General features: G+C 70.1%; 42 protein-coding genes and 2 pseudogenes (2 of these 44 only partly in view). 21 read left to right on the forward strand and 23 right to left on the reverse strand.

Annotated features, from left to right (window positions below; translation table 11 throughout):
• The 3 genes in view from QE454_RS00275 to mtrA are tightly spaced (at most 7 nt apart) and all read right to left on the reverse strand, a layout consistent with a single transcriptional unit that may run on beyond the window.
• Window positions 1-1,431: the 5' portion of a GerMN domain-containing protein gene (locus QE454_RS00275; protein ID WP_307459227.1), read on the reverse strand. 228 nt of this gene lie to the left of the window's left edge; only the first 1,431 of its 1,659 coding nucleotides appear in the window; it begins with the start codon at window positions 1,429-1,431; its stop codon lies off the left edge, out of view.
• Window positions 1,428-3,113, reverse strand: coding sequence for an MtrAB system histidine kinase MtrB (gene mtrB / locus QE454_RS00280; protein ID WP_307459220.1), 1,686 nt, complete (start codon window positions 3,111-3,113; stop codon window positions 1,428-1,430). The genes QE454_RS00275 and mtrB overlap by 4 nt, the downstream gene beginning before the upstream one ends.
• 7 nt (window positions 3,114-3,120) lie before the next feature.
• On the reverse strand, window positions 3,121-3,801 hold the full coding sequence (gene mtrA / locus QE454_RS00285; protein ID WP_136586990.1) for an MtrAB system response regulator MtrA: 681 nt from the start codon (window positions 3,799-3,801) through the stop codon (window positions 3,121-3,123).
• 164 nt (window positions 3,802-3,965) lie between these two features.
• Between mtrA and QE454_RS00290 the strand changes: the two genes are divergently transcribed.
• From QE454_RS00290 to QE454_RS00325, 8 genes are all read left to right on the forward strand, one after another.
• Entirely contained in the window at window positions 3,966-5,375 is a 1,410-nt protein-coding gene (locus tag QE454_RS00290; protein ID WP_307459215.1) for a glycerophosphoryl diester phosphodiesterase membrane domain-containing protein, read from the forward strand.
• 11 nt (window positions 5,376-5,386) lie between these two features.
• Window positions 5,387-6,025, forward strand: coding sequence for a DUF4129 domain-containing protein (locus QE454_RS00295; RefSeq protein ID WP_307459212.1), 639 nt, complete (start codon window positions 5,387-5,389; stop codon window positions 6,023-6,025).
• Window positions 6,022-7,200 (forward strand): DUF4350 domain-containing protein, encoded by a 1,179-nt coding sequence (locus QE454_RS00300; RefSeq protein ID WP_307459209.1) that lies wholly within the window; start codon window positions 6,022-6,024, stop codon window positions 7,198-7,200. The genes QE454_RS00295 and QE454_RS00300 overlap by 4 nt, the downstream gene beginning before the upstream one ends.
• Window positions 7,197-8,204 (forward strand): MoxR family ATPase, encoded by a 1,008-nt coding sequence (locus QE454_RS00305; protein ID WP_210072089.1) that lies wholly within the window; start codon window positions 7,197-7,199, stop codon window positions 8,202-8,204. The genes QE454_RS00300 and QE454_RS00305 overlap by 4 nt, the downstream gene beginning before the upstream one ends.
• The gene (locus QE454_RS00310) at window positions 8,204-9,505 is read left to right on the forward strand and encodes a DUF58 domain-containing protein (protein ID WP_267786394.1); all 1,302 of its coding nucleotides are present in this window, start codon (window positions 8,204-8,206) and stop codon (window positions 9,503-9,505) included. The genes QE454_RS00305 and QE454_RS00310 overlap by 1 nt, the downstream gene beginning before the upstream one ends.
• Before the next feature lie 125 nt (window positions 9,506-9,630).
• Window positions 9,631-10,653 (forward strand): 3-oxoacyl-ACP synthase III, encoded by a 1,023-nt coding sequence (locus tag QE454_RS00315; RefSeq protein ID WP_210072091.1) that lies wholly within the window; start codon window positions 9,631-9,633, stop codon window positions 10,651-10,653.
• Window positions 10,650-13,337: an alpha/beta fold hydrolase gene (locus tag QE454_RS00320; protein ID WP_307459204.1), complete on the forward strand. Its 2,688-nt coding sequence runs from the start codon at window positions 10,650-10,652 to the stop codon at window positions 13,335-13,337. Before QE454_RS00315 ends, QE454_RS00320 begins: the two co-directional genes overlap by 4 nt.
• The gene (locus QE454_RS00325; protein WP_307315578.1) at window positions 13,334-14,293 is read left to right on the forward strand and encodes an NAD(P)-dependent oxidoreductase; all 960 of its coding nucleotides are present in this window, start codon (window positions 13,334-13,336) and stop codon (window positions 14,291-14,293) included. Before QE454_RS00320 ends, QE454_RS00325 begins: the two co-directional genes overlap by 4 nt.
• A gap of 274 nt (window positions 14,294-14,567) precedes the next feature.
• Here QE454_RS00325 and katG read toward each other — a convergent pair whose 3' ends face one another.
• The 3 genes and pseudogenes from katG to QE454_RS00340 form a co-directional block, all read right to left on the reverse strand.
• Window positions 14,568-16,820, reverse strand: coding sequence for a catalase/peroxidase HPI (gene katG / locus QE454_RS00330; RefSeq protein WP_210072094.1), 2,253 nt, complete (start codon window positions 16,818-16,820; stop codon window positions 14,568-14,570).
• Window positions 16,817-17,278 carry a Fur family transcriptional regulator gene (locus tag QE454_RS00335; RefSeq protein ID WP_210072095.1) on the reverse strand — a complete coding sequence of 154 codons (462 nt, stop codon included), beginning with the start codon at window positions 17,276-17,278 and terminating at the stop codon, window positions 16,817-16,819. Before QE454_RS00335 ends, katG begins: the two co-directional genes overlap by 4 nt.
• Before the next feature lie 101 nt (window positions 17,279-17,379).
• Window positions 17,380-18,376 (reverse strand): annotated as a pseudogene (locus QE454_RS00340) (stage II sporulation protein M).
• A gap of 16 nt (window positions 18,377-18,392) precedes the next feature.
• Between QE454_RS00340 and QE454_RS00345 the strand changes: the two are divergent.
• Window positions 18,393-19,223, forward strand: a complete 831-nt coding sequence (locus tag QE454_RS00345) for an RDD family protein (protein WP_210072097.1) — start codon at window positions 18,393-18,395, stop codon at window positions 19,221-19,223.
• A 25-nt stretch (window positions 19,224-19,248) separates the two neighbouring features.
• Here QE454_RS00345 and QE454_RS00350 read toward each other — a convergent pair whose 3' ends face one another.
• The gene (locus tag QE454_RS00350; RefSeq protein ID WP_103206488.1) at window positions 19,249-19,455 is read right to left on the reverse strand and encodes a DUF3499 family protein; all 207 of its coding nucleotides are present in this window, start codon (window positions 19,453-19,455) and stop codon (window positions 19,249-19,251) included.
• Between the two features lie 152 nt (window positions 19,456-19,607).
• On the opposite strand from QE454_RS00350, the gene QE454_RS00355 reads away from it, so the two are divergent.
• Window positions 19,608-20,039 carry a hypothetical protein gene (locus QE454_RS00355; protein WP_371129303.1) on the forward strand — a complete coding sequence of 144 codons (432 nt, stop codon included), beginning with the start codon at window positions 19,608-19,610 and terminating at the stop codon, window positions 20,037-20,039.
• 22 nt (window positions 20,040-20,061) lie between these two features.
• On the opposite strand, the gene QE454_RS00360 is transcribed toward QE454_RS00355, so the two are convergent.
• The 4 genes from QE454_RS00360 to manA form a co-directional block, all read right to left on the reverse strand.
• On the reverse strand, window positions 20,062-21,453 hold the full coding sequence (locus tag QE454_RS00360; protein WP_307459192.1) for a DUF5719 family protein: 1,392 nt from the start codon (window positions 21,451-21,453) through the stop codon (window positions 20,062-20,064).
• Window positions 21,450-24,293, reverse strand: a complete 2,844-nt coding sequence (locus QE454_RS00365; RefSeq protein WP_307459189.1) for a glycosyltransferase — start codon at window positions 24,291-24,293, stop codon at window positions 21,450-21,452. The genes QE454_RS00360 and QE454_RS00365 overlap by 4 nt, the downstream gene beginning before the upstream one ends.
• Window positions 24,294-24,386: 93 nt before the next feature.
• Window positions 24,387-24,710 (reverse strand): WhiB family transcriptional regulator, encoded by a 324-nt coding sequence (locus tag QE454_RS00370; protein ID WP_074694106.1) that lies wholly within the window; start codon window positions 24,708-24,710, stop codon window positions 24,387-24,389.
• Between the two features lie 146 nt (window positions 24,711-24,856).
• On the reverse strand, window positions 24,857-26,011 hold the full coding sequence (manA, locus tag QE454_RS00375; protein WP_307459186.1) for a mannose-6-phosphate isomerase, class I: 1,155 nt from the start codon (window positions 26,009-26,011) through the stop codon (window positions 24,857-24,859).
• Between the two features lie 61 nt (window positions 26,012-26,072).
• Between manA and QE454_RS00380 the strand changes: the two genes are divergently transcribed.
• The 3 genes from QE454_RS00380 to QE454_RS00390 all read left to right on the forward strand — a co-directional run bounded on the left by QE454_RS00380 (window position 26,073) and on the right by QE454_RS00390 (window position 30,451).
• On the forward strand, window positions 26,073-27,467 hold the full coding sequence (locus QE454_RS00380) for an O-antigen ligase family protein (protein WP_307459181.1): 1,395 nt from the start codon (window positions 26,073-26,075) through the stop codon (window positions 27,465-27,467).
• A gap of 102 nt (window positions 27,468-27,569) precedes the next feature.
• On the forward strand, window positions 27,570-29,483 hold the full coding sequence (locus QE454_RS00385) for a glycosyltransferase (protein WP_210072102.1): 1,914 nt from the start codon (window positions 27,570-27,572) through the stop codon (window positions 29,481-29,483).
• Window positions 29,480-30,451: a glycosyltransferase family 2 protein gene (locus QE454_RS00390; RefSeq protein ID WP_307459177.1), complete on the forward strand. Its 972-nt coding sequence runs from the start codon at window positions 29,480-29,482 to the stop codon at window positions 30,449-30,451. Before QE454_RS00385 ends, QE454_RS00390 begins: the two co-directional genes overlap by 4 nt.
• A gap of 44 nt (window positions 30,452-30,495) precedes the next feature.
• On the opposite strand, the gene QE454_RS00395 is transcribed toward QE454_RS00390, so the two are convergent.
• From QE454_RS00395 to glf, 3 genes and pseudogenes are all read right to left on the reverse strand, one after another.
• Window positions 30,496-31,407 carry an SGNH hydrolase domain-containing protein gene (locus tag QE454_RS00395; RefSeq protein ID WP_309668448.1) on the reverse strand — a complete coding sequence of 304 codons (912 nt, stop codon included), beginning with the start codon at window positions 31,405-31,407 and terminating at the stop codon, window positions 30,496-30,498.
• A gap of 142 nt (window positions 31,408-31,549) precedes the next feature.
• A pseudogene (locus tag QE454_RS17220) lies at window positions 31,550-32,542 on the reverse strand (acyltransferase family protein); the annotation flags it as partial.
• Between the two features lie 7 nt (window positions 32,543-32,549).
• Window positions 32,550-33,686 carry a UDP-galactopyranose mutase gene (gene glf, locus QE454_RS00400; protein WP_307459173.1) on the reverse strand — a complete coding sequence of 379 codons (1,137 nt, stop codon included), beginning with the start codon at window positions 33,684-33,686 and terminating at the stop codon, window positions 32,550-32,552.
• A gap of 168 nt (window positions 33,687-33,854) precedes the next feature.
• Between glf and QE454_RS00405 the strand changes: the two genes are divergently transcribed.
• From QE454_RS00405 to QE454_RS00425, 5 genes are read left to right on the forward strand one after another with little or no spacing between them, the layout of a single operon-like run.
• Complete coding sequence (locus QE454_RS00405; protein ID WP_307459172.1) at window positions 33,855-35,771, forward strand: DUF6541 family protein; 1,917 nt, start codon at window positions 33,855-33,857, stop codon at window positions 35,769-35,771.
• Window position 35,772: 1 nt separating this feature from the next.
• Entirely contained in the window at window positions 35,773-36,969 is a 1,197-nt protein-coding gene (locus QE454_RS00410) for a glycosyltransferase family 4 protein (protein WP_307459168.1), read from the forward strand.
• Window positions 36,966-38,162: a glycosyltransferase family 2 protein gene (locus QE454_RS00415; protein ID WP_210072107.1), complete on the forward strand. Its 1,197-nt coding sequence runs from the start codon at window positions 36,966-36,968 to the stop codon at window positions 38,160-38,162. The genes QE454_RS00410 and QE454_RS00415 overlap by 4 nt, the downstream gene beginning before the upstream one ends.
• Window positions 38,162-39,289, forward strand: a complete 1,128-nt coding sequence (locus tag QE454_RS00420) for a glycosyltransferase family 1 protein (protein WP_307459164.1) — start codon at window positions 38,162-38,164, stop codon at window positions 39,287-39,289. Before QE454_RS00415 ends, QE454_RS00420 begins: the two co-directional genes overlap by 1 nt.
• Window positions 39,286-40,518, forward strand: a complete 1,233-nt coding sequence (locus QE454_RS00425) for a lipopolysaccharide biosynthesis protein (protein ID WP_210072109.1) — start codon at window positions 39,286-39,288, stop codon at window positions 40,516-40,518. The genes QE454_RS00420 and QE454_RS00425 overlap by 4 nt, the downstream gene beginning before the upstream one ends.
• Before the next feature lie 18 nt (window positions 40,519-40,536).
• Here the strand turns inward: QE454_RS00425 and QE454_RS00430 are convergent, their stop codons facing one another.
• Window positions 40,537-41,538: a glycosyltransferase gene (locus QE454_RS00430; RefSeq protein ID WP_307459160.1), complete on the reverse strand. Its 1,002-nt coding sequence runs from the start codon at window positions 41,536-41,538 to the stop codon at window positions 40,537-40,539.
• Window positions 41,539-41,697: 159 nt separating this feature from the next.
• Between QE454_RS00430 and QE454_RS00435 the strand changes: the two genes are divergently transcribed.
• The gene (locus QE454_RS00435) at window positions 41,698-42,660 is read left to right on the forward strand and encodes a glycosyltransferase family 2 protein (RefSeq protein WP_307459157.1); all 963 of its coding nucleotides are present in this window, start codon (window positions 41,698-41,700) and stop codon (window positions 42,658-42,660) included.
• 91 nt (window positions 42,661-42,751) lie between these two features.
• Here QE454_RS00435 and QE454_RS00440 read toward each other — a convergent pair whose 3' ends face one another.
• Genes QE454_RS00440 through rfbA form a run of 5 tightly spaced genes read right to left on the reverse strand, consistent with a single transcriptional unit; the run spans window position 42,752 to window position 49,670 of the window.
• The gene (locus QE454_RS00440) at window positions 42,752-43,960 is read right to left on the reverse strand and encodes an ABC transporter ATP-binding protein (RefSeq protein WP_210072112.1); all 1,209 of its coding nucleotides are present in this window, start codon (window positions 43,958-43,960) and stop codon (window positions 42,752-42,754) included.
• A gap of 5 nt (window positions 43,961-43,965) precedes the next feature.
• Window positions 43,966-44,886 carry an ABC transporter permease gene (locus QE454_RS00445; RefSeq protein ID WP_210072113.1) on the reverse strand — a complete coding sequence of 307 codons (921 nt, stop codon included), beginning with the start codon at window positions 44,884-44,886 and terminating at the stop codon, window positions 43,966-43,968.
• A gap of 42 nt (window positions 44,887-44,928) precedes the next feature.
• A complete protein-coding gene (locus QE454_RS00450) occupies window positions 44,929-46,860 on the reverse strand; it encodes a rhamnan synthesis F family protein (protein ID WP_210072114.1) in 1,932 nt (643 codons plus the stop codon).
• The gene (locus tag QE454_RS00455) at window positions 46,796-48,811 is read right to left on the reverse strand and encodes a rhamnan synthesis F family protein (RefSeq protein WP_309668458.1); all 2,016 of its coding nucleotides are present in this window, start codon (window positions 48,809-48,811) and stop codon (window positions 46,796-46,798) included. Before QE454_RS00455 ends, QE454_RS00450 begins: the two co-directional genes overlap by 65 nt.
• The gene (gene rfbA / locus QE454_RS00460; protein ID WP_307459146.1) at window positions 48,795-49,670 is read right to left on the reverse strand and encodes a glucose-1-phosphate thymidylyltransferase RfbA; all 876 of its coding nucleotides are present in this window, start codon (window positions 49,668-49,670) and stop codon (window positions 48,795-48,797) included. Before rfbA ends, QE454_RS00455 begins: the two co-directional genes overlap by 17 nt.
• A gap of 84 nt (window positions 49,671-49,754) precedes the next feature.
• On the opposite strand from rfbA, the gene rfbB reads away from it, so the two are divergent.
• Window positions 49,755-50,753, forward strand: a complete 999-nt coding sequence (gene rfbB / locus QE454_RS00465) for a dTDP-glucose 4,6-dehydratase (protein ID WP_210072117.1) — start codon at window positions 49,755-49,757, stop codon at window positions 50,751-50,753.
• 5 nt (window positions 50,754-50,758) lie between these two features.
• The gene (locus tag QE454_RS00470; protein WP_210072118.1) at window positions 50,759-52,180 is read left to right on the forward strand and encodes a bifunctional dTDP-4-dehydrorhamnose 3,5-epimerase family protein/NAD(P)-dependent oxidoreductase; all 1,422 of its coding nucleotides are present in this window, start codon (window positions 50,759-50,761) and stop codon (window positions 52,178-52,180) included.
• Between the two features lie 309 nt (window positions 52,181-52,489).
• Here QE454_RS00470 and QE454_RS00475 read toward each other — a convergent pair whose 3' ends face one another.
• From QE454_RS00475 to QE454_RS00485, 3 genes are all read right to left on the reverse strand, one after another.
• On the reverse strand, window positions 52,490-54,913 hold the full coding sequence (locus tag QE454_RS00475; RefSeq protein WP_307459139.1) for a hypothetical protein: 2,424 nt from the start codon (window positions 54,911-54,913) through the stop codon (window positions 52,490-52,492).
• On the reverse strand, window positions 54,910-55,446 hold the full coding sequence (locus tag QE454_RS00480; RefSeq protein WP_307459137.1) for a hypothetical protein: 537 nt from the start codon (window positions 55,444-55,446) through the stop codon (window positions 54,910-54,912). The genes QE454_RS00475 and QE454_RS00480 overlap by 4 nt, the downstream gene beginning before the upstream one ends.
• 62 nt (window positions 55,447-55,508) lie before the next feature.
• Window positions 55,509-57,671 carry the 3' portion of a glycosyltransferase gene (locus QE454_RS00485; RefSeq protein ID WP_309668462.1) on the reverse strand. The gene runs 1,074 nt beyond the window's last position, so only the last 2,163 of its 3,237 coding nucleotides appear in the window; its start codon lies beyond the right edge, outside the window; the stop codon is at window positions 55,509-55,511.

Genomic DNA, 57,671 nt, shown 5'->3' on the forward strand with positions numbered 1-57,671 from the left:
CACCGTGGTGTCGTCGAGCCATGCCAGCTCGAAAGCGCCCTGCTGAGAGAACGACAGCACGTGCGGGACGCCGAGGTCGACCGCGCCGCCCTCGCGCTCGATGCCGGCGACCCACACCTCGCGCGTACCCGAGACCGTGACGATCGCCGCCACCCGCGTCCCGTCGCGCGAGATCTGCATCGCGCTGATCTCGGAGGCGTCGGGCCAGGCGTTGCCGACGTTGCGCGGAACGCCCTCGGCGGAGATGGCACGCAGCTGCGTCGGCGCGGAGCTGGGCACGCTCCAGATCGCACCCTCGGCGTCGATCGTGGGGGCGATCAACCCGGGGCGGTCGTCCAGCAGGAACGTGCGTCCGTCGGCCAGTGCACTCGCCACGCTCCCCTGCTGCGTCCGGACGGCCGCGAGGCTCCGGTCGGCCTCGAGCTCGACCGAGGCCGGGGCGAGCGACTCGATCGCATCGGACAGCCCGCCGAGGGTTTCGACCGTGTCTCCGGCGAGCGCACCGAACACGCCGGCGGTGGTGAGCACCGCGGGAGAAGGATCGACCCGGGTGACGCGCACCGAGACCTCGGAGGCGGGTACCGGGGTACCCTCCACCGTCATCTGGACCTCGCTGATACCGGCCGTGACCAGACTCTTGGACAATTGCGTCTGCATCCGGTCGAGGGTCGTGCGATCCAGACTCAGCGCGGTGCGCGGCAACTGCACCTGGGCGACGCCGCTCGAGGACAACGTCACCGAGCGGCCCACGAGGGAGAGCTCGTCGGGGAACGCCGTCTTGACCGCACCGGCGAGCCATGCGCTGGGCTGACCGTCGACGAGGGCCGTCGCCACGCGGCTGGCCACGAGCGCCCGGGGGAACCAGCGGACGTCGGGCACGATGAAGCTCCACGTGGGATCGAAGTACGCGATGGATGCCGACTGGTAGACGGTCGGGAACACCTCCTCGTACAGCACGACCCCGTCTGGAGCCGAGGTGATGCGCCACTGGTCGTCGATGCGCGCGAGGGTGAACGACAGCGACTCCGCGGTGCCCGAGGCCGCCGGGGCGTAGGCGCCGTCGGCATCCACTCCCGCCACCGTGGTGAGCGAGACGGTGACGCCGGTGCCGACGGCGTTCGCGACGGCGCGGCGATCGGCGAGGCGGTCGATGGTGACGCGGGCGCGGGGGTCCCACTGCGTCCCGGACGCCAGGAAGAGCTTCGCCGTGGCCCAGTCGTCGGCGGGGCCGGAACCGGCGCGCAGGAACCCCTCCACGATCTCGGCGGGAGAGGCGTCGTCCTGCGGTCCGTCGGGGACGAAGGCGAAGGCCTGGGTGTCGTCGACCTGCGGGCCGCGCCCGGGATTGACGTAGCCGGAGGTCGGCAGACCCGTGCACGCGGTCAGCGCGAGCACCAGGGCGAGGCTGACGAGGGCGAGGGCGCGTCTCATGTCGTCTTCCTCACTCCGGGCCGGGTCGAGATGGGCTGCGTCAGGCCCAGGGCTTCGAGGGCTCCGCCCTGTTCGTCGTCGGGCACGAGGGGCAGGGGCGAACTGCTGACCGGCTGACCGGCTCGCGGCAGCGTGAGCACGAAGTTCGAGCCGCGTCCGGGCTCGGACCACACCGACAGGGTACCGCCGTGCAGCTTGGCGTCGCCGAGGGCGATCGACAGACCGAGGCCGGTACCGCCGATGGTGCGCACACGCGAAGGGTCGGCGCGCCAGAAGCGGTCGAAGACGCGCTCCACGTCGTCGGGCAGCATGCCCAGGCCGAAGTCACGGACGCCGAGGGCAACGGCATCCCGATCACTGTCGACCGACACCACGATCGGGCGCCCCTCGCCGTGCTCGATCGCATTGCCGAGAAGGTTGCGGACGATCCGGCGGACGCGTCGGGCATCCATGTCGACCGGCGTGTAGCCGCCCGGGGCGACGAGGCGCACGTCGGAGCCGTGCCCCTCTGCGAGCTGCTGCATCGAGAGGATGACGTCTTCGGCCAGATGGGCCAGACTCGTCGCCTCGAGCTCGAGCTGGACGGAGCCGGCGTCGTAGCGGCTGATCTCGAGCAGGTCGGTGAGAAGCACCTCGAATCGCTGCACCTGCGCGTGCAGCAGCTCCGCGGCGCGACCGGTCGCGGGATCGAACCCCTCGCGCTGGTCGTTGATCATGTCGGCGGCGAGCTTGATCGTCGTGAGGGGTGTGCGCAGCTCGTGCGACACGTCGGAGACGAAGCGCTGCTGCACGAGCGAGAGGTCGGCGAGTTCTTTGATCTGCGACTCGATGCTGTCGGCCATCGCGTTGAACGAGCGGTTCAGGGTGGCGAGCTCGTCCTCGCCGCGCACCGGGAGCCGTACGCCGAGATCGCCCGCCGCGAGCTTGGCGCTGGTCTCGGCGGCATCCGCGATCGGCGTGGTCACGGATCTCAGGACGAACCACGCGATCGCACCGATCAGCAGCACGAGCACGAGGCCCACCACCCACAGCAGCACCTGCACGAAGGCGAGGGTCTGCGAGGCGCTCGTGAGGTCGTACCCCATGTAGAGCTCGTACGAGTCGACCCCGTCCTCCGCGGGGAAGCGCAGTTGATGACCGACCAGGATGCCGGGCACCTCGCGGCCGTCGTCGGCGGGGAGCGCCACGGACTGCCACCACTGCAGATCGGGGCTCGACTGCACCTGGGTGCGCAGGGCGTCGGTGACCATGCCGGACTCGAAAGCCGGGGAGATGAACGGCTGCGGAGCCAGCGGGGAGGGTGGTCCGATGCGGTAGAGGGCGATGAGATCGCTCGAGGACTGCTGCGACAGACGCGTCGCGATGCCGTTCATGAGGGTCTGCGCCGCGGCCGGATCGGTCGAGTCGACGGCGGCGTCGAGGGTCGCCTGGGCTGCGGCGGTGGCGCGCTGGGCCTCGAGCAGCACCTGATCCTTGCGAGCCGTGAACAACTCGTTCTGGATCACGAGCGCCATGGCGACGCAGGTGACGAGGATGGTCACGGCGGTGAGCGTCACCGTCAGCACGATCGTGCGGAAGCGGAGCGAGCGACGCCACAGCGTCGCCAGACGATCACGCACCACGCGCCAATCGCGCCATCCCCGTACCCGCTGCCGCGGGAGGGTGCGCACCGCGCCCGTCATGAGGGACTCAGGCCACCGCGCCGGCGCGGTAGCCCACGCCGCGCACGGTGGTCACGATGCGCGGGTTGTCGGGGTCGGCTTCGATCTTCGCGCGCAGACGCTGGACGTGCACGTTCACCAGGCGGGTGTCGGCCTTGTAGTGGTAGCCCCACACCTGCTCGAGGAGCATCTCTCGGGAGAAGACCTGCTGGGGCTTCTCGGCGAGGGCGACGAGGAGTTCGAATTCGAGAGGGGTCAGGGCGATGGGGGCATCGCCGCGGCGGACCTCGTGCGCGGCGACGTCGACGACGAGGTCGCCGATGCGCAGCGTCTCGTCGACCGGAGCCTGCACGGGGCGCAGGCGCGTGCGGATGCGGGCGACGAGCTCCTTCGGGTTGAAGGGCTTCATGATGTAGTCGTCGGCGCCCGACTCGAGCCCCTTGACCACATCGGCCGTGTCGGTGCGCGCCGTGAGCATGATGATCGGCACGCCGGACTCGGCGCGAACGCGCGTGCAGATCTCGATGCCGTCGACGCCCGGGAGCATGAGGTCGAGCAGGATGAGGTCGGGGCGCTCGGTGCGCCAGGCGTCCACCGCTTGCGCACCGTCGGCGCAGAACACCGTGTCGAATCCCTCGGTGCGCAGCACGATGCCGATCATCTCGGCCAGCGCGGTGTCGTCATCGACAACCAGGATCCGTGAAGTCATTCGGGTGTACGTCTTCCGTCTCGAAACCCGCTCGGGGACGGGCATTACGCCCCGGGTGGGGGCACGTCCCATCGAGAGTAGTCGACCTGCCTGCACGACAGGCGTGCGTGTCGGGGGTGTGTGACACGATGAGGTCACCGCCATGTGACCAGGAGGGGCCCCACATGACCGCGTACCCGGCTTGGACTCCGGCATCACGCCCGGGGATCGTTCCGCTGCACCCCTTCGGGTTCGGCACGATCCTGGGCCGATCGTTCGTCGCTCTCCGGCACAATCCGAAGGTGCTGCTGGGCTTCGCCCTCGCGGTGCAGGCCGTGGCGTACATCATCGTGACGGCGGCGATCGCCGGGGTGGCGATCGCCAGCTTCTCCCGGCTCGACACCGTTGCATACGGCAGCGACGACTACGACGCGATCCTCGCGGGCTCGGTCGCCCTCACCGCCGTCGCGGCTCTCGTGCTCGGCATCCTCTCCGGGGTGCTGGGGGTCGTCGTGCAGGGCATCGTCGTCGCCGAGGTCGCGCACGCGGTGGTCGCCGAGAAGCCGTCCCTCCGGGCCGTCTGGGCGCGGGTGCGCCCGGTGTTCTGGCGCCTGGTCGGCTACAGCGCACTTACGGTCGGCGCGGTGGTGATCCTCGTCGGGGTGCTCGCGGGGATCGTGGCGTTGCTGGTCATCGCCGCGACCTGGGTCGGCGCCCTGGTCGGCGTGCTGTTCTTCCTGGCGCTCATCCCGCTCTATCTCTGGTTGACGCCCAAGCTGTTCCTCGTCCCCTCCGTCATCATCCTCGAGCGGGCACCCGTCTTCCGCTCGATCGCACGGTCGTGGCAGTTGACCCGTGGGCGCTTCTGGTCGACGCTCGGCGTCGTCGTGGTCATCTCCTTCGCCTTCGGCGTCGTCGCTCAGATCATCTCGCTTCCCCTCAGCCTCCTCGCCGGCTTCGTGCCGTCGATCGTCGCCCCCACCGGTGAGAGCGGCGCCGGCGCCGTCGTCGGTGTCATCGTCCTGCAGGTCGTCGGGCAGTTCGGCATCCTGCTCGTGCAGTGCATCGCTCTCGTGGTGCAGTCCACCTCCGCCGTGCTCGTCTACGTCGACGCCCGCATGCGCGTCGAGGGCCTCGACCACGACCTGCAGTCGTACGTCGAAGCGCGCGATTCCGGCACCACCGAGCTGAGCGACCCGTATCTCGTGGGCGTCGGCCGCATCGTCGAGCGCCCTGCCCCGGTGCCCTACGGAGCTCCCCCAGCGTTCGCGGGCTACGGGCCGCCGCCGGGGAACGCCGGGTACGGCGCACCGGCAGGGTACGGCGCCCCCGCGGCGGGAGGGTACGGTGCGGTGCCGCAGGGCTCCGCGACCCCCCAGCAGCAGCCCGCTCCGGGCTACGGCCCCCCGCCCCCCGCGGCTGCATCGGCGACCCCGCCGTATGCCGCGCCCACCGCCGCCCCCGCCCCGCACACGTTCCCCGCCCCCACGGCACCCGCGGTGTCGCAGGAGTCCCCCGCGGCACCGCCCGCGCCTCCCGCTCCGGACCGGGCGCAGACGACGTGGGCCGCCCCCGGCTCGAACGGCGACGCGTGATCCTCACGGCCATGGCAGCGGTCGCGCCGCTGCTTCCCGACCCCGACCAGGCCCGGGAGTTGGCCGAGCAGGAGCTCAGCGACCCCACCTATCAGGCCGCCGAGCCGAACCTGGTCGACCGTATCTCCCAGGCCGTCGGCAAGTTCCTCGAAGATCTGCTGCGCGCCCCCGAGAACGGCGGGTGGGGCCCGTCGGCTCTCGTCGTACTGGGCATCATCGTGGTCGCGCTGATCGTCGTCGCCCTGTTGATCTGGGGCCGACCGCGCCTGTCGACACGCGCCTCGGAACCGGCTCGCGCGCTGTTCGACCACGACGACGGCCGATCCGCCGAGGAACTCCGCACCGATGCGGCGGCCGCGGCCGACCGCGGGGCGTGGGACGACGCGATCGTGCTGCGGTTCCGCGCCTTCGCACGCGGCCTCACCCAACGCGGGCTCGTCGACCCGCCTCCCGGCGCCACGGCCCGCGCGTTCGCCCGCGAGACGGCGACAGCGCTGCCCGCGCTCATCCCGCTGCTCGATCCGGCCACGACGACGTTCGACGACATCCGGTACCTGCGCCGCCCCGGCACCGAAGAGCGCTACCGGCTGGTCGCCGATCTCGACGCCGCCGCCGTTCGCGCCCGCGCCGTACCGGTGGCTCCCCGATGAGCGCCGAGACGGCCTCGGCGGCCCCGGTGCGCTCCCGCCGGAAGTCCGCCCTCGGGTGGGTCGCTCTCGCCGGGGGCCTCCTGCTCGCCGCGCTGGTGGGCGGCACCCTCGTCTACGGCGGGTACACGCAGCGAGCGATCCTCGATCCCGAGTCGGCCGGTTCGGACGGCACCCGCGCGGTCGTGCGCATCCTCGAGCAGCACGGTGTCTCGGTCACGATCGCTCGAGACCGGGCCGCCGCCGAACGCGCACTCGCGGGCGGCAAAGCCACCCTCGTCCTGCGCGACGCGCCGATGCTGTCGGACGACGCCCTGCGCGATCTCACCGGCCGCGCGCGCCATGTCGTCCTCGTCGAACCGCGATCCCGAGCGCTCGACGTGCTCCTCGACGGTTCCTCGCTCGGCGGATTCTCCCCCGACCTGTCCGCGAGCCCCGAGTGCGGTGTCCCCGCGGCCGCGAACGCCGGAGCGGCTCACGTGGGAGAACTCCTGCGCCCCGCGGACGGGGTCGAGGGGTGCTACCCCGTCGACGGTGAGTTCGGACTCCTGCAGTCCGAGGGTGTCGATGGACGAACGGTCACCGCCCTCGACGGGCTCTCGGTTCTCACCAATTCGTCCCTCCCCGTCGACGGCAACGCCGCTCTCGCCCTCGGCGTGCTCGGCCAGACCGACACCCTCGTCTGGTACGTTCCCTCGCTCTCCGACGCCGATCAGGGAACGGCCGCCCCCACCCTCGGCGATCTCACCCCCGCGTGGGTGACGCCGGCCATGCTGCTTCTTCTGACCGCGGCTCTCACCGCCGCGATCTGGCGCGGTCGCCGGTTCGGGCCGCTCGTCGCCGAGCGCCTGCCGGTCACGGTCCGCGCCACCGAGACCACCGAGGGCCGTGCGCGCCTGTACGCCTCGTCGAAAGACGCCGCACACGCCCTCGACGAGCTCCGTCGCGCCGCCCGCTCGCGTGTGGGGCGTCTGCTGGGGCTCACCGCCCGCACCTCACCGCACGACATCGCCGACGCCGTCGCACAGCGACTGGACGCGGACCGCGCGCGCGTGCGCGGCATCCTCGTCGACGACACCCCACGCACCGACCGCGAACTCGTCGCGGCGGCCGACCGCCTCCGCGATCTCGAAGAGAGCGTGCGCGCCGCCGTCCGAACCGAAGGGACCACACGATGACCGACAGCCCCGAGACCACCGCAGCCGCGGCCTCCGTCGCGCCGAGCGACGACCACGCGCAGCTGCGCGACGCGATGCACCGCGTGCGCCTCGAGGTCGGCAAAGCCGTCGTCGGCCAGGACGGCACGATCACCGGCCTGCTCATCGCGCTGCTCTCCCGCGGCCATGTGCTGCTCGAGGGCGTCCCCGGCGTCGCCAAGACGCTGCTGGTGAGGTCGTTCAGTCGCGCGCTCGGACTCGACACCCGGCGCGTGCAGTTCACCCCCGATCTCATGCCCGGAGACGTCACCGGCTCCCTCGTCTACGACGCCCGCGCCGGCAACTTCGAGTTCCGCGCCGGTCCCGTGTTCACCCACGTGCTCCTGGCCGACGAGATCAACCGCACGCCCCCGAAGACCCAGGCGGCGCTGCTCGAGGCCATGGAGGAGCGCCAGGTGTCGTCCGACGGCGAGAGCCGCGCGCTGCCCGATCCCTTCCTCGTCGCCGCGACGCAGAACCCCATCGAGCACGAGGGCACGTACACGCTGCCCGAGGCGCAGCTCGACCGCTTCCTCCTGAAGCTCGTCGTCGACCTGCCCGGTCGCGACGCCGAGGTCGACGTGCTGCGTCGTCACGCCTCGGGCTTCGATCCCCGTCGCCTCGACGACGCCGGTGTCGCGGCGGTCGTCACGGCACCGCAGATCCTCGCGGCGCAGCGCGCAGCGGCATCGGTATCGGTAGACGACGACCTGCTCGGCTACGTCGTCGACCTCGCGCGCGCGACCCGGCAGAGTCCCTCGGTGCTGGTCGGGGTCAGCCCGCGCGCCTCCACGGGCCTGCTGGCCGCGGCCAAGGCGTGGGCCTGGCTGAGCGGCTACCCCGCCATCACCCCCGACCATGTGCAGACCATGCTCGTCCCGGTGTGGCGCCACCGCATTCGCCTCCGTCCCGAAGCCGAGATCGAGGGCGTCTCGGTGGATTCCATCCTCACCTCCGTCCTGCAGCAGACCCGCGTTCCCATCTGATGTTCGTCACCGGCCGTCTCGCCCTGCTCGTCGCGCTCGGCGTCGTCCCCCTCGTGCTCCTGAGCACCGCGGGGCTCTCGGCGTGGGCGGTCGCCGGCGGGTGGGTGCTGCTGTGCCTCATGCTGGCGATTGTCGACACGGTGCTCGCCGCCGACCCTCGACGGGTCGAGATCACCCGCACGCACCCCGAGCGGGCACTGCGCGACGAACCCGTGTCCGGCGAGCTGCGCGTGCGCAACCTCGGCACCCGTCTGCTCCGTGCCCGCGTCCGCGACGCGTGGCAACCCACGGCCGGAGCGCCCGCGGAACGTCTGCGCCTCGTGGTCCCGCCCGGCGAGCGGCGCGCCGCGCCCCTCCCCCTGCGCCCCCGCCGCCGCGGCGAACTGCGCAGCGCCTTCGTCGTCGTTCGCGCGGCGGGCCCGCTGGGACTGGCCGGGCGCCAGGGCGTCGTGGACGCTCCCGGTCGGATCCGCGTGCTCCCCCCGTTCACCTCGCGGCGGCACCTCCCCTCGCGCCTGGCCCGGCTCCGCGAGCTCGACGGCAACACGAGCCTGCAGGTGCGCGGCCAGGGCACCGAGTTCGACAGCCTCCGCGAATACGTGCGCGGAGACGACGTGCGCTCGATCGACTGGCGCGCCACCGCCCGCGCGGGGACGACGATGCTGCGCACCTGGCGCCCGGAGCGCGACCGCCACGTCGTCGTCGTGATCGACACCGGGCGCACGGCCGCCGCTCGCGTGGGCGACGGCGTGCGCCTCGACGCGGCGATGGAGGCGGCGTTGCTGCTGTCGGTGCTGGCGACGCGCGCGGGCGACCACGTGCACCTGCTGATGTTCGACCGTCTGCCCCGAGCTCGCGTCACCCGCGTCGACGGCACCTCGCTCCTGCCCGCCCTGGTGGATGCCATGGCGCCCGTCGATCCGCAGTTGATCGACACCGACTGGGATGCCGCTTTCGCGCACGTGCGCGGCTTCGCGGTGCGTCCGGCCCTCGTCGTGCTGCTCACGGCGGCCGACGACCCCGAGGCCGCCCGCGCGTTCCTCGCCTCGCTTCCCGCGGTCGCCTCCCGCTCGCGCCTTCTGGTGGCCACCGCCACCGACGGACCCGGCGACACCCCCGTCCACCGGGACGCGTCCGACGTGTACGCCGCCGCCGCCGTCGAACGCGCCCGGCACGACGCCGAGCGAGTTGCCGCGGCGATCGTGCGCGCGGGAGGCGATGCGGTGTCGGCGTCGGCCGACGATCTGCCCCCGCTCGTGGCCGACCGCTACCTCGCCCTCAAAGCGGCCGGTCGGCTCTAGCACACCCACCCCTCATGCAGCCTGCGACATATCTCGCGGCTTATCCTGGGGGGTACCCTTCCAGCCGTCGATGCGTCCCCTCCGCGCCCGGCTGCGCCGTCTACGCACAGGATGCGGGAGATCTCTTGCCAGGTAACGCCACCACGCACTTCGACGATGTGGCCCTCGTTTCGGTGGCGAGCGTCTTGCCCAGCCGCGTCACGACGTCCGACGACATCGAGGAGCGCCTCGCCCCGGCTCTGCAGCGCCTCAAGCTCAAACCGGGCCTGCTCCGCCGCGTCGCGGGCGTCAACGAGCGCCGCAACTGGGCCGAGGGCGAGTCCTCCGACGAAGCCACGATCGCCGCGGGCAAGCAGGCGCTCGCCGAGGCAGGCGTCGACCCGAGCGAGATCGGGCTCATCATCAACACGTCGGTGACGCGAAAGCATCTCGAACCCTCGGTCGCCGTGCGGCTGCACCACGGTCTGGGCCTGCCGAGCTCCGCGATCAACTTCGACGTCGCCAACGCCTGCCTCGGCTTCATCAACGGCATGAGCCTGGCCGCCGGCATGATCCAGTCGGGCCAGGTCAAGTACGCCCTGATCGTCAACGGCGAGGATGCCGACGAGATCCAGGTCAACACCATCAACCGCCTCGTGCGCGAGGACCTCGACCGCGATGCCTTCATGCAGGAGTTCGCCTCCCTCACCCTGGGCTCGGGGGCCGCCGCCGCCGTCCTCGGCCGGGCGAGCGACCACCCCGAGGGTCACCGCATCGTGGGGGGCGTCACGCGCGCCGCGACCCAGTTCTACGACCTCTGCGTCGGCAGCGTCGACGGCATGTTCACCGACGCCAAGGCGCTGCTCAAAGGCGGCCTCGACCTCGTCGTGTCGGCGTGGAAAGAGGCGAAGGGCGAGTTCTCCTGGACGGGCATGGATCGCTACATCACGCACCAGGTCTCGTCGGTCCACACCTCGGCGATCGTCCGCGCCGCCAAGCTCGACCGCGACCGCGTGCCGGTGACCTACCCGAGCCTGGGCAATGTCGGTCCTGCCTCCATCCCGATCACCCTCGCCGCCGAGCAGAAGACGCTGCGCCGAGGTGATCGCGTCCTGCTGATGGGAGTGGGCTCCGGCCTGAACACCGGAATGCTGGAGCTGGCCTGGTGAGCTTCCCGCGCGTCACGGGACCGCAGGCCACTCTTCCCCCCGCGGGCCTGCCCGGGCTCGACCCGGCCCTGTCGCGCCTCGTGAGCGTCGACGGCGTCCTCGCCGACGCGGGCGCCACGCGCCTGTGGCACGTGCTCGACACCGGCGACGCCCTCGTCGAGCGCGGCCTCGAGCCGATCGGCACGATCGTCGCCGTGCACGGCAATCCCACGTGGTCGTACCTCTGGCGCGCCCTCGTGAACGCCTCTCTCGCGCGGGCCGACGCCGGAGCGGCCGTCTGGCGCGTGGTGGCCGTCGACCAGCTCGAGATGGGCTTCTCCGAACGCTCCTCGCTGCGGCGCACCCTGGCCCAGCGCATCGCCGACCTCGACGCTCTCGTCGAGGGCCTCGGCATCCGAGGTCCCATCGTGACCATCGGCCATGACTGGGGCGGGCCCGTCTCGCTCGGCTGGGCCGTCGAGCACCGCGACCGCCTCGCGGCCGTCATCGCCCTCAACACCGCCGTGCACCACCCCGACGGCGCCTCTCTTCCCTTCGCCCTGCGCGTCGCCACGGCTCGAGGCATGCTCGCGGCCGGCACCACGGGCACCACGGCGTTCCTCGACACCACCCTCGCGCTGGCCGAGCTCGACCCGGCCGTGAAGGCCGCGTTCCGCGCGCCGTACGCGACCGTCGCGCGCCGCCGAGGGATCGGCGGCTTCGTCGCCGACATCCCCGCGACCCCCGAGCACGAGAGCACTCCGGCCCTGCACCGCATGTCGTCGGGGCTGCGTGAGCTCGCCGTGCCCGTCCTGCTGCTGCGGGGCCCCAAGGACCCGGTCTTCGGCGAGGACCACCTCGACGACCTCACCGATCGTCTCCCGCACGCCGACGTGCACCGCTTCGAGGGCGCCGGGCACCTCATCGCCGAGGAGCGCCCCTACGCCGACGTCGTTCTCGACTGGCTCGACGAGAAGGTCGTGGATGCCGTCACGCCCGCGACCCGTTCGCGTCGCTCGGCCGCCGCGAAGCGCGCAGCCGCCGCGCCCGCGCCCGCCCCTTCCGACTCGCCCGACGCGGCGTCGGGTCACCTGTGGGACGCCCTCGATGCCCGCCGCGACGACGACGGCACCGCCGTCATCGACATGACCTCCGCCCGCGACGGGGAGCCGCTCCGCGTGAGCTGGCGCCACCTGTCCGCCCGTGTCGACGAGCTCGCCGCGGGGCTCGACGCCTTCGGGGTGCGCGCGGGCGACCGCGTCTCGCTCCTCGTGCAGCCGGGTCCGACCCTGACGGCCGCCCTGTACGCCTGCCTGCGCATCGGCGCCGTCGTCGTCGTGGCCGATCGGGGTCTCGGCATCCGGGGTCTCTCCCGCGCCGTACGCGGGGCGGTCCCCGACGTCGTGATCGGTGAGGTCGCGGGGCTCGCGGCCGCACGCGCGCTCGCCTGGCCCGGTCGCCGCATCTCGGCCGCGTCTCTTCCGGCGGTCACCTCCCGCGCGCTCGGCGTCGAGGCGAGCTTGTCCGACCTCGCTCGGGCCGGGCGCGGTCGTGCCGTTCCCCCTCCCCCCGCCCCCGAGGCCGAGGCTGCGGTGCTGTTCACCTCCGGCTCGACGGGACCGGCCAAGGGCGTCGTCTACACGCACGCCCAGCTCACCGCGCTGCGCGACACCCTCGCGGCGCACTTCGGCGTGACCGCCGAGACGGGTCTCGTCACCGGCTTCGCCCCCTTCGCGCTCCTCGGCCCGGCGCTGGGCACGCGCTCCGCGACGCCCGACATGGACGTCTCGGCTCCGCGCACCCTGACGGCGGCCGCCGTCGCCGCGGCCGTTCACGCCTCGGACGCGCGGATCGTGTTCCTGTCTCCCGCGGCGGTGTCGAACGTCGTCGCGACCGCGTCGGCCCTCACCGCCGACGACCGCGCCGCTCTCGAGCGTGTCGAGACGTTCCTGTCGACCGGAGCCCCCGTGGGCGTCGATCTTCTCCGCCGCGCGCAGGCGCTCATGCCGAACGCGACGGCCCACACCCCCTACGGCATGACCGAGTGCCTGCTCGTCGCCGACGTCACTCTGCCCGAGATCGAACAGGCGCGAGGCGACCGCGGCGTGTGCGTCGGTCGCCCGCTCGGCAGCGGTCAGGTGCGCATCTCGGCGATCGACGCCGACGGCCGCGCCTCCGGCGCACCGTCGACGCAGCCGCGGGTCACCGGCGAGGTCGTCATCTCGGCGCCCCACCTCAAGCGCGGATACTTCCGCCTGTACCTCACCGACCGCGAAGCGCAGCGTGGACTCCCCGAGCGCTGGCACCGCACCGGAGACGTCGGACACCTCGACGCCGAGGGCAGGCTCTGGATCGAGGGGCGACTGCCCCACGTCATCACCACCGCCGACGGCCCCGTCACTCCCGTGGGAATCGAGCAGGACGTCGAGACGGTGCCCGCCGTCGAACGCGCCGCCGCCGTCGGCGTGGGCCCGGTGGGCGGCCAGGTCGTCGTCGCGGTGGTCGAGGCGGGCGCCCGTCGCCCGGGGCTGGCATCCCCCGATCTGACCGATCAGGTGCGTGCAGCCACCGCCCAGCGCCTCGCCGCCGTGCTCGTGGTCCCCACGCTTCCGACCGACATCCGCCACAACTCCAAGATCGACCGCGCGCGCGTGGCCCGCTGGGCGGAGCGCGTGCTGGCCGGAGAGAAGCCGACGGCGCCGTGAGGGTCCTCGCCACCGGGTCGTCCGGCTTCCTCGGCCGGGCCGTCGTGCGTTCTCTGCAGGAGGCGGGGCACGAGGTGCGCACCCTGCAGCGTCGCCGGTCGGGCGTCGACGGCGCCGATGACCGGCTCGGGTCGGTCACGGATCCGGATGCCGTGGCGTCCGCCCTCGAGGGGGTCGACGGGATCGTTCATCTCGCGGCGAAGGTCTCTCTCGCCGGCGACCCGGCGCAGTTCCATGCCGTCAACGTCGAGGGCACCCGCATCCTGCTCGATGCCGCCGAGGCGGCCGGCGTGACGCGCGTCGTGCACGTCTCGTCGCCGTCGGTCGCGCACGCCGGCCACGCCCTCGCGGGTGTGGGAGCCGAGCCCGCCGATCCGGATGCCGCGCGCGGCGAATACGCCCGCACGAAGGCCGAGGCCGAAGTGCTGGCGCTCTCCCGCGCCGGCGGCGACACCGCTCTGGTCGCGATCCGCCCCCACATCGTGTGGGGCCCGGGCGACACCCAGCTCATCGAGCGCGTCGTCGCCCGCGCGCGTCGGGGCACCCTGCCCCTGCTGGACGGCGGGACGGCTCTCATCGACTCCACGTTCGTCGACAACGCGGCATCCGGGATCGTGGCCGCCCTGCACCGCGTCGACGAGGTCAGCGGGCGCGCGTACGTGTTGACGAACGGCGAACCGCGGCCGGTCGGCGACCTGCTCGCCGGGATCTGCCGGGCGTCGGGCGTCACCCCGCCGCGCTTCAGCGTGCCCGCGGGGGTGGCGAAGGCCGCGGGATCGCTGATCGAGCGGGTGTGGGCCGTGCGCCCGGGCCAGGACGAGCCGCCGATGACGCGTTTCCTCGCCGAGCAGCTCTCCACCGCGCATTGGTTCGATCAGACCGCGATCCGCCGCGACCTGCGCTGGGCGCCGTCGGTGTCGATCGACGAGGGTCTGCGCCGCCTGTCTCGCGCCTGAGCCGCGCCGCCCCCGCGCGTGTCCGCCTCTGTGCGGGGAGACGGGCCGGAGCCTGCGCCAAGTGGGACACGGGTCTTCTGCGTCGCTCGTCCCGAAGGTGCGTGAGTCGCAGCTCGGTCCGGCACGGGGTGGGACACGGCGCACGGGACACGGCGCGCGACGCGGGCGGGCACGAGAGAACCGCCCAGGACGTAACGAGCGACGGAAGGCCCGCCCCGCGAGGGGACGGGCCTTCCGGTTGCCGCGGGTTACCGAGCCGCAGCGTTCGCCGAACTCAGACCAGGTCGAACCGGTCGAGCTCGGTGACCTTGCGCCACGCGGCGACGAAGTCGCGCACGAACTTCTCCTTGGCGTCGTCCGAGGCGTAGACCTCGGCGAGCGCGCGCAGCTCGGAGTTCGACGAGAACACGAGGTCGACGCGCGTGCCGATCCCGACCTTCTCACCCGATCCGTCCTTCGTGCCCTCGAAGGCGTGCTTGCCGCTGTCGAGCGGCTTCCACGTCGTGCCGAGGTCGAGAAGGTTCGCGAACACGTCGTTCGTCAGGGCACCGGGAGTGTCGGTGAACACGCCCCAGTCGCTGCCGTCCCAGTTCGCGCCGATCGCGCGGAGGCCGCCGACGAGCACGGTCATCTCGGGAGCCGTCAGCGTGAGCAGGTTCGCCTTGTCCAGCAGCAGGAACTCCGCGGGAAGCCGCGCCTCGCGAGAGGCGTAGTTGCGGAAGCCGTCGGCGATCGGCTCGAGCCAGCGGAACGACTCGATCTCGGTCTGCTCCTGCGTGGCGTCGGTGCGGCCCGGGGTGAAGGGCACCTCGACCTCGACGCCGCCGGCGAGGGCGGCCTGCTCGACACCGGCGTTGCCCGCGAGCACGAGCAGGTCGGCGATCGAGACCTTCTTGTCGCCCTGCGCGTCGAATGCGCCCTTGATCTTCTCGAGCACGTCGAGCACGGATGCCAGCTGCTCGGGGTTGTTGACCGTCCAGCTCTTCTGCGGCTCGAGGCGGATGCGCGCCCCGTTCACGCCGCCGCGCTTGTCGCTGCCGCGGAAGGTCGAGGCGGCGGCCCACGTCGTGGTGACGAGCTGCTGCACCGACAGGCCGCTGTCGAGGATCTGCTTCTTCAGCGCTGCGGCGTCGGCGGCGTCGATCAGAGGGTGATCGACGGCGGGCACGGGGTCCTGCCACACGAGCACCTCGGAGGGGACCTCGGAGCCGAGGTAGCGCTCACGCGGGCCCATGTCGCGGTGGGTCAGCTTGAACCACGCGCGGGCGAAGGCGTCCTGGAACGCGGCCGGGTCCTCGGCGAAACGGCGTGAGATCTTCTCGTACGCCGGGTCGACGCGAAGCGCCAGGTCGCTGGTGAGCATGCGGGGCTCGCGGCGACCGTCGGAGTGCGCCTCGGGGACGAGGCCTTCGCCTCCGCCGTTGACCGGACGCCACTGGTGCGCGCCCGCGGGGCTCTGGAAGAGCTCCCACTCGTAGGCGAACAGGATGTGGAAGAACTCGTTGTCCCAGCGGGTGGGGTGGTACGTCCACGTGACTTCGAGGCCGCTGGTGATGGTGTCGTCACCCTTGCCCGTGCCGTGGCTGTTCTTCCAGCCCAGGCCCTGGTCGTTGATGTCGGCGGCCTCGGGGTTCACGCCCACGTGCGAGTCGCTCGCGGCACCGTGCGTCTTGCCGAAGGTGTGACCACCGGCGATGAGCGCGACGGTCTCCTCGTCGTTCATGGCCATGCGCCCGAACGTCTCGCGGATGTCGTTGGCCGACAGCTGCGGGTCGGGGTTGCCGTTGGGTCCCTCGGGGTTGACGTAGATCAGACCCATCTGGACCGCGGCCAGGGGCTTCTCGAGCTCGCGGTTGCCCGTGTAACGCTCGTCGCCGAGCCACGTGGTCTCGGGGCCCCAGTACACGTCGTCGTCGGGCTCCCACACGTCGGTGCGGCCACCGGCGAAGCCGAAGGTCGGGAAGCCCATGTCCTCGAGCGCGACGTTGCCGGCGAGGATCATCAGGTCGGCCCACGAGATCGACTGGCCGTACTTCTTCTTCACGGGCCAGAGCAGCCGGCGGGCCTTGTCCAGGTTGACGTTGTCGGGCCAGCTGTTCAGCGGGGCGAAACGCTGCATGCCCGCGCCCGAGCCGCCGCGACCGTCGGTCACGCGATAGGTGCCGGCGCTGTGCCAGGCCATGCGGATCATGAGAGGGCCGTAGTGGCCGAAGTCGGCGGGCCACCAGTCCTGCGAGGTCGTCATGACCGCTTTGAGATCCTGCTTGACGGCGTTCAGGTCGAGCGCCTCGAAGGCGGCGCGGTAGTCGAACCCCTCGTCCAGCGGGTCGCGCAGGGCGTTGTTCTTCGCGAGGATCTTGACGTTCAGGGTCTCGGGCCACCACACGCGGTTGGCGGATCCCTGGGTGGGGTGGGGCAGGGCGCCGGCGGGCTCGCTGTCGGCGGGGGCTTCGCCCACGGGCAGTCGGTTGTCGTCGGGGGCGGCTCCATCGTGGAAGACGGGGCACCCGTTCAGAGCGTCGCTCATCGGGATCCTCTCGGTTTTTCGGCTTCGGACTTCGCTCGGCAATCGGAGCACACGCCCCAGAACGTCACTTCAGCGGTCTCTATGAGAAAGCCGCTGCCCTCCGGCATGTGCAAGCACGGCGCCGCGCCGACGACGCAGTCCACGTCGTCGATCCGGCCGCACCCGGTGCACACCACGTGGTGGTGGTTGTCGCCCACGCGCAACTCGAACGTGCCGGCGTGGCCGGCGGGTTCGATGCGACGCGCGAGACCCGCGTCGGCGAAATCGCCGAGCGCGTTGTACACCGATTGCTTGCTCGTTCCGGGGAGCGTGCCGACGATGCCGTCGTAGACGGCGTCGGCGGTGGCGTGCGGCCGGGCGCGAAGGGCCTCGAGGACGGCGACCCGCGTCGCCGTCACCCGCAGACCCGCTCCGCGGATGAGGGCATCCGCGGGGGCTTCCGGTCGATTGTCGAGCATGCGTTCAGCGTACCTAGTTTTGAGTGAATCAAAAATGACACGCCGGGAAACGATCGGGAACGCTCACCTCCCGGGCCGAACGACACGGCATCCGGATGCCGTCATCCCGCCGTCAGCGTGGGGGTCCCGGCCTCGTACTCGGTGAGGTCGCCCGTCTCGCCCGCGCGCACCGCGCGTCGACCGACCCAGAGCATGTAGAAGAGGAAGACACCGAGGGCGAGAGCGCCGATCGCGATCTTGATCTGCCACGGCCACTCGCGCGGGGTGACGAACCCCTCGACGAGACCGGACAGGGCCAGGGCGAAGACGAGCCCCACGGCGACGGTGGCCAGCGACCGACCCGCTGAGGCGAGCGCCGCCGCCCGCGAACGCCGCCCGGGGGCGACCCAGGCCCAGAAGATCTGCAGGCCCGCCGCGCCCGCGACGAAGATCGCGGTGAGCTCGAGCAGGCCGTGGGGAAGGATGAACTGGAAGAACAGGTCGCCGCGGTCGAACGAGAACATGATCGCCGCCGAGGTCCCCACCCCGACGGCGTTCTGCATCATGACCGCGAGGGGCCAGAGTCCGGTGACGCCGAACAGCACGCACTGCGCCGCGATCCAGGCGTTGTTCGTCCAGACGGACCCTGCGAAGATCGCATTCGGGTTCTCGCGGTAGTAGTTCACGAACTGCTCGTCGGCGTAGTTCTGCAGCTGGCTCTTCTCCCCCAGGGCCAGCGACGGCGGCCGGGTCGCTCGAGATCCACAGGGCGACGAGGCTCGAGACCACGAGGAAGCCGACGGTGACAGCCAGGGTGCTCCAGCGCACGCGATACAACGCCGCCGGAAGCTGCAGGACGAAGAAGCGCGGCAGCTGCTTCAGCACGTTGTCGCGGACGCCGGTGAGGCGCAGGCGCGTGCGCGCGAGCAGGATCGAGACGTAGTCGCCTTCGGGCGTGCGTCCGGCGGAGGTCTTGATGTCGGCCAGGTCGGCCGACGCCGCACGGTAGCGGGTCACCAGCTCGTCCACGTCGCGACCGCTGAGGCGCTTGCGACGACCCAGCTCGTCGAGCCGCGCCCACTCCTCGCGCCGGGCGGCCGTGAGGGCATCGAGGTCCATGTGGTCAACTGTACGCATGGCTTCGTCGACGACCCCCTCGCCCGCGGTCGCCCTCGTGCACACGGGTGCGGACGAGACGCTCACCGGAGAGGCCGTCGCCCTCGACGTCCAACCCGTCGGCTTCTTCCTGCGGGCGCTCGGAACGCTCATCGACTTCCTCATCGGGGCGGTACTGCTGATCGGCGGAGCGCTGCTGCTGACGACGATGGTCGCGGCGGGAACCCTTCCGGAGGCCGCCGTGCGCATCGGCGTGATCTCGCTGCTCGTGCTCGTGACCGTCGTGATCCCCACCACGGTGGAGACGCTCTCTCGCGGCCGGAGCCTCGGTCGCCTCGCCGTGGGAGCCCGGATCGTGCGCACCGACGGCGGGGCCGCCGGCTTCCGTCAGGCCCTCATCCGATCCCTGACCGGTGTTCTCGAACTGTGGTTCACCCTCGGCGCGATCGCCGCGGTCGTCGGGATGTTCACCCCGCGCGCTCAGCGACTGGGCGACCTGCTCGCCGGCACGGCGAGCGAGCGCACCCGTACCCGCCGCCTCCCTCCCCCCGCGCCGGGCCTGCCGCCGGGCTGGGAGTCCTGGGCCGAGATCGCCGACGTCTCACGGCTTCCCGACCGCCTCGCCGCCCGCGTGGCGCAGTTCGTGCGCGGCGCCGACGCCCTCGAGCCCGCCGCTCGCACCCGGGTCGCGGCGTCCCTCGCCGAAGCCGTGCGCCCCTTCGTCTCGCCGATCCCCCCGTCGGATGCCGAAGGGCTCGTCCGCGCCGTGTCGTCGGTGCGACGGGACCGCGAGTACCGCGCGCTGCTGCTCGAGAACGAGCGCGCCGCCGCCCTGACCGAGCGCGCGTGACTCCCTCGAGCGAGAGCCCCGCGCCTCAGGTGCGGAGCGTCTCGTGCCGCACGACCACCCAGCCCTTGGGAACCGACAGCCGGTCGGCGTGGATCGCGCAGAGGTCGTGCGCGTGAGGGTCGCCCGCGGGACCGAGGGGGCCGAGGGCCGCCATCTGGTCGCCGTAATCGTAGGTGAGAGTGCTCATCGCCTCGCGGGCGCATCCCACTTTCGAGCAGAGTCTGTCGCGCATCGCGGATCAGCCTAGCCAGCCCCTCCGACACGGCCCCGACGCCGCGCCGGGGTCCCGGATGCCGGCCCCCGGCGCGACCGGAGCCTCGAGCGCACTCGCGCCGCGGCACGGGCGCGAGCGGGCCGCTGCCTCGAACGTAGGATGGGCCCATGATGCGTCGTCGATCCCGGGAAGCGCGGCCGGTGGCCCGCCCCTCGCGACACGGTCGTCACGGCCGCGAGAACCGCAGTCCCGTCGTCCGACCGCCGCTGCCCCCCATCGACACGCGCGTCGAGCGCTTCGACATCGCGGTCGGTGCGGCCGCGGAGTTCCTCCGCTCGGCATGGACCGATCTGCGCGAAGTCTCGTTCGAGATCGGGATCATGCCGCCCGCCGCCGCCGACGGCATCCCTCGATGGACGGTCCTGCGCGAAGAGAAGCGCATCATCCTGTACCGAGTGCCCATCGAACGCCTGGGACACCCCCACCACGACGACGACCTGCACCGCCGCATGATGATCGAGGGCGCGGTCTTCCGCGCCGCCGCCGAGTACCTCGATCGCGACCCGTGGGACCTGGGCCCCGAGCGGTTCCGCTTCTTCTGACCCGCCCCCGGCGTCGGGACCGCTAGGGCAGGATCGTGAGCGCCGAAGCCGCGGCATCCGCCGGCCACAGCGGGTACGAGGCCAGCGCTCCCGCCCCGGCGTACGACACCGCCGCGCGCACGGGAGAATCGGCCTCGAGCCGGTAGACGCCCGCGGCGACCGGCACGGCCACGCTGGCTCCGGCGGCGACGGTCGTGGTGACGGGCGCGCCTGCGCCTGCGGGGGTGAGCGTGACGGTCGTATCGCTCGAGGCACCGGCGATCACCAGATTCGCGCCCACGCCCGCGGCGACCGCGATCGTGCTGGGGGCCGAGATCTCGGGAGCGGGGACGTACCAGGCGAAGTCCGCTCCCTCGCCGAAGCCGGTCGTCGACCAGGTGGCGCCCACGATGGGAGCCGTGGCCGTCACGTCCACCGTGTAGGAACCGGCGGCGAGCCTCGACAGGTTCAGCGAGGTCGGAAGGCCCGACGTGAGGGGGACGTCGGTGGGCGCGGGTGCGCTGACCGCGGGGTCGTTCGGCACCACTGTCACCGTCGCGGTGGCGTCGGATCCCGGCGACAGCAGACGCAGCACCGTGCCCGCCTGGCTGGCGTCGGTGGCGAGCACCTGCACCCCCGGCATGACCAGATGCGCGTCCGCCTGAGCGAGCGGCGCGACCTGGTCGGCGCCGCCGGGAAGGAGCAGGCGCGTCAGCGTGGCCTGGAGCGAGGCGTGAACCGGTGCACCCGACGAGACGACGCGCACGACCGGACTCTCCTCCCCGAGGAGGAGTCCCGCGAGAGGGACCACGCGGCGTCCGCCCGCGGGAACCACGAGATTCTGACCGCTCGGCGGGCTCGACACGCCCTGCGCCCCGTAGACCGACAGCTGGACGGTCGCGGGGACGTCGCCGGGGTTCGCCAGCACGACGAGGTCGTTCGCCCCCGTGGTGGAGGCACCCCCGACCAGCCACGACTCCGCGAGAGGGGGTCGGCAGGCGGATGCCGCGAACCCGATCAGGTCGCTCGCGGCGGCCGTGGCGGACCCGGCGGCGGCCAACGGCGTCTGAAGGCGATCGCGAGGCGCGGCACGCAGGGCCTCGGCGTCGCCGGAGGAGTCGGCCGTCGCCCCGTTCAGGGCTGTCGTGGTCGCGTCCGCGTCGGCGGGGCCGCTGACGACCTGCTGGGCGGCCGCCGCGCTCAGGGAGCCCGCGGAGTCGGCGCTGCGCCCGAGGGCCAGCAGAGGACCGTCGCACGCGAGGAGGGTGTCTCCGGGGGTCGGGGTGGCCTGCACACGCACCGGCGTTGCGGAGTACTGCGGCCAGGGGGCCGCGATTCCCACGACCGTGCCGATGACGGCGGCGGTGGCCACGGCCGCACCGGCGATGACGCGGGCGCTCGTGGCGGCGACACGGAGCAGACGACGCTCGCTCATCGGGCTCCTCCCGGGTTCGGGCCCACGATGCGGGGCGTGCGGCGTGCGACCCGTCGGGACGCTGCGGTCGGCACGGCGAGCAGAAGGGCGATCAGGACGACGGCGAGGGAGCCGAAGGCCACCAGACGCTGCAGGGTGAGGCGGTGCTCGTCGAGCGGCGGGCGCGGGGTGACGGCGGTGTTCACGCGCCAGAGGTCGCCGCGCGAGGTCGCTCCCACCGGGTCGAGCAGGTCGCGCTGGTCGAGAGAGGTGGCCGCTCCCAGTCGCGTTCCGCGGATCACGTCGTCCTCGCCGGCCGGAGCCGATTCGAGCAGCACGAACGAGATGCCGCGCTCCGCGAGGCGCGAGACGACGTCGTCGGCCGAGGGGGTCACGAGATCCGCCGCGAGGGCGGCGAGCTCGACGTCCTGGTCGTCGACCGTCGTGCGCGTGGCCTCGACGGTGCTCTGACCCGAGAGGGTGGCGCTGCCGCCCCACACGACCTGCACACGCAGACCGTCGGCACGGGGGTCGAGGACGATCGTGCCGATGTCGAGCGATCCGCGCCCCTCGGCGGCGACGAACGCCGGGAGGGTCGAGACGGGCCCGTTCGTGAGCACCGAGCGCCCGCTGTCGGTTCCGGCCGTCTGGGCGGTGAGAGCGGGGGCGACCGAGACGGTGAGGGCCGCGAGCGCGAGCAGGGCACCGACCGGCCGGAGGACGCGCACGCGAGCGGGGATCCCGGCATCGAGGGTGATGACGGCCGCACCGACCAGACCGATCCACGCGAGGCTCAAGCCCGCCCCCGGCCACAGGGGCACGGCGACCGAGTGATCGAACGACACGGCGATGCCGACGGCGGCGAAGGCGGTGGCGAGCCCCACCACGGTGAGGACGATGAGGGCGGATGCTGTGATCCACCGCGGAGTGAGGACCGCGAGAACGGCCAGGGCCGCGAGGGGCGCGACGAGCAGGCCGACCCACCACACCGGTCCCCCGGTCAGGCTCGCCCACCCGCCCGGGTCGGAGGTGGGGAAGCCCGCCGCGAGCAGTGCGCGACCGAGCGGCGTGGCGGAGGCCTCGGCCCCCGCGTAGGCGATGCCGGGGTCGGCGAGCAGGCCCCAGGGGTTGCCCGCGCGCACCTGCGTCCACACGAGCGGGGCGAACACGACGATCGAGGGGACGAGCAGCCAGACGACCCGAGCGATGCCGCGACCGGCCACGAGGGCGACGACCACGAGCGCCGCCGACCACAGCACCACGACGGCCGGAGCCAGCGAGGGCGCCGACGCGAGGACGGCGACGAGCAGGAGGGATGCCGCTCCCGCCGGGGCCCACGACCGGTGGGCGACGCTCGCGGCGTAGAAGAGCCAGGGCAGCAGCAGGTGCACGAGCACGCCGGCCGGCCGGCCCTCGACGAGAGCGGCGAGGAAGGTCGGGGCCAGGGCCCAGGCGAATCCGGCGACGATGCGCAGCATCGACGACTCCGTCACGCGGGTCGCCGCGAACCACCCGCCGAGGACGGCGAGGGGCAGGGCGAGCACCCACAGCACGACGAAGGCGCGCGACGGCTCCCCCGGTGAGAGCGAGCCGATGACCGCGACGAGGGCCGAGAACGGATCCGCCGGCCCGATGGCATCGAGCCCGAGGGGGCGGGCCCCCCAGGCGGCGTCCTGCCAGAGCTGGGCCACGTTCTGTCGCAGCGGCGCCAGAGCGCCCCCGCCCAGGACGGGCCACGCGAGCAGCGGGGCGAACAAGGCGGCCGAGACCGCGAGGGCACCCAGAACCGCCCAGGCACCCCCGCCGACGAAGAAGCGCAGTTCCGAGCGCACCGGGGCATCGGGGTCGGCGACATCGCTCTCCCACCGCAGGCGCATCTCGGCGCGCGTGACGCGCAGCGGCGCGAGCCGCGACCACCCCACCTTCCGCGAAGAGCGGATGCGGCCTCGGGCGCGGGCGACGGCGGCGGGCCGGACCATGACGAGCAGCGTCGCCCCCCACTCGGGCAGCACTCGGTAGGGGACTTTCGTCACCAGGTGCAGGATCGTGCGCCACAGGGCGAGCGGCAGCAGCGAGAGCCAGTGCAGGGCGACCGCGGGGGCGGGGGCGTAGACGAGTCGGCGGTGCAGCTGGGCCGTGCGCGTCGCGAAGGCGCGGCGGCGAGCGCGACGTCGACCGCGGGCCATGGCGGCCACCCCGTCTCCGGCGACGGCGACGCGGGCGGAGGGCACGAGCGAGACGAGATGACCGGCGAGGCGGGCGCGCACGCCGAGATCGAGTCCCTCGTCGGCACCGCCGAGGGCGGGGTCGAGACCGCCGAGCACCGTCCAGGCGTCTCGCCGCACGAGCAGCCCCCGCACGTCGGCGCCGAGCACGTCGGCATCCCCGTCGCGCTGTCCCTGGTCGAGCTCGCCGGCGGCGAGTTCGACGGTGCCGCCATAGCGGTTCATGCTCACGCCCAGCGAGAGGATCGCGTCGCGGTCGTCCCACGCCACGAGCTTGGGGGCCGCGACCACGAGGGGCGGGGAGAGTTCGAGGGCGCCCGCGAGACGTACGAGCGCGTCGGGGTCGGGAGCGGTGTCCTGCGCGAGCAGCCAGACGGCGTCGCCGGTCAGGCGGGGCGTGGCAAGCGCCGTGGCCGCGGCGAACGAGGTGCCGGCCGGGGCCGTGATGACGCCCTCCGCGCCGGAGGATGCGGCGAGATCGCGCAGTGCGGCGTCGGCGCCGCACAAGACGATGGTGAGCGCATCGACGGGGCGGGTCTGCGCGACGAGAGCCGCCAGAGTGCGCTCCAGATGGTTCGCTGCGGGAGTGCGTCCTTCGGGACGCACGACGAGGATGGCGTGAACACGGTCGGGCATGACGCGGATCAGCCTAGGTGCGCTCCCCCGCGATCACGAACGCCGCGCCGTCGGCTGCCGGATCACTCAGGGAGTGGACCGTGGAAGACGGGGTCAGGCGCGCCGCTTGAGCTTGCGACGCTCGCGCTCGCTGAGGCCACCCCAGATACCGAAGCGCTCGTCGTTCTGGAGCGCGTACTCGAGGCACTCGGACTTCACGTCGCAGGAGGTGCAGATGCGCTTGGCGTCGCGCGTCGAACCGCCCTTTTCGGGGAAGAAGGCCTCGGGGTCGGTCTGCGAGCAGAGAGCATCGGTCTGCCAGGCGAGGGTATTCTCTTCGGTGGAGTCGATGTCGCGACGGACTCCGGGAACGCCGAGGTCCACCGGGTCGACGAACCAGTTCTCCGGGACACCGGACCGGTACTGCGATGTCGCCATATCGTCCTCCGCCTCGCTCACGCCCCCATGACGCGATTCCGCGCAGTCATAATTACACCCGTGTCATTCCGCTGAGTCAAGTCGCGGATCGTAAACCCTCAAGGGCGAGATGAACCTTCACGGGCAGCCCCGGCGTGTCGCGGGTGTCAGGCGCCCGGCATGGCCACGAAGACCTCGCCGCCGCCGTCCGACGCGAGAGGAGACTCGTCGGGGGTGATGAGCGCGGCCTCGCCGGGACGCACGGTGATGTTCTCTCCCGAGGCTCCGGTGAGCACGGTCTCGCCCGCCACGCCGAGCGCGATCGCGATGCCGCGCAGCTCCAGGCTGCCCGCACCGCCCGCCTCGAGGTGACCGAGCGCGAAGTCGGCGATCCCCGGCGCGAAGATCTCGGCGCCCTCCCCCGACGCGGTCGGACGGAGCAACGGAGGCTCGGCCGGACGGAAGTCGACGAGACCGAGCAGTTCCGCGACATCGATGTGCTTGGGGGTCAGCCCCCCGCGCAGCACGTTGTCGCTCGCGGCCATGATCTCGACGCCGAGACCGGCGACGTAGGCGTGCAGCACGCCGGCCGGTACGAAGATCGCTTCGCCGCGTCGCAGCTCGACGAGATTCATCATCAGGGCGACCACGATGCCGGGGTCGGCGGGGTAGGCGGAGTGCAGCGACCGCGTCAGGGCCAGTTCGGCGGCGAACCCGGGCGCCTCGGCAGAGGCCGCGGCATCCACGATCTCTTCGATCTCGGCTCGCTCGGCTCCCCCGAGCAGCCAGCCGATCGCCGAGCGCAGAGCGTCGTCACCCGCGAGGTGGGCGCGCAAAGCCCGCACCGCGGGAGCGTCGCCGAGGGCATCCACGAGCGAACGCGTGCGCTCCAGATCACGCAGCCCCGCCAGGGCGGTGAAGGTGTCGCTGAGGGCGACGATCACCTCGGGCTTGTGGTTGTCGTCCTTGTAGTTGCGCTCGCCCGCGTCGCGCGGGACACCGGCCTCTTCTTCGCGAGCGAAACCCCGGGCCGCCTGCTCTTTCGAGGGGTGCACCTGGATCGACAGCGGCGCACCGGCCGCGAGCAGCTTCAGCAGGTAGGGCAGCTTCTCGGGGACGCCCCGCTCGGACGCGGCGGCGGGCAGCCACTCGTCGAGCGTGCGACCCGAGCCGTCGTGCACCTCGGCCGGTGAACCCGGGTGGTCGCCGAACCACACCTCGGCCTCGGGCGCCCCGGTGGGCTCGCGGCCCTCGAGGTCGGCGATGAGGGTCGGGCTGCCCCAGGCGTAGTCGCGGGGGGTGTTCGAGATGGCGATCAGCACGGCGTCAGCATAATGCGCGGACCCGACGACGACGGATGCCGACCGCTACCCTGAACACACCATGGCGATGCACACGAGTCACCCGGTGTCGGCGCTGCCGTCGGCGCCCGCGCGCGAGACGACGGGGCATCTGCTGCTGCGGGCATGGTGCGTGTTCGTCCTCGTCCTCGCCCTGAGCGGCGTGGGTCTCGTGAACGCCGTGGGCCCGGTCGCCACCGCCGTCGTCGTCGCGGCGACCGCCGTCGTGTCCGTCGTCGTCTGGGTCGTCGTGCGCCCGCCCCTCGCCGTCCGGCGTCTGCCGTGGATCGCGGCGGGCTACCTCGTCTGGTCGACGGCGTCGGTGCTGTGGAGCGCCTGGCCCGCGGCATCCGTGCTGACACTGCTTCTGTTGTGGGTCACGACTCTCCACGCGCTGTTCGTGGGGGCTGTGCTCACCTGGAGAGACGTCGTGCGCGCGATCGCGTCGGCGGCGAAGTGGGTCGTCGGGCTCTCGGTGCTGTTCGAGCTCGCGGTGTCGGTGATCGTGCGGGGTCCGCTGCTGCCGGGGTTCGTCGTTGCGACCGAGCCCGCGGTCGCCCCCTGGTCTCGCGGCGCCCTGCTCACGGGCGGCCGGATCCAGGGCATCTTCGGCGACGCCGACCTGTTGGCCGCGGTGATGCTCGTCGCGGTCGTCGTCTTCGGCGTGCGACTGGCCGTCGGTGCGCCGCGTCGCGCACTGCTGGTGGCGTGGATCGTCGTCGCCGGCTTCCTCTTCGTACGCGCGGAGTCGATCACGGGAGTCATCGCCGCGGCCTTCGTCGCGCTCGTGCTCGGCACGGTGCAGGTCATGCGCACCGCGCGCCGCCCCGGCGAACGCACGCGCTGGTACCTCCTGTACGCGGCGATCGGCCTCGGCGGCGGCGCGACGCTCTGGTTCGGGCGCGACACGATCTTCGGCGTGCTGGGCCGCGGTGCCGACCTCATCGGCCGCGAGGGGATCTGGGCCGACGTGCTGGCCCGGGCGGATCGGCATCCGCTCATCGGGTGGGGTTTCTCCACACCGTGGGTCACCTCGGAACCGCTCCTCGGCGGGTGGATCGTCGACCGCGGGCAGCCGGTCACCCAGGCGCACGGAATGTGGCTCGACACCTACCTGCAGCTCGGCGCCGTGGGGGTGGCGCTGCTGGCGCTCGTGTACCTCGCGTACCTGTGGCGCTCGTGGTTCTTCGCGGTCGACCGGCCGCGCTGGGATCTGCGGGACGATCGACCGCACTCCCCTCTCACCCTGTTGCCGACCCTCGTCGGTGCGCTGCTCGTCGTGCAGGGGCTCACCGACTCCGGCCCCCTGCTGCTGTGGGGCTGGATGTTCGTGATCCTCTTCGGCGCGAAGATCAAGCAGACCCCGCTCGTGGGCGTCGGCCCGAGCGAGCAGAGCATCTCGATCGAGCGCGGCGAGCTGCAACGACCGACGCCCTGAGCCGCGCGGGGGGCGTCGAACGCTCAGGGTGACGGGACCCGGGCCCGGTAGACTGCCCGCTGGCCGTCCGCGGCCGCGGCTCCTCGACCGAAAGATCTCTTCGTGACGTACACCCTGCAGAACGCCGTGCTGCCGCTCGACCGCGACCCCGACCTCCTCCCGTTGTACGTCGACCCCGAGACGTGGTCGACCATCGACGAGGAGCCGGTGCGGGTCACCAACGTCGCCCAGCTCAGCAACATCCTCGACCGCCACCGCGCCCGCATCGTCGCGGGCCGACGCGTCTCGTTCGGCACCTACTTCAACGCCTTCCCCGCCTCGTACTGGCAGCACTGGACGGCCGTGCGCCAGGTACGCCTGACCGTGCGCACCTCGGGGGATGCCACGGTGCTCGTGTACCGCTCGAACGGCGGCGGCACGAAGCAGCGCATCGAGACCCGCGAGGTGCGCGGCGACGCCGTCGCGACCTCGTTCGACCTCGTGCTGGATCAGTACAGCGACGGCGGCTGGATCTGGTTCGACGTCGCCGCCGATCGCGCGGACGTGATGTTCGAGGGTGCCGACTGGACCACCGAGCAGGAGCCCGTCCGCGCCGGCAAGGCGAGCATCGGGGTCACGACTTACAACAAGCCCGACTACTGCGTCGAGACGCTCAACGCACTCGCCGACGCCCCCGACGTGCTCGACGTCGTCGACCGGGTGTTCATCATCGACCAGGGCACCGACCTGGTCGAAGCGCAAGACGGCTACCCGGCGGTCGCCGACCGCCTCGGCGACACCCTCCAGGTGCTGCGCCAGCCCAACCTCGGCGGCTCCGGCGGCTTCGCCCGCGCCATGGTCGAGACCCTCGCCCGAGAGGGCAGCGATTTCGTGCAGCTGCTCGACGACGACGTGCGCATCGAGCCGGAGTCGATCCGCCGCTCGGTGGTGTTCGGTCGTTACGCCTCGGTGCCGACGATCGTCGGCGCCCACATGTTCGACCTGCTCGACCGTCCCAAGCTCCACGCCTGGGCAGAGGTCGTCGACGACGCCCCCTTCATGTGGCGCGCCCTGTTCCAGGAGCGCCTCCCCCACGACTTCAGCGTCGCCAACCTGCGCCAGAGCCCCCTGCTGCACATGCGCCTCGACGCCGACTACAACGGCTGGTGGATGTGCCTCATCCCCACCAGCATCCTGCGCGAGATCGGCCTGTCGCTGCCTGCCTTCATCAAGTGGGACGACGCCGAGTTCTGCGTCCGGGCCCGGGATGCCGGCTACCCCACGGTCTCCATGCCCGGTGTCGCGCTCTGGCACGTCTCGTGGCTGGGCAAGGACGACTCGATCGACTGGCAGGCGTACTTCCACGCCCGCAACCGCATCGTCGCCGCGCTCCTGCACTCGCGCTCACCGCAGGGCGGGACCCTCATCCGGCACAGTCGACGCGTCGACCTCAAGCACCTCATGATGATGCAGTACTACCCGGTCGAGCTGCGTCACCGCGCCCTGCGCGACGTGCTCTCCGGCCCTGACCACATGCGCGCGAATCTCGCCACGGCCATGCCCGACGCCCGCACGGTCGCGAAGAAGCACCCCGAGACCGTCGTGCACAAGGATTCCGGCGTGCCCCTGCGCTCGCGCCGCGGACGCCAGGTGTTCAAGCGCCTGAAGAAGCACGAGTTCGACAGCCCGACGGGTCTGGACCTGCGCACCTTCACCGCGCGCACCCTCTTGTCGCACTGGTTCCACGCCCCGAAGCCCGAGAACGTTCAGCAGCCCGAGGTCGAGTTCGGCAAGGGCGACGCGAACTGGTGGCGCGTCCCGCTCTACGACAGTGCCCTCGTGAGCGCCGCAGACGGCTCCGGCAAGAACATCTACACGCGCGATCGCGCCCTGTTCCGTCGGATGCTCGTCGACAGCTGGAAGCTGCACCGCCGCCTCCAGCGCGAATGGCCCCGCCTGTCCCGTCAGTACCGCAGCGCCCTGCCCGACCTCGTCTCCGAGGCCAACTGGCGCGCGACCTTCGAGGAGCGTCCGTGAGCACGGCCCCGTTCGACCCGAAGACCGCCACCATCGTCGTCGTCACCTACAACCGCACGCACCTGTTGACGCGGCTCCTCGAGAGCATCGAACGTATGGACCCGGCGCCCGGTCACCTCGTCGTCATCGACAACGCCTCGACCGACGACACCACCGCGGTGGTCGAATCTTTCCGCGACCGCCTGCCCACCGAGCTGGTCTATCGCCGTCTCGAGACGAACACCGGCGGCTCGGGCGGATTCAGCGAGGGGATGCGCACAGCCTACGAGCTCGGATCCGAATGGATCTGGCTCATGGACGACGACGTCGAGGTGGTCACCGACGGGCTCGCTCGCATGGGGCACTGGACGCCGCGCTTCCGCAGCATCCAGGGCCGTCGCTACGACTACGACGGCAGCGAGTTCTACTGGCAGTACCGCGTCGCCGAGTCGATGGCGATCCCGATCCCCTTCGCCCCCGCCGCCTTCGACGACTCCGGGTTCAAGCCGATGAACTCAGGCTGCTTCGAGGGCATGTTCATCCACCGCGACATCGTGGCGAAGATCGGCCTGCCCGATCCGCGCTTCTTCATCTACTGGGACGACCAGTTGTACGGCTGGCTGGCCTCGCGCCAGACGCCCTCGGTGATCGTCAACGAGTTCGTGCTGCGTCGCACCCGCGAGATCAAGCAGTGGGACATGGGTATCCGGCACATGAACGCGTCGAGCGACGCGTACCGGTACTACATCATGCGCAATCGCGCCTACCTGCAGAAGTACTACCGCGCGCTCGGCGTCTACCGCACCCTGCCCTTCACGCTCGGGACGACGCTCACCTTCGTGAAGGAACTCATCCGCCTCGTCGTGGTCGAACGCAAGATGACCGGCACGAGCCACCTGTTCCGTGGGCTCCGCGACGGCCGACGCATCCTGCGCGACTCCTCGTGGAAGCCGATGCCGCCGCTGGAGCAGTCGCAGCCCGTCGGCTGACTCGTCCGCGCTGACGCGACGCGGGACGCCTGTGCGTCCGCGGCTCAGCCGATCGTGGCCGGAAGCTGCTCGGCCAGGGACGGACTGAGCGTACGCGCATAGAGGCGGCTGAGGTGGTTGTCGTCGCGATAGACCGCGACGTTCCCGATCTCGCCGACGCAGACGTCGTCGGGGCAGATCCACGGCGTGAGGTCGACGAGGTGCAGACCCGGGCGGTCGAGGTCGTCGGCGGGATTCCGATCGGCGAGCGACGCCGACCGCGGAACCGCGCAGTCGAGCGGATCGTCGGACCCGACCACGCAGTCGTACATGTTGAAGGCGAAACGCGGGTTGTCGCGGACGCCCAGCACCGGCACCCCCGCGCCGTCCATCCGGTCGAGGAAGCGTTCGATTCCCGGGCGCAGACGCTCGTCGTCCTCTCCGGCATCCGAGCGCGTCACGACCGTCAACGCCGCATCGGGTCGCACTTGTTCGACGAGCTCGATGGCCGCCTCGCGCCACCCGTCGCAGCGCTCGTCCATGCCCGGCTCGTCGAGACCCATCGAGCAGCCCCCCTTGATGAGGAAGACCACGCCCCACCCGTTGGCCTCGGCCACCGGAAGCAGGGCGCTCGTGATCTGCTGCGCGTGCGAGTCGCCGATCACGGCGATGGTGTGGCGGGCCCGCGGGGTGCCGGTGGTCTCGGAGCAGGTCCCGCGCAGCATCTCGACGTCGTTCGCCCACTCCCCCGAGCACTCGCGGTCCAGGTGGACCCACTCGTCGTCGATCAGGGTCGGAAGCGGCAGCAGCGGGGCGTCGGCCGGAGGTTTCGACAACGAAGGATCGCGCAGCACAGCGGCCCCGGGATTGGACTGCAGCGCCCGAGCCTCGATCGCGCGCTCCTGCACCCAGGCCGACGCCTGCCAGGCTCCGACGGGAACGGCCACGACGGCGACGGCGACCGTGAGGACCACCACCGGTACCAGAGCGGAGGTGTCGGTCCTCCGCCAGGCACGCACGGGACGGTCGACGGCCCAGGTCAACAGTCGCGCGAGCAGGAGCGACAGACAGCACGATGATCCCCGCGCCGCCCACCAAGCCCACCTCGGTGCGGCCGTTCACGACGAGAAAGGTCACCAGAATCGGCCAGTGCACGAGATACAGCGCATAGGCATCGCGCCCCACGGCCTGGAGCGGGCGCGACGACAGCACCCGCGCGAGCGAGAACCGCCCGGTCTCGCCCGATCCCGACACCACGATGGCCGCAGCGCACAGCACCGGCCACAGCGCCAGGAACCCGGGAAAACCGCCCTGGACGTCGAGTACGGCACCCAGCACGAGGAGTCCGACGAGGCCCGCCCACCCGATCAAGGTGCGGGCGATCGCGCCGAACCTCACACGGGGCAACGCGATGACCAGCAGGGATCCCGCGGCGAACTCCCACAGTCGCGCCCCGGTGTCGAAGTAGGCGAGCTGCTGCGCCGACGCGGTGCGTACGACCGAGTAGACGAACGAGATCGCGAAGACGGCGCCGAAGACCACCCCCACCACGCGATCGGGAGACCACCCGCGACGCCGGACCACGATCTGGCACGCCCAGAGCAGGATCACCCACAACACGAAGGCCTGCCCCTGCACCGACATCGACCAGAAGTGCTGCAGTGGGCTCGGCACATCGGTGCGCGCGTAGTAGTCCACCGCGTCGGCGGCCAGGAACCAGTTCTGCACGTAGCCGAGGCAGGCCCACGCCTGCTCGGCGATCGAGCGGTGCATGGTCTCGGGGTAGAGCGTCCAGACCACCGCCAGGATGCCGACCAGGGTCACGGCCGCGGCCGGCAGCAACCGCCGGAACACACCGAGCAGGTGTCGGATCGGACGCACCGGGGCGGGGCCGGCCATCCGGCGCACGAACCCGCGGGTGAGGAAGAACGCCGAGAGCATCAGGAAGACGTCGACGCCACCCGAGACCCGGCCGAACCACACGTGGTACGACACGACCAGCAGGATGGCGACGGCGCGCAGCCCGTCGATGTCGCGACGGTACGCCCAACGCCCCTCCGTCTCCCGCTGTGCGGGCACAGGGCGGGTGGGCGACCCGAGGGTCAGATGCACGAGGACATCACGCGAGCTGGTTGTTCCACATCGACAGGGCGGAACCGATGGCCATGTGCATGTCGAGGTACTGGTAGGTGCCCAGGCGCCCGCCGAAGTGCACGTCGCGCTCGCCCTTGGTCAGCTCGCGGTAGGCCAGCAGGCCCGCGCGGTCGTCGGCGGTGTTGACCGGGTAGTACGGCTCGTCGGCGCGCGTGGCGAAGCGCGAGTACTCGCGCACGACGACCGTCTTGTCGGTCGGGTACCGGTCCGCGCGCTCGGGGTGGAAGTGCTTGAACTCGTGGATGCGCGTGTACGGCACGTCGGCGTCGGCGTAGTTCATCACGCTGGTGCCCTGGAAGTCGCCGATCGGCAGCACCTCCTGCTCGAAGTCGAGGGTGCGCCACGACAGCTCGCCTTCGGCGTAGTCGAAGTAGCGGTCCACGGGCCCGGTGTAGACCACGGGCACCTGGCCGACGGTCGCCTTCTTGTTCAGCGGCTGCGACTCGTCGAAGTAGTCGGTCGAGAGCTCGACGTCGATGTTCGGGTGGTCCGCCATGCGCTCCAGCCACGCGGTGTAGCCGTCGACGGGCAGACCCTCCCACGTGTCGTTGAAGTAGCGGTTGTCGTAGGTGTAGCGAACGGGCAGGCGCGAGATCACCTCGGCGGGCAGGTCCTTCGGATCGGTCTGCCACTGCTTCGCGGTGTAATCACGGATGAACGCCTCGTACAGGGGCCGACCGATCAGGGCGATCCCGCGTTCCTCGAGGTTGGCGGCATCCTTCGCATCGAACTCCCCGGCGAGCTCGTGCACGAGCGCGCGTGCCTGGTCGGGCGTGTACGCGGCTTGGAAGAACTGGTTGATGGTGCCGAGGTTGATCGGCAGGGGGAAGACCACGTTCTTGTGGGTCGTGTACACGCGGTGCACGTAGTTCGTGAACTGGGTGAAGCGGTTGACGTACTCCCACACCGTCGGGTTGGAGGTGTGGAAGAGGTGAGCACCGTACTGGTGCACCTCGATACCCGTCTCGGGTTCGTCCGCCGAGTAGGCGTTGCCGCCGATGTGGTGACGGCGGTCGATGACCGTGACCTTGCGGCCCGCGGCGGCGGCACGCTCGGCGATGGTGAGGCCGAAGAAGCCGGAACCGACGATGAGGAGGTCCATGAAATGCTGCGTCTTTCGTGTCGAGGGTGGGGGCACGACCCCGCGGGAGACGTCCGATCGATACTACCCGGGGCGCATCCGAGCCCCCCGCGGCCGCGCTCAGCGGCCCCGCAGAGACCGTCCGATACGATGGCGTGTCGAAACGGCCGCGGACGGAGACGGAATTGCATGGGTGACTGGATCAGCGCGATTCCGGCGTACCTCGCGGTCGCTGCTGTCCTGATCATCCCCGGCGCCGCCGTGGTCGTCGCAGGCTGGGGCTGGCGGAGCCCTCAGCGCCTGCTCCTGGCCCCGGCCATCTCGGTCACGATCGCCGCCGTCGCGGCATCCGTCGCTCCCCTCGTGGGTCTGCGGTGGAACCTGATCCCCCTCGCCCTGGTCACGCTCCTGGTCGTCGGCATCGGTCTCGTCCTGCGCCGCTTCGCCAGGGTCGACGCGGCTCCCGCCGCACGCCGGACCGGCCTGGTCGCGCTGCTGTCGCTGGGCGCGACGGCCGTCGTCAGCGCCGTCATGTTCGCTCGAGCCTTCGGCGCTCCCGACAACATCGCGCAGCGCTTCGACAACATCGTCCACCTGAACGCGATCGCCCTCGGCCTGCAGAACGGCAGCGCTTCGCCGTTCCAGATCGGGTCGACCTCCGACATCGGCTTCTATCCGAACGCCTGGCACGCCCTCACCACCCTCGGCGCCGAGCTGACGGGCGCGAGCGTCCCCGTCGCGGTGAACGGGTCGAACCTGGCGATCGTGTCGATTCTCTGGCCCGCCTCGGTCATGGCTCTCGCCGGAGCATTCTTCGCCCAGCGGCGCACCGCCTATGTCGTCTCCGCCGCGCTGTCGACGGGGTTCGGGGCTTTCCCCGCCCTGTTCTTCAACTGGGGCGTGCTGTACCCCAACCTCGTCGGTTACGCGATGCTCCCCGCGGCCCTCGCGGTCATCGTGACGATGCTGCCAGAGCGCGGCGCGCCCGCCCTGGTGCGCTCGGCTCTCCTCGTCGCCCTGCTGGCCGGCGGGACCTTCCTCGGCCACCCCAACGCGTTCCTGAGTCTGTTGTTCTTCGCCGCCGCCGTCGTGGTCACCACCTTCGCGGTGCGCGCGATCACCGACCGCACCCGCGGAGCTCTTCTCGGGCTGTTGATCTCGGTCGTCGCTTTCGCCGTGGCGATGGCGGGCACCGTCGCGGTCTTCCGCACGGGGGCCGAGCACTCGGGCTGGGCCCCGTGGCAGCAGCTGTCGCAGTCGCTCGGCGAGGGCCTGTTCGCCGCGCCCCGCGGGTTCACCCCGACCGTGGTCGCATCCCTGCTGCTGATCGCCGGTTTCGTCGCCGTCGCCCGTCGCCCGCGCCTGCTGACGGTGCTGGCTCCCTTCGCCGTCGCGGTGACGCTCTTCGCCGTGGCCTCGGGGCTGCGCATCGACAGCCCCCTTCGTCAGCTGCTCACCAACCCCTGGTACAACGACTCGAACCGGCTCGCCGCGCTCCTGCCGCTGGTGGCCATCCCCGTCGCCACCCTCGGCGCTCTCGCGATCGTCGATCTCGTCCGAGCGGGGGTTCGCGGTCGACGCGTGCCGGGATGGCTCCACGTCGGCGCCGTCGTCGTCGGTGTCGCCGCCGTGTTCTCGGTGGCCGTCGGCCCGAACGTCCGCATCGCGCTCAGCCAGGTGCACGAGGCATACGCCTACACCGACAGCTCCCTGATCCTGTCGTCCGACGAAGAGGCCCTGCTCGAACGCCTCGACGACGAGACGCCGCCCGACGCCCTCATCGCCGGGAGCCCCCGGACGGGTGCCTCTCTCGCTCTCGCCTTCGCCGACCGCCAGGTGACCCAGAAGCACGTCTTCGGCAACCCCTCCCCCGAACTGCTCTTCCTCAACACACACCTCCGCGACATCGACTCCGACCCGGCCGTGTGCCGCACGGTCGACGAACTCGGCATCGACTACGTGCTCGACTTCGGCACCCAGGACGTCATCGATCCGGCGGGCGCGGCGGCATACAACGGCATCCAGGACCTCACTGCCGGCACGCACCTCGTGCTCGTGGACTCCCAGGGTCCCGCCGCGCGGCTTTTCCGCATCGAGGGGTGCTGACGTGTCGCGCTCCTCGACCGTGGCGGTCGCCTACGACTGCCTGTTCCCGTACTCCACGGGCGGCGGCGAGCGACAGTACCGTGCCTTCGCCGACGAGCTGGGCCGCACGGGCCTCGACGTCGACTACCTGACCGCCGTGCAGTGGGACGCCGCGACCCCGAGGGAAGAGCACTTCCGCGTCGTGCCGGTCGCCGGCCGTCTCTCGCTCTACTCCACCGATGGGGTCCGCCGCATCCCCGCCGCGCTGCGCTATGCGGCGGGACTGTTCGGCGCACTCCTGCGCCGCCGCCGCCGTTACGCGGCCGTCATCGTCAGCGGCCTGCCCATCTTCAATGTGTTCGCGGCTCGACTCGCCCTACTCGGCTCCGGGACGCGCCTCGTGGTGGACTACCTCGAGGTGTGGCACCGCCGTCAGTGGATCGAGTACTCGGGCGTCGTCACCGGCACGATCGCCTGGGTCCTGCAGCGCGCCGCCATCGCGATCACCCCGCTGGCCACCTGCCACTCCCAGCTCTCGGCCACGCGTCTTCGTCGTGAGGGGCTGCGTCATGCGCCCCTCGTCAGCCCCGGGCTCATCGATGGCGCCGCCGAGGTGGCTCCCCCCTCGTCGGCCGTGACTCCGCCGTACGTGCTGTACGTCGGCCGCCACATCCCCGACAAGCGCGTCGAGGTGCTCCCCGCCGCCGTCGCGGCGGCGCGCGAGAACCTCCCCGACCTCCGCCTGGTCGTGCTGGGCACCGGGCCCAGCTCCGAGGCGGTGCGCGCCGAGGTGCGACGCGTCGGCGGCGAGGACTGGACCGACTTTCCGGGCTTCGTGTCGGATGCCGAACTCGACACACTCCTGCACGGCGCGCTCGCCCTGGCCAATCCCTCACGCCGCGAGGGGTACGGCCTCGTCGTCGTCGAGGCCAACGCCCACGGCACGCCCGTGATCCTCGTCGCCGACGAAGGCAACGCCGCGACGGAACTCATCGACGACGGCGTCAACGGCGTCGTCTCCCCCACCACCCGCCCCGCCGATCTCGCCCGGGCCATCCGGGACGTCGCCGCCGGCGGTGACGACCTGCGCCGCACCTCGCGCGCCTGGTACGACACCGCCGTCGACACACGCACCATCCGCCGAACCGTGGACGGGATCCGCGCAGCCCTCGCGCTGCCCGCACCGACCGCGGTGAAGACGAAAGAAGACACCCCGTGACCACTCCCGCACCGTCCGACGTCGAATTGACGATCCTCATGCCGTGCCTCAACGAGGTCGAGACGCTGGAGGTCTGCATCCGCAAGGCGCAGGGCTTCCTCGAGCGCAGCGGCATCCGGGGCGAGGTCCTGATCTCCGACAACGGCAGCACCGACGGCTCGCAGGCCCTCGCCGAGGGTCTCGGCGCGCGCGTCTCGCACGCCCCGCGTCGCGGATACGGCGCCGCTCTCATCAACGGCATCGAGGCGGCCCGCGGCCGGTACATCATCATGGCCGACGCCGACGACAGCTACGACTTCGAGAACCTCGAGCCCTTCGTCGAGCGCTTGCGCGCCGGCGCCGACCTCGTCATGGGCAATCGCTTCCGCGGGGGCATCGAGCCGGGCGCCATGCCCCCGCTGCACAAGTACCTCGGAAACCCGGTGCTCTCGTTCATCGGCGAGCTGTTCTTCAAGCCCGGCATCCGCGACTTCCACTGCGGCCTGCGCGGATTCAACCGCGCCCGTATCCGCGAGCTCGACCTGCAGACCACCGGCATGGAGTTCGCCTCCGAGATGGTCGTGCGCGCCTCGCTCGCCCGCTTCCGCATCGAAGAGGTGCCCACGACCCTCAAGAAAGACGGTCGCTCGCGCCCGCCGCACCTGCGCAGCTGGCATGACGGGTGGCGTCACCTGCGCTTCCTCCTGCTGTTCGCTCCGCGCTGGCTCTTCGTCTACCCGGGCCTCGTGGCCTTCTTCTTCGGCGCCGTCGCGGTCGGCGTGCTGTCGTTCGGTGGTGTCCGCATCGGCGACGTGGGCTTCGACGTGACGACCATGGTCTACGCGAGCGCGCTGTGCGTGATCGGGTTCCAGTCCCTGCTGTTCTTCTGGTTGACCAAGCTCTATGCCACGCAGGAGGGGTTCCTCCCCACCAGCGAGAGATACCGGCGCATCGTGGCGAAGTGGTCGGCCGAGCGCGGTCTGCTGATCGGTGTGGGCCTGTTCTTCCTCGGCATCGTCATCGGCATCGTGCAGGTGGCTCTGTGGGGGAACCTCGACTTCGGGGCGCAGAACGCCGCCCAGGCCGTGCGCATCGCCGTCCCCAGCGCGCTGTTGATCATCCTCGGCTTCCAGACCGCGATGATGAGCTTCTTCTCGGGCGTGCTGACCACGCCCCGGCGCGAGCAGCGCCCCGAAGCCGTCATCGAGAGCTGATGGCCGAGCGCCGCATCCTCGTCGACCTCCTCGGGTTCACCGGCTCACGCGGGGGCACCGAAACCTACGTCCGCGAACTGCTGCCCCGTATCGCCGGTCTTCTGCCGGAGACGCGCTTCGCCGCGGTGACCGGTCGTGCCGGCACCGACCGCGTGTCGGCCTTCTTCCCCGGGCACGTGCAGACGGTGCCGTGGGTGGGCTCTGACCCGGCGACGTGGGCCCTCGGCGCGGTCACGTCGACCGACCTGCTCGCGCGGCGGGGCCGGGCCGACCTGGTGTGGGCACCGGCCAACTTCGGGCCTGTCTTCCGCGGCGTCAAGCGCGTGGTCACCGTGCACGACGCGATCTACGACGAGGTGCCCGGCGGCCTCGCCCAGCGCGCGCAGCGCGCGGTGACGTCGACCCTCATGCGTCGTTCGGCGCAGACCGCCGACCGCGTGATCACGGTGTCGCACGCGGCGGCCCACAGCATCGGGCGCTTTCTCGGCGTTCCCGCCGGTCTCATCTCGGTGGTGCACAACGGCAGCTCCGAACCGCGACCCGTCGCCGAGCCCGACGGCATCCTGTCGCCCTTCGCGCTGCCGGCGGGCCGACCCCTCGTGCTGAGCGTCGGCAACCGCATGCCGCACAAGAACTTCCCGGGGCTGCTCGCCGCTCTCGCGACCATCTCCCCCGCCGATCGACCCGTGACGGTCATCGCGGGCAGCCGCTTGCCCGATCCGCTCGCCGGTGACGTGACGCGACTGGGCCTCGAGCGCGACGTGATCCTGCCCGGCTGGGTCAGCGACGAGCAGCTCGAGGCTCTCTACCAGGCCGCCGCCCTCTACGTCTGCCCCTCCCTCGCCGAGGGCTTCGGCCTCCCCGTCGTCGACGCACTGCGCCGGCGGGTTCCCGTCCTCGCCCACGATGTCCCCGTCCTGCGGGAGGTCGGCGGCGACGCGGCTCACTACGCCGATGCGACGGATGCCAACGCCTTCGGCGCCGCGATCACAGCGGCGTTGCGGACTCCCGCCGACGACGCCGCGCGGTCCGAGGCCCAGCGGTGGGCGTCGCGCTTCACCTGGGACGCCGCGGCCGAGGCGACGGCGCGAGTGCTCGACAAGGTGCTATCGGAGCGCGGCCGGTGAAGGTCCTTCTCGCTCGTCTGATCGGCTTCGGCACCGCGCCGATGATCGTCGCCGTCGTGCCGCTGCTGGTGCTGCCCATTGCGGCGCGTATCCAGGGAGCCGACGGGTGGGCGGCGATCGGCACCGGCCAGGCGCTGGGAAGCCTCCTCGCGATGATCTCGAGCTACGGCTGGAATGTGGCCGGTGGAGCCCGCATCGCCATGGCGGAGCACGACGACGCGCGGCGCGAGGTTTACGCACACAGCTTCTGGTCGCGTCTGGCCGTCTTCGCCGTCGTGGGCGGGGTGACGGCGTGGATCGCCGCAGCCCTTGTCGGCGGAGCGTTCGGCGGAGTCGCTGCACTCGTCGTACTGGCGACGGGTCTGACCGGCCTCACCATGTCGTGGTACGCCGTGGGCACGGGTCGCGCGCGGATGGTGCTGTGGTACGAGGCGATCCCGATGGCGATCTTCACTGCGGGAAGCGCCCTGGTGATGCAGCTCACCGGCCAGATCGTGGCGTATCCGCTTTTGATGATCGCCGGCACCCTCGTCGGACTCGCCGCCCTCCACGTGCATCTGTTCGGCCGGGTCATCCCCCCGTTCCACCTGGCCGGCATCGGCCGGAGCTTCCGACAGAACCTTCCTCTCGCGAGCGCGGACGGCTTGGGGGGCAGCTACACGACCGCCCCCGTGCCGATCACCCAGGGGCTGGTGGGGACACAGGCAGCCGCCGAACTCACCTCGGCCGACAAGCTTTATCGCGTCGGTCTGACCGCGATCCTCATCGTCGGCAACACCCTGCAGAAATGGGTCCTCGAGGCCTCGTGGGAGCAGGGCCGCACGCGGCGGCACCTCGTGGCGCTCGCGCTGCACTTCGTCGTGGGGATCGTGGGCCTGCTGGTGCTGATCCTTCTCGGCCCCTGGCTGACGGCGGCGTTTCTCGGATCGGCGGTCGCGCCTCCCCCGTCGATGTTCCCGGCCTACGGGGTGACATACCTCATCATCTCGCTGACGACGCCGCTCATCCGCAACGTTCTCGTCCCCGCGAATCGGAACCGCGTCGTCCTCGCCGCGATCATCTCGTCGGCGTGCGTCGGACTGCCCGTCATGGTGCTGCTGGGGGCCACCGTGGGAGCGACCGCGGTGGTGTGGGGGTTGGCCGCGTCGGAGGTTGTCGTGCTCACCATCGTCGGTATCGCGGCGACGAAGGAGATCCTCAGCCAACGAGCGCTCGTCGCTCACACCTGAGACGGTGCCCGCCGGGGCTCAGCGCTCGGAACGCCGCCCGCCGGTGAGGTTCCATGCCGCGCCACCGACGAGATAGACCGCGGCCGTGCGCGGGCTGATCTCGCCGCGTCGCACCGCGGCGGCCACCGTCCGCAGCGTGCGCCCTGCCCGTCGATGCCCCCCGAACGCGGCCGCGAGTCGCTGCGCCCGTTCTTCGTCAACGCGCGCGGCCAGCATGTCGACCATCGCCTCCGCCCATCCCGCGTTCACGACGTACACCGACCTCGCGACCGCGCGAAGACCGCGCGTGCCGGTCTCGGCCCGCAGGGCGTCGCGCCGACGCCGCAGCGTCTGACGCCAGCCGAGTCGAGCTGCATCCGCCTCACCGAGCACGTTCGAGGAATGCTGGACGTAGTCCTGCACGACTCGATCGACCACGTCGATGCCCCCCGTGACCGCCGCGCAGACGGCGAGCCAGTGGTCGTGTACCTGAGCGGGTCCGGGATAGCGCGGGAACGGCAATGCGGTCTTCAGGAGCGATCCGCGGAAGACGCAGAGCGCCCCCGAGAACTGGTTCTCGAGGACAAGGGCTGGAGCGGACACAGATCGTCGATGAGTGGTTGCCGCCACGACGACGCCTTCGGGATAAGTCACCACGCGCGCTTGGCCACTGACCAGAGCCGCTCGGTCGAGGGCCGAGACGAGGACGGCGAGCTTGTCCGGCATCCATTCGTCGTCTTGATCGCTCAGGGCGACCCAGGGCGCGTCGACGGGAACTTCGGCGAGCCCGCGCTCGAAGTTGGCGTAGAAACCGACGCGCTCGTCGAAGCCCACCACGTCGAAACGATCGTCGTCGCCGATCGCTTGGCGCACCATAGCCCGCACATCGTCGGCGCCGCCGTCGGCGACGATGACGCAGTGGAAGTCGGAGAGTGTCTGCTCTTGGATCGAGCGGAGCTGACGAGTGAACAGTGCCTCGGGCGGCTGGTACGCCGCGAGGACGACGTAGCCGGGGGCGGGGGCGGTTTCGAATGCAGTCATGGCGAGGGCGTCGGGAAGACCTGTCCATGCTATCGATCGCCGTCGCCGAAAGCGTCCGACGCTAAACTGGGCGTCCCGTCCTCGTCGGCGTCGCGGCGTACCTCTCGCGGATGCGCACGAAGGCCGGAGGCTCGCCCCCCATCGGAAGGCCGACCGCGAATGACTGCTGCTCCCGAGGTCGATCTCGTCATCCCGGTCCACGGTGGGTGGGAGTTCGTGCAACCGTGCATTCGAGCCGCTCTCGCCCAAAGCGTCCCGGCGCGCGTCATCGTGGTCGACGACCTGTCCCCCGACGACACCGCTGATCGGGTCAGCGCCGAGTTCCCCGACGTGACCCTTATCCGCAATGAGGTGAACCTCGGGTTCGCCCGCACGTGCAACGTCGGAATGGCAGCGGGTCAGGGGCGCCTCGTCATGCTGGTGAACAGCGACGTCGTCCTCGAACCCGACGCCGTCGCGGCGGCTCTTCGCGCGCTCCCCGACGACCCGTCGTCTCGCATCGGAAGCGCCGCGACCCTTCTGCTCGCCCCCGACGGCACCGTCGACTCCTATGGCGTCGTGGCCGACGTGACGGGGGCGGGTTTCGTCCGTTTCCACGGCGCCGAGCTTTCACGAGCGGATGCCGAGCACCCGCCCGTGCTCGGACCCTACGGCGCCGTGGCCGTCTACCGTCGCGCAGCCCTCGATGAGGTGGGCCTGTTCGACACGAACATCTTCATGTACGGCGAGGAACTCGACCTGGCCTTCCGCCTGCGAGCGGCCGGCTGGTCGTGCGTCGCCGTCCCCGAGCCCTCGGGAACGCACCTGGGTGGGGCCAGTGCCGGCAAGGAGTCGGTGCGCCAGCGCCGCCTGTCGGGTTTCGCACGTGGGTATCTGCTCCGCAAGTACGGCGTCCTGCGCTCGCGGTGGGGCCTGCGGGCGCTCCTCGTCGAGGTGATCGTCACGGGCGCTCGGCTCGTGCTGCGTCGCGACGCCGTGTCGCTCGCCGGGCGGTGGGAGGGGTGGCGCCGGGGGGCGTTGGCACCCCGCGTAGCTCTGCCACTAGACGCCGTCGACACCTCGATCGATCTTCGTTTGTCCCTGCGCATGCGCGGCGACGACTACTGGGCCGCGCGGGAGTGAAGGGTTCGCGCCACCCACGCGAGTACGGGGATGGCAACGGCTCTTCGCACACCGATCTGGTCTGCCGCTGAACCGGCTCGATGTCACGCGCTCAGCGAAAGCGCACCTCGGCGGGGACCGAGCCCAGAGAGTCGGACTGTCCGTGCACGGTGAACTCGGCGCCCTGCATGAGCGCGTGCGACGTCGACTCGCTGATGCCGTGGAGGTTGGCGTTGACCCAGTAGCTGCCCGGGTTGAAGTGCGCACTGTCGACGTCGATCTCGATCGTGACCGTCTCACCCGCGTGCAGCGGCGGCACCGTCGCTCCCAGCATGCTCGTGTTCGAGGCGAGCGCAAGGGCGCCGGAAGCCGTGTCGATGCTGAAGCCCAGGGCCCATTCGTCGAGCTGCCGGAGTCCGCGTACGGTCACGGCTACGCGGAACGACTCCCCCGTCTTGAGGTCACCGACGCGCTTGCCGTCGGCTCCTCGCACATCGACGGAGACGATCTCGGCCGCGCGCAGAACCTGGTCGGGGCGTGCGGCGACCTTGCCCGAGCCTTCCTCGAGCAGCTCGCGGAACCGCTCGACCGCCGCGTCCGCGAGACCGTCGAACGCGACGCGCCCCTTGTCCATGAGGATGACACGGTCACAGAGCTCTTCCATCTGGTCGAGCGCGTGCGAAACGATGATGATCGTGCGCCCCTGGCTCTGGAATTCCTTGATCTTGTCGAGGCATTTCCGCTGGAATTGCTCGTCACCGACAGCCAGCACCTCGTCGACGAGGAGGATGTCGGGGTCGGTGTGGACGGCGATCGCGAAAGCGAGCCGCACGAACATTCCCGAACTGTAGAACTTGACCTGGGTGTCGATGAAGTCGCCGACGCCCGAGAAATCGAGGATGTCGTCGAAGCTCGCGCGGGTCTCCTCCCGGCTGAGGCCCAGCACCGAGGCGTTGAGGTAGACGTTCTCGCGGCCGGTCAGGTCGGGGTGGAACCCCGCCCCGAGCTCGATGAGGGCCGCGACGCGTCCCCGCTGAAGCACTTCTCCGGACGTCGGTTGGATGATGCCGCCGATGACCTTGAGGAGCGTGCTTTTACCCGAGCCGTTGTGCCCGATCAGACCGATGGTGTTCCCCGCGCGGATGTCGAGGCTGACATCACTCAGCGCCCAGAAATTCTGGCGGTGGCGACGGCCGGCGCGGCCGAGCGTGACGATCCGCTCCTTGATGGAGGTGTCTTTTCGCACGACGAAGCGCTTCGAGACGTCCGTCAGTCTGATGACTTCGGGGCGCGCGGGCGCAGGAGCGAGGTCGAAGGCCATGGGGGTCACAGTTCCTGGGCGAAGTTGCCCTGCAGGCGGACGAAGACGCGGTGGCTCAGCACCAGCAGCACCAGGCCGATGAGCAGCGCTACCCCCATGCGCAGCACGAGGTGCGCAGGCTGCTCGAGCGTGTCACCCGCGAGCCAGAAAGCGCGCTGGAATCCGAGCACAGCGAGTGTCAGCGGGTTGTTGGTGTAGACCTCGAGAAGCACGGGGTTATTGATGATCTGTCGCGCCATCTGCCAGGCATAGAGCACGGGTGACAGCCACATCAGAAGCATCGTCACCACCTCGACGAGGTACTGCACATCGCGCAAGTAGACGTTGATCGCAGAGAAGAAGAAGGCGAACGCCAACCCGTAGACGAGGATCAGCACGAGCGAGGGAACGGCGTAGACGATCTGCCAGTGGAGAGGAGGTTTGGCAGCGATGATGGTCGCGACCAGGAGCACGCCGAGCTGGATCGCGAAGTTGAAGATCGCCGAACCCGTCGCGGCGAGAGGGAAGATCTCGCGCGGCATGTAGACCTTCTTCACGACACCGCCGTTGGCGATAATCGAGCCCGTTCCGCCGACCGCGATCTCTTGGAAGAGGCTCATCGCCGTCAAGCCGGTGAAGATGAAGATCGCGAAGTCGGGAATCCCCTTCGCCGCCCCGAGGAATTGCCCCAGCACGACGAAGTAGATGCCGAGGAGGATCAACGGACGGATCAACGCCCAGACGAACCCCAGCGCGGAGTCTTTGTAGCGGGCTTTGACGTCACGCTTGACGAGAAGGTCGAGCATCTCGCGACGCGCGAAGATGTCGCGGAGGGTGGTCCACAGGGAGGCGAGCCCCAGGCCGGGGGTCACGCCGACGGAGCGCATAGGCATCTCCGCGAGGCGTGTGAAGCGCGCGTTGTTCGCGGCGGGTGAAGGACTGGCCATGAGGTCCGATTCTACTGGTGGGTTCCTGCACGACGTCTGGATTCACCCACGGCGAATACGATGACGCGCACGCCAGAGCAGACCGCGCACGCGCTCGGTTCTGGCGAATACCCGCGACACCTTGTCGGCCGCCCCCGGACGGTGCAGGCGCACCCACATGTCGACGAAGTCGCGGAACCGGCCCCACCCGATGTAACCCGCGCTGCGGAGGAAGGTGATCTGGTGCTGGGTGTCCTCCGGCATGGTCACCGACATCTGATCGAGGTTGTAGTCGAACGCGGTGTAGCTCTTCGCGAGGTACTCGGGGGTCGCGATCGTCATCGAGTGATATCCGAGCTCTCCCGCCGCGTACACCGGGAGTCGCTCGAGCACGTGCGCCAGGCTCCCGTCGATATAGGCTTCAGGGCCGCCGAACTGCTCGTAGGTCCACTCCTGCTCCGCGAGGAGGCGAAGAGCCTCCGGACGGGCGAAGAACATCGAGCCGAACGGCGCGAGGGGTGACACCTCGTCCAGGGGAACGCGTATGCCCAGCTGCGCGCACAATTCTTCGACGCCGGGACGATTGGCCCACCATCCGTGCCCCATTGTCGGGTGTCCGAGGTGCACAGTCGGAGGGAAGGCGAGACCGAGCCCGGGTTGCTGCTGGAACAGCGCGACGACGTTTGCGGCCTCATGGGGGCCGGCCAGGAGGTTCCCGAACTGATGCCGGCGGAAATGACGCCCGACGTTCGCGCCGTCCTGCGGTGTCTTCTTCGAGTGGATTTTGACGATCAGTTCGTACCGGTCCGAGAGCAGAATGTCCTTGCAACCGATGAGGAACGCTGCCTGGTCACGTCCGTTGTTCGACGCGACGACGCGCACCTCCGTCTGCCCCGGCAGCTGTCGACGGTCGATGACCTCTTCGATGGCTCGGGCACGCTCGGCATCCGGGGTCGTCACGATGAGATCGACGGGACCGGGAAGGAAGAGCAGGCGGTCGATGATCTCATCCGTCATCTCGACGTAGAAGATGTGCGCCATGACCGCCGTCCGCAGCGGTCGCGACGGGTCGTAACCGTCGTCGGTCGGCGAAAGGACGCGCAGCAGGGCGGCGTCGGCATTCAGCACGCGCGGTTCCACGTTGCGCGCGAGATCGTCGAAGATCATCTCGACGGGGTAGCCGTTGCGCTCGGCCGCCTCGAGGGTCCACTTTCCGACGACGGCGACTCGGTCGAGGTAGACCGGCCACTGGAAGAACGGACGACGCTTCAACGTCGGACAACCCGCATCGATGAGCTGTTCCGCGTAGAGAACCGCGTGATTCTCGATCTTGTCCGTCAGGGTCGGAAAGGCGACCTCACCGGAGAACCCCTGCTGAGTGAAGTGCTCGGTGAACACCCCCTCGTGCTTGGTGACGGCATCGGAGTACGTCGTCATCGCGGGCAGGTCGCGCCAGTACGCCTCCCACTCGGGCGACTCGAACATCCGGCGCCGTACGGCTACCCAGTAGGACTGAAGGTGGTAAGGCAGATATTCCGCATCCGAGGTGAAAGGGTGCGGCTCGACGCGAAGGTGGTCCGTCATCCCCCAGAAGTGGAGCGGGTGGACGTTCATGCGGTCGAAGATCGGACCGAACGGCCGGATCGGACCGAACCAGGTGTCGTTGACGAGCAGCAACTCGTCGAACTCGCCGACGCGCTCCCCCACGGCGTCCAGGCCGTGCTTGTAGCCCCAGATGTCGTACCCCTCGTTGGGGCGTTCGAGGACGACGTCTCCGACAGCCTCGAGACGCTCGCGCCCCTGGGCGGTGAGCGGGCCGTTCGACACCACGACGATCTCGTCGCAGAACGCACGGAGGTGCTCCAGCGCGTAGACGACGAAGTCGCCCACCTCGCCTCGGCGGTCGAAGACGACGTAGATAAGCAGTCGCTTACCGTCCTCGGGGAAAGAATCGGCCGGGCGGGTCCAGTCGCCGATCAACTCTGCCGTCTTCACGACGCCACCTCTCGTTCGTCATCTCCGCGGTCTCTGCGCAGTCGTGACGCGACACGGCCGAACCACGACAGCACCCGATGGCCTCGCAGCGCCAAGCGATACGCCGGACGGAACGCGTCCGCGACCCGCGGGTGTGGTTGGTGCGGATGAACATGCGGATCAGCGCGACAGTGCCGCCATATCCGGTGTACCCGGCACGGTGGAGGAATGCGATCTGCTCGACGGGCCACCCGCGGGTCGTCGAGAACATCTGATCGACCTTGTATTCAAGAGCGGTGTGACTGATCTCCGCGTGCGTGTAATTGAGAACAGTGCGGCAATAGAAGCCGGACTGTCCCGCGGACGCGCTCACCAGACGTTCTTGGAGGTGGGCAAGATGTCCGTAGCGGCGCTCCGACTTCCAGCCGTAGTCGCCGAAAGTCCACCGGTGCTGGGTGAGCGCGCTGAACGCCTCCGGCCGTCCCACCCACATACCGCCGTACGGGGCGAGCGGCGAGACGGTGTCGAGCGGAACCGTGATCTTGAGGCGCTTAGCCAGCCGCTGCGCGTGCGGCTGAAGCATCGCCCATCCGCGGCCCATCGTGGCGTACCCCACATGCACCATCGGGGGGAAGACGACGCCGAGCTGCGGTTCTTTCTCGAAGAGCGCGAGAAGGTTGCGGACATACCCGGGGCTGCTCAGGAGGTTGTCGAACTGGTAGCGACGGAAGTAACGCAGCCTGTTCATCGTCTTCCAGGGAGCCCGGCGCATGTGCAGCTTGACAACGAGATCGAAGCGGTCGGACTGGATGACGTCGCGGCAGGCCACGAAGAAGTCCGCCATGTCCCGGCCGGGGCTTTGGGGAGTGACGCGCAGCTCGTAAGTGTGGCCGTTGGTGGTGGCCCACGACTCCAGCAGACGCTCCAGACGTGCGGCTGTGACGCCTTCGGTCGTCGTCACGAACACGGAGGCACCGGAGGGAAGGAACTGCAGCCGCCTGAGAACCTCATCGATCTCATCCATATCGCTGACGTGCACGACGGCCGCGATCGACATCGATGATCCGCTGTTCGGGTCGACAGCGGTGTCGGAGAGAACGGACAGGAGACCGAGATTCGTGTTGAGCGCCTTAGGCGGAACCGAACTGGCCAAACTCGATCTCAGCACGTCTAACGGGTAACCTCTGCGGCCCATCATCCCGGCGATCTCGTGACCGAGGACCGCGAAACGATCCAGGAACGGCGGGTAACTGGTGAAGACCGCCCGGTCCACGAAGGGCACACCCATATCGAGCAGGTCTTCCGGCGCGAAGAGCCCGGGATCGTGAGCGTGCAGATGTGTGGTCTCGAAGGCCCGGGTGTGGCGGAATCCGGCCACTTCGAAGGACGGGGTGAATGTGCGTTCTCGATCACCGGGGGCGGCGGACTGATCCCACCAATCGTTCCAGGCTTGGCTCTCGAACAAGCGCTTTCGGATCGCGGTGAAGAACCACGGCCGGTCGACGACGGCCTCGAAGCCCTCGCCGGGGAAGGCCTCTCGCGGCGGCGCCGGAGGCAGGACATCCCAGAAGTCCGATTCAGTGTCCGCCGTCGTGTCGAGCAGGGCAGCGAGGTCGCCGGTCGGCCCGAACCAGGAATCACCGGTCAGCACGACCTCGCGGATGCCGGCCTGACGCCGTACGCGGTCGACACCCGCCCGATAAGACTCCGAGGAGAACTCCTCGGCCTCGGTCTCGACGATGTCGTCGGTCAGCGCCTCGAGTTCCGTGCGCATCGCGACGGGCAGAGGACCGGGGTGGATGACGACGAGCGACGAAGCGATCGAGCGAAGCGATCGCAGCGCGAGGAGAGACGTGCCCTCCAGCCGACCGGCGGACCGGACCGCGTAAACGACTGCCCGCTCGTTCGGGCTGACGCGGGAGACATCGAGGTCCCGGCCGTCAGACCCGCCCGGGTCAGCGATCGCCGGCATTTTCGAGGGCGCTCAGCAGGTAGCGGCCGTATCCGCTCTTCACCAGCGGCTCCGCGCGTTCGCGGAGCTCGTCGTCGGAGAGGAAGCCCATACGCCAGGCCACCTCTTCCGGGCACCCGATGGAGAGCCCCTGACGCTTCTCGACGGTGCGGATGAACTCCGTCGCCTCGCTGAGGGAGTCGAAGGTTCCTGTGTCGAGCCAGGCGGTGCCTCGCGGCAGCAGCTCGACTCGGAGCCGTCCCTGCTCGAGATAGGTACGGTTGACGTCCGTGATCTCCAGCTCGCCGCGCGGAGAGGGCTTCAGGTCGCGAGCGATCTGGATCACGTCGTTGTCGTAGAAGTAGAGCCCCGGAACGGCGTAGCTGCTCTTCGGGTGCGCGGGCTTCTCCTCGAGTGAGACGACACGACCATCGGCGTCGAACTCGACCACGCCGTAGGCGGTCGGGTCGGCCACGCGATAGCCGAACACCACACCGCCGTCGAGCTCGGTGTACTGGCGCAAACGCGTGCCCATGCCCTGGCCGTAGAAGATGTTGTCGCCGAGGACCAGTGCCACGGACTCCGACCCGATGTGCTCCTCGCCGAGGATGAAGGCCTGTGCGAGACCGTCGGGCGAGGGCTGCACGCGGTAGGTGAGGGAGATGCCGAAGCGCGACCCGTCTCCCAAGAGACGCTGGAACTGCTCCGAGTCCTGGGGGGTGGTGATGATCAGGATGTCGCGGATACCCGCGAGGATCAGTGTCGACAGCGGGTAGTAGATCATCGGCTTGTCGTAGACGGGCACGAGCTGCTTGGAGATGCCCAGAGTGATGGGGTGAAGTCGCGAGCCCGTGCCGCCCGCCAGAATGATTCCGCGCATGAGATCAAGTTTCGCCTATATTGCGTGACCGCCGCGAATCCGAGCTCTCAGGGTGTGGGCGCACGCCCCGCTAATCTTGAGTCCATGAGTCGTCTTCTCGTGACCGGTGGCGCCGGTTTCATCGGTTCCAACTTCGTGCACCACGTCATCGCGCACACGGATCACACGGTGACAGTGCTCGACAAGCTGACATACGCCGGCAATCGCGCCTCCCTCGAGGGGCTGCCCGCCGACCGCGTTCGCCTCGTCGTGGGCGACATCGCCGATGCCGCCGTCGTCGACCCGCTCGTGGCCGAAGCGGACGCCGTCGTCCACTACGCCGCCGAGTCGCACAACGACAACTCGTTGCACGACCCGCGCCCGTTCCTGGACACCAACATCATCGGCACCTTCACACTGCTCGAGGCCGCCCGCCGCCATGACGTGCGCTTCCACCACATCTCGACCGACGAGGTGTACGGCGACCTTGAGCTGGACGACCCGGCGCGCTTCACCGAGCAGACGCCGTACAACCCCTCGTCGCCGTACTCGTCGACCAAGGCCGGGTCCGATCTGCTGGTGCGCGCGTGGGTGCGCTCGTTCGGCGTCCGCGCGACCATCAGCAACTGCTCGAACAACTATGGCCCGTACCAGCACGTCGAGAAGTTCATCCCCCGTCAGATCACCAATGTGCTCCGAGGCATCCGCCCCAAGCTCTACGGCACCGGCGAGAACGTCCGCGACTGGATCCACGCCGACGACCATTCCTCGGCTGTGCTCACCATCCTCGACAAGGGCGAGATCGGCGAGACCTACCTCATCGGCGCGGATGGCGAGAAGGACAACAAGAGCGTCGTCGAGCTCATCCTCCAGATCACCGGTCAGCCGTCCGATGCCTACGACCTCGTCACCGACCGACCTGGCCATGACATGCGGTACGCGATCGACTCGACCAAGCTCCGCACCGAACTCGGCTGGACACCCACGTACGGCGACTTCGAGTCAGGTCTCGCCGCGACGATCGACTGGTACCGCGACAACGAAGCCTGGTGGGCACCCGCCAAGGACGGCGTCGAAGCGTTCTACGCCAGCAAGGGGCAGTGACCGCGATGTCGATTGCCTTCGGTAAGACCCTCGCCGTGCGCGAGACGCCCATCCCCGGTCTCGTCGTCCTCGACCTGCCGGTGCACGGGGATGCGCGCGGATGGTTCAAGGAGAACTGGCAGCGCGAGAAGATGATCGCCGCCGGCGTCGATCTGCCGGACTTCGGCCCGGTCCAGAACAACATCTCGTTCAACGACGCCGTCGGCACGACCCGTGGCATCCACGCGGAACCCTGGGACAAGTACGTCTCGGTCGCGACCGGGCGCATCTTCGGCGCGTGGGTCGACCTCCGCGAGGGCGAGACCTTCGGCGCCGTGTTCACGACCGAGCTCGACGCGTCGACGGCGATCTTCGTTCCTCGCGGAGTCGGCAACTCTTACCAGACCCTCGAAGCCGACACCGCGTACACCTACCTGGTGAACGATCACTGGTCACCGGACGCGACGTATACGTTCCTCAATCTCGCCGACGAGACATCGGCTATCGAGTGGCCCATTCCCCTCTCCGACGTCGAGATCAGCGCGAAAGACAAGGCGCACCCCCGTCTCGCCGATGTGGTCCCCATGCCCCCGAAGAAGATCCTCGTCACCGGCGCGAACGGCCAGCTGGGCCGCGCGCTGCGCGCCGAGTTCGGTGAGCATGCGTGGATCGAATACGCCGCACGTGACGATCTCGATCTCACGTCCCACGACCTGGATGCCGCGCGCCGCTGGCGCGACTATGACGCCATCATCAACGCCGCCGCGTACACGAAGGTCGACGTCGCCGAGACCCCCGAGGGACGCACGGAGGCCTGGGCGGCCAATGTGACCGCGGTCTCGAACCTGGCCCGCATCGCGCGTGAGAATGACATCACCCTTATCCACGTCTCGAGTGATTACGTGTTCGACGGCACGAAGGAGGGCGCGTACTCGGCCGACGACCCCGTGTCCCCCCTGGGCGTCTACGGTCAGACGAAAGCCGCGGGCGACGCGATCGTCGCTTCTGTGCCCCGTCATTACATCATTCGCACGAGCTGGGTGATCGGCGATGGAAACAACTTCGTGCGCACGATGGCGTCGCTCGCGGATCGAGGAATCGACCCTCGTGTCGTGAACGACCAGTTCGGACGCTTGACGTTCGCCACCGAGATCGCAGCCGCCATTCGCACACTCTTGCGTTCGGGGTCTCCCTTCGGCCGATACAACGTCACCGGTGACGGAGAGCCCACAAGCTGGTTCGACATTGCTCGAAAGGTCTTCGCACTGACGGGACATGACCCCGAGCGGGTCAGTGGCGTGAGCACCGATGAGTATTTCGCAGGCGCCCAGTCGCCCGTTGCGCCGCGTCCGAGGAACAGCGTGATGGACGTATCCGCCAGCCGCGCGGCGGGGGTCTCGATCACCGACGCTGACGAGAGTTTGCGCGACTACCTGCGCCGCGAATGACGTAGCCCCCCGCTCGGAGGAGAACATCCGACGGCGCCGTCTGACTGCGCGGCGTCGCAGCGACGTGCTCCCTCTAACGCCGGCCTGCTCTCGACACCGAATCGAGCCTTGCCGCATACGCGCTCTGGCGTACCCGATTCGAGGGCGCCTCTTCGGTGAGACGACGGTTTCCCTCCTCGCCGGGAGATTTCTGACGACAGATGGGCGGCGGCACCGCCGACTCAGGACGGGGTGGGCGGGGCCATCCATCGATATAGAGGGCGCCCTGTGGCTTCGGCGAGGAGGACCCGCCAGGGGGCTCGTGCGCGTTCAGCCGGCCTTCGCTTGCGCCGCGGTAACGGTTTGACATCCGAGCAGCTGGTTCGGCCCAGAGGTGTTGATGGCATACACGCACACTTGCGTCGTCCCTGGGGAGATGGGCCCCTCAACCTGGAATCCGTGGCCGGAACCGTAGGCGGGATACGCTGCACCGACATCCGGGCGGTTGAGATCCGCGGGGACGGCGCCCCTGGTGTCTCCGATGTACAGATGGACATCGATCGGACGAGCGGTGTCGGGATCGATAGCCCAGCCGCGCACCTTGAGGGTCGTCCCTGACACACTCACCTCGTCGAGGCTGCCGATCGGCGCGCGACCCTCGTCGCGGGTCGTGACGGTGCGACACCCCAAGTTGGTGTCGGTCCCCGAGGTGTTGAGCGCGGTAACGCAGACCTCAGAAGGGCCGATGGGGAGATCCACCGACCGCGAGAACCCGTGCGCAGAGCCGTAGACGGGATAAGCCGCACCGACATCGGGCCGGTTGCCCTGTGCCACGACCGCGACGGCCTTCCCATCGACGGAGATCCGAACCGAAATCGGACGGATCGTGTCGGGGTCGATCGCCCAGCCCGTAACAGTGGCGGAGGGGCCCGACACGGTCACTGAATCGACATAACCTATCGGCGCGCGGCCCTGGTCGACCGATGAGACCGAGCGACAACCGATCGTCGAATTGGAGCCCGACGTGTTGATCGCGTAGGCACAGACGGTGCTGTCTCCCGGCGGCAAGTCGACGACCTCGTCGAATCCGTGCGCCGCACCGTAGGGGGGGTAGGCGGTGGCGACGTCCGGGCGATCACGATTCGCGTCGAAGGCACGGCCGGTTCCCGCGACATAGATGTGGAGGGGGATGGGCTGAGCAGTGTCCGGGTCGATGGCCCATCCTGCGACGCGAGCAGTCGAACCGACGACCGTGACCGAATCGAGGTAGCCGATCGGCGCACGCCCGACATCTTTCGCCGCGGGGATCATGATGCTGCGACACCCCAAAGTCGTATTGGCATCGCGGCCCGTATCGACGGCATAGAGACAGAGAGTCTGCGCGTCGAGGGGCACCTTGAGTGTCGCCCGGTACCCGTGGGCGGTGCCGTGGACGGGGTAGTGAGGAGCGAGATCCGGGCGATCCTGGTCGGCCCGGAGGATCGCCACACCGACCCCGTCGACGTACGCGTGGATCGCGATCGAGTCTGACGTGTCGGGATCCAGAGCCCAACCCGCGAAGGAGACCGACCCGGAGGCGACTTGTACCGAATCGACGGTGCCTACAGGGGAACCGGAGTAGAAAGGCATGCTTCGGCAGCCGAGCGTCACGTTCGAGCCCGGTCCGGTATTTATCGCGTAGAGGCATACCGCGCCGCTACCCCCAGCTGGCGCAGGGATACGCGCGTCGAATCCGTGCCGAGAGCCACTCCCCGGGTAGGCATCACTCACATCGGGCCGATCCACGTCGGCGGTCAGAACCGTACCGACGGAGCCGAGGTAGGCGTGAACCTGAATGGAGCCGGTCGTGTTCGGGTCTATCGCCCATCCGCGCACATGTATGCCACCGGGATAGGCCTCGACCTGGTCGATGTACCCGAACGGATTGCCGCCGGAACGGGTGGAACCGAACCAGTCCGTGAACGTTCGCCAGAAGTTACGGTTTCCGTACGCGGAGCAGCCGTCGCCGGTGCCGTAGAGGTTGTTGAGCGCTGCTTGGTTGGGCACGTAGGGCGTGTAGATGTAGAGACCGGCCGTGGCCTGATTCTCGATGTAGACCCGCTGCGTTCCACACCCGCCGTTCGGGTTGAACAAGATGTTGTTCCAGCGGCCCGCCTGGTAGCCCCACCAGGTGGGGTTGAGGCGGTACACCTCGAACTGACGGGCACCGTAGTAGACCTGATAGAAGAAGCCCTGCGTCGAAGCGTCGCACGGTGCCGTGTCCGGGCAGCCCTGACCCGTCGCGGCGGAGTAGTTCCACGCCGAGGGTGCCGTAGAGGTGACGAGGCCCTGCTCCTTCTGGAGGAGCACGAGCAGCGACTTCTGGCTGATCCCGCACGACCGGGCGACCTTATCGATGATGGTCGCGGCGCTTTCGTTGGCAGCGCCGGAGTATCCGTTGCAATACTTGTCCGCCGGGCGGTTGTCGGTGTTCTGACGGTAGTCCTTGAGACAGGTGTACCCCGACTGGCAGTTGCGTACTTTGTCGTTCAAGAACCCCTGGATCTCACCGGCGCTCATCGCATTGCCGTCATAGAAGACGGCATCGTCGATGATGTTCCCCGCGTTCCAATCCGAAGCGTTCGCCGCGGAAGCCGAAGGAGCAGGGGCAACGGTCGCCGGAAGGGCGATGGGTGCCGCGACCAGAAGAGCGAGACCGCACGCCCACGCCGCGAGGACCGCGGCGACACCGCGACGTCGGGTGCGGCGAATCACGAGGTCGGCTCGACCGTCGTCACCGCGGACTCGGCCGACGTGGTGCTCGACCTGTACGAAACCTGGAAGGCCGGTTCGACCGCCCCGTCCGCGACAGCGATGGACATCAAGCCGCAGTACGTGACGTCCTTGCCCTCATTCGCCGCGGTCTGCACGCTCGCGCCGGTGGAGGTGAGCGTCAGGGTGCAGGTGCCGCCCGACTCCGACACCCCGGGTACCATGGCCGACACCTGCAGCGACCCGTCACGGACCTCGGACGTGATGATGAGGATCTCTCCGTTGAAAGGCGCCGCGGTCGCTTGCGTCTCGCCGGAGGTCGCGGAGGGCGTCGGCGTCACGCTCGGCAACGGCGAGGCGGAGGGGGTTACGGCGGGAGACATCGTCGCCTCGGTAGCAGCGGGCGACGGCGTCGTCGATCCGGGTGAGCTGGCGCACCCGGAGAACATCAGCACCCCCGCGACGAGGAGGGCGGGCAGCACGACACGCGTGCACCGGACGGAGGACGGAACGGCGGCGTCGATGGCGTGCTTCACGCAAACATTATGCGTGCGGCATCCCGAACATGCACCCGCCCACGCCGCGCGACATCAGCTCGTTACCGACGGCCGACCCGTCGTCGAAGACTCCGCAGGCGCGACCAGAACGGTTGATGGGAGTCGATCTCGTGGCGCAGGTCCTCTCGGATATCCGCACGCAACCGCCCCGCGGCCTCTTCGATGCGCATGTCGACGTGCGCCTTGAGCTCCGCCTGCAGGGCCGCCATGTACAGCGGCAACCCCTCCCCTTCGCGGCCTACCCACTCCGCGAGCGCGCGGTCGCGGACGCGCGCGTCGTCGGCGGCGTGCGCCTCGGTGAGCGCGAACATGCTGTTGGCGTCGAGGCCCGTGGCATCCGGTCTCTGCGTCCAGAAGGCCAGCGCCTCGCCGGGGAGGAAACCGATCTCGCCGGTGCGGAGGATGCGGAGGTACAGGTCCCAGTCCTCGACGGCGTCGAGGGATTCGTCGTACCAGCCGACCTCGTCGTGGATCGAGCGGCGGTACAGCACCGAGATCGGGACCGCCCGGTTGACGCTCATCATCTCGCCGAGCGAGATGCGCTGCATCCCCGCCCAGAAGGGGGCCCGGCCGACCTCGGTCCAGGTGCCGCCGCGCCGCTCCTCGTAGACGATCTCGGTCGGGACGGCGACGGCGGGTGCTCCGGGATGACCCTCGAGCCACGCCGTGGTGCGCGAAAGGAATTCCGGATGCCAGCGGTCGTCGTCGTCGTGGAGCACGACGAGATCCGTCCCGGCGTCGCGCACGCCGGCGTTCGCGGCGATGCACCGGCCGCCCTCACCCTCCGCGATGTGGCGGACCTGCACGGCGTCTCGTACGTCGGAGGCAGCGACTATTGCTTCGACCTCGTCGGGGACTCCCCCGTCGTTCACGACCACGACGCGGTAGTCGCGGAACGTCTGCGCCGAGATGTCCGCAAGGGCCCGCCGAAGAAAGTCGGGGCGCCTGCGAGTGCGGACGACGATTCCCACGCGAGAAGGCATGGATCCGAGCATAGGGGTGAGGCCGAGTCCCGTCCGTGTCAGCGGGCCGCGAGCGGCGATCTCGCGCGCCGCTCGGTCGAGAACGACGGCTCGTGCATCGAAAGAATGCTCTTCACGCACGCGCGCGGCGATCCTCCGGAGCCGATCGGCGTCGGGGAAGAGATCGTCGGCCGGGCCCGAGAGCATCTCGACGAGGTGCTCGGTGTCGCGATACGTGACAACCGCTCCCTCGAAGAGGTCCTCGAGACCCTCGACGGGCTCGGACACGAGGCGCCCCTCCACCGCGACGACGTCGAACGGGCGCAGGGTCATGAACCCCTCCCGCTGCATGTCGGGCCACTGGTCGTTCAGGACGATGGATGCCGTTTCGTAGCGTTCCGCGAGACGCTCGTGAGGAATGGACTTGGCAGCGATCGACGAAGCGGGCACGAAATGCGCCCAGTCGGGCCCGTAGACGCGCACGGGGATCCCTGCCTTCACGGGCTCGACCACGCTCGGGCGGGCCGCCCCGCGAGTCTTGCCGACGAAAACGATGTCCTCGTCGCGCGGCAGCCCACGGGGGTGGAAGACGTCGGTGTCGGTGCACGGCAGCAGCGTCTCGATCTCGAGGCCCCATCGACGCCCCGCCCGCTCAGCCCAGCCGTGCGACGCGGCGAAGACGCGGTCGAATCCCGCCACTTCATCGCGGGTGAGGGAGTCGGGGTGGCTGATGATCCATTCGAGGTTCACGCCCGTCGACGTCGCCTCGAACTCGTACGGGCCGCGGATCGCGACCGAGACGTCGTCGACCACGGTCGTCGAACGCGCCCGCGCGTCGTAGGCGTCGACGACGACGGTGTGGCCGAGTCGGCGCAGCGCGTTGGCAAGACCCCGTGCGAAGTGGGCATCGCCCCAGACAGCGCCCTGCTTGCCGGCCGGAGCACACATCTTGACCGCCCAACGACGCGCGTCGGGGTGGGGCCTGATCCAGCTGAGGACCGGCTCGACGCGGCCTTGCCCCGCCTCGACCCAGCGCTCGACGCGGAACCCTGCTCCCTCGAGCACGGCCTCCGCTCGCGAGCGATCGCGCTCGTCGGCTCGGCGCGCGGGGCGATGCGCCGCCCGCTTCGGGGCGAAGGCGAACGCGGGTTCGTCCAGCACCGGAGACACCCCCGGCAGTGCTTTGAGGGGTAGTGCGTCCCGCACCGTCCGCGAGATCGCGGAGAGGGCGTCGGGCTCTGC

This window comes from Microbacterium sp. SORGH_AS_0454 (assembly GCF_031453395.1).
Taxonomy (GTDB): domain Bacteria; phylum Actinomycetota; class Actinomycetes; order Actinomycetales; family Microbacteriaceae; genus Microbacterium.

Excerpts from the sequence above, each read along its gene's own strand:
- QE454_RS00305 (WP_210072089.1), top strand. The coding sequence starts at position 7,197 with ATGACCGACAGCCCCGAGACCACCGCAGCCGCGGCCTCCGTCGCGCCG.
- mtrA (WP_136586990.1), bottom strand. The coding sequence starts at position 3,801 with ATGACTTCACGGATCCTGGTTGTCGATGACGACACCGCGCTGGCCGAG.
- glf (WP_307459173.1), bottom strand. The coding sequence starts at position 33,686 with ATGGACCTCCTCATCGTCGGTTCCGGCTTCTTCGGCCTCACCATCGCC.
- QE454_RS00370 (WP_074694106.1), bottom strand. The coding sequence starts at position 24,710 with ATGGCGACATCGCAGTACCGGTCCGGTGTCCCGGAGAACTGGTTCGTC.
- QE454_RS00350 (WP_103206488.1), bottom strand. The coding sequence starts at position 19,455 with ATGCGCGACAGACTCTGCTCGAAAGTGGGATGCGCCCGCGAGGCGATG.
- rfbA (WP_307459146.1), bottom strand. The coding sequence starts at position 49,670 with ATGCGCGGAATCATTCTGGCGGGCGGCACGGGCTCGCGACTTCACCCC.
- QE454_RS00380 (WP_307459181.1), top strand. The coding sequence starts at position 26,073 with ATGGCGATGCACACGAGTCACCCGGTGTCGGCGCTGCCGTCGGCGCCC.
- rfbB (WP_210072117.1), top strand. The coding sequence starts at position 49,755 with ATGAGTCGTCTTCTCGTGACCGGTGGCGCCGGTTTCATCGGTTCCAAC.
- QE454_RS00455 (WP_309668458.1), bottom strand. The coding sequence starts at position 48,811 with ATGCCGGCGATCGCTGACCCGGGCGGGTCTGACGGCCGGGACCTCGAT.
- QE454_RS00295 (WP_307459212.1), top strand. The coding sequence starts at position 5,387 with ATGGCAGCGGTCGCGCCGCTGCTTCCCGACCCCGACCAGGCCCGGGAG.
- QE454_RS00290 (WP_307459215.1), top strand. The coding sequence starts at position 3,966 with ATGACCGCGTACCCGGCTTGGACTCCGGCATCACGCCCGGGGATCGTT.
- QE454_RS00445 (WP_210072113.1), bottom strand. The coding sequence starts at position 44,886 with ATGGCCAGTCCTTCACCCGCCGCGAACAACGCGCGCTTCACACGCCTC.
- QE454_RS00360 (WP_307459192.1), bottom strand. The coding sequence starts at position 21,453 with ATGAGCGAGCGTCGTCTGCTCCGTGTCGCCGCCACGAGCGCCCGCGTC.
- QE454_RS00310 (WP_267786394.1), top strand. The coding sequence starts at position 8,204 with ATGTTCGTCACCGGCCGTCTCGCCCTGCTCGTCGCGCTCGGCGTCGTC.
- QE454_RS00430 (WP_307459160.1), bottom strand. The coding sequence starts at position 41,538 with ATGACTGCATTCGAAACCGCCCCCGCCCCCGGCTACGTCGTCCTCGCG.
- QE454_RS00300 (WP_307459209.1), top strand. The coding sequence starts at position 6,022 with ATGAGCGCCGAGACGGCCTCGGCGGCCCCGGTGCGCTCCCGCCGGAAG.
- QE454_RS00435 (WP_307459157.1), top strand. The coding sequence starts at position 41,698 with ATGACTGCTGCTCCCGAGGTCGATCTCGTCATCCCGGTCCACGGTGGG.
- QE454_RS00345 (WP_210072097.1), top strand. The coding sequence starts at position 18,393 with ATGGCTTCGTCGACGACCCCCTCGCCCGCGGTCGCCCTCGTGCACACG.
- QE454_RS00470 (WP_210072118.1), top strand. The coding sequence starts at position 50,759 with ATGTCGATTGCCTTCGGTAAGACCCTCGCCGTGCGCGAGACGCCCATC.
- katG (WP_210072094.1), bottom strand. The coding sequence starts at position 16,820 with ATGAGCGACGCTCTGAACGGGTGCCCCGTCTTCCACGATGGAGCCGCC.
- mtrB (WP_307459220.1), bottom strand. The coding sequence starts at position 3,113 with ATGACGGGCGCGGTGCGCACCCTCCCGCGGCAGCGGGTACGGGGATGG.
- QE454_RS00365 (WP_307459189.1), bottom strand. The coding sequence starts at position 24,293 with ATGCCCGACCGTGTTCACGCCATCCTCGTCGTGCGTCCCGAAGGACGC.
- QE454_RS00355 (WP_371129303.1), top strand. The coding sequence starts at position 19,608 with ATGCGTCGTCGATCCCGGGAAGCGCGGCCGGTGGCCCGCCCCTCGCGA.
- QE454_RS00420 (WP_307459164.1), top strand. The coding sequence starts at position 38,162 with ATGGCCGAGCGCCGCATCCTCGTCGACCTCCTCGGGTTCACCGGCTCA.
- QE454_RS00405 (WP_307459172.1), top strand. The coding sequence starts at position 33,855 with ATGGGTGACTGGATCAGCGCGATTCCGGCGTACCTCGCGGTCGCTGCT.
- QE454_RS00440 (WP_210072112.1), bottom strand. The coding sequence starts at position 43,960 with ATGGCCTTCGACCTCGCTCCTGCGCCCGCGCGCCCCGAAGTCATCAGA.
- QE454_RS00335 (WP_210072095.1), bottom strand. The coding sequence starts at position 17,278 with ATGCTCGACAATCGACCGGAAGCCCCCGCGGATGCCCTCATCCGCGGA.